At 50.4% G+C, this 57671-nt stretch carries 36 protein-coding genes (2 of these 36 cut by a window edge); 15 read left to right on the top strand and 21 right to left on the bottom strand.

What is annotated here, in order from left to right:
• The coding region annotated (locus NH568_RS20850) for a non-ribosomal peptide synthetase (protein ID WP_253050555.1) crosses the window boundary (this coding region is incomplete at its 5' end): on the top strand, positions 1 to 3360 show 3360 of its 5693 nt. Its footprint begins 2333 nt before the window's first position.
• A 460-nt stretch (positions 3361 to 3820) separates the two neighbouring features.
• Positions 3821 to 4492, top strand: coding sequence for a hypothetical protein (locus tag NH568_RS20845; protein WP_253050553.1), 672 nt, complete (start codon positions 3821 to 3823; stop codon positions 4490 to 4492).
• 60 nt (positions 4493 to 4552) lie between these two features.
• Here the strand turns inward: NH568_RS20845 and NH568_RS20840 are convergent, their stop codons facing one another.
• Positions 4553 to 5008, bottom strand: coding sequence for a DoxX family protein (locus NH568_RS20840; RefSeq protein ID WP_253050551.1), 456 nt, complete (start codon positions 5006 to 5008; stop codon positions 4553 to 4555).
• A gap of 149 nt (positions 5009 to 5157) precedes the next feature.
• A complete protein-coding gene (locus NH568_RS20835) occupies positions 5158 to 6057 on the bottom strand; it encodes a LysR family transcriptional regulator (protein ID WP_253050549.1) in 900 nt (299 codons plus the stop codon).
• Positions 6058 to 6156: 99 nt separating this feature from the next.
• Between NH568_RS20835 and NH568_RS20830 the strand changes: the two genes are divergently transcribed.
• Positions 6157 to 7011 (top strand): SDR family oxidoreductase, encoded by an 855-nt coding sequence (locus NH568_RS20830; RefSeq protein ID WP_253050547.1) that lies wholly within the window; start codon positions 6157 to 6159, stop codon positions 7009 to 7011.
• Positions 7012 to 7019: 8 nt separating this feature from the next.
• Here the strand turns inward: NH568_RS20830 and NH568_RS20825 are convergent, their stop codons facing one another.
• Complete coding sequence (locus tag NH568_RS20825; protein WP_253050545.1) at positions 7020 to 8213, bottom strand: GGDEF domain-containing protein; 1194 nt, start codon at positions 8211 to 8213, stop codon at positions 7020 to 7022.
• 342 nt (positions 8214 to 8555) lie between these two features.
• Between NH568_RS20825 and NH568_RS20820 the strand changes: the two genes are divergently transcribed.
• From NH568_RS20820 to NH568_RS20785, 8 genes are all read left to right on the top strand, one after another.
• Positions 8556 to 9287, top strand: a complete 732-nt coding sequence (locus NH568_RS20820; RefSeq protein ID WP_253050543.1) for a hypothetical protein — start codon at positions 8556 to 8558, stop codon at positions 9285 to 9287.
• 110 nt (positions 9288 to 9397) lie between these two features.
• Positions 9398 to 10390 carry a phosphatidylinositol transfer protein gene (locus NH568_RS20815; protein WP_253050541.1) on the top strand — a complete coding sequence of 331 codons (993 nt, stop codon included), beginning with the start codon at positions 9398 to 9400 and terminating at the stop codon, positions 10388 to 10390.
• A 197-nt stretch (positions 10391 to 10587) separates the two neighbouring features.
• Positions 10588 to 11256 (top strand): hypothetical protein, encoded by a 669-nt coding sequence (locus NH568_RS20810; RefSeq protein WP_253050539.1) that lies wholly within the window; start codon positions 10588 to 10590, stop codon positions 11254 to 11256.
• Positions 11257 to 11458: 202 nt separating this feature from the next.
• Positions 11459 to 12136 carry a hypothetical protein gene (locus tag NH568_RS20805; protein ID WP_253050537.1) on the top strand — a complete coding sequence of 226 codons (678 nt, stop codon included), beginning with the start codon at positions 11459 to 11461 and terminating at the stop codon, positions 12134 to 12136.
• 146 nt (positions 12137 to 12282) lie between these two features.
• Positions 12283 to 12537 (top strand): hypothetical protein, encoded by a 255-nt coding sequence (locus NH568_RS20800; protein WP_253050535.1) that lies wholly within the window; start codon positions 12283 to 12285, stop codon positions 12535 to 12537.
• A 9-nt stretch (positions 12538 to 12546) separates the two neighbouring features.
• Positions 12547 to 12981, top strand: coding sequence for a hypothetical protein (locus tag NH568_RS20795; RefSeq protein ID WP_253050533.1), 435 nt, complete (start codon positions 12547 to 12549; stop codon positions 12979 to 12981).
• Between the two features lie 688 nt (positions 12982 to 13669).
• On the top strand, positions 13670 to 15730 hold the full coding sequence (locus tag NH568_RS20790) for a M13 family metallopeptidase (RefSeq protein ID WP_253050531.1): 2061 nt from the start codon (positions 13670 to 13672) through the stop codon (positions 15728 to 15730).
• Between the two features lie 237 nt (positions 15731 to 15967).
• A complete protein-coding gene (locus NH568_RS20785) occupies positions 15968 to 17401 on the top strand; it encodes a hypothetical protein (RefSeq protein WP_253050529.1) in 1434 nt (477 codons plus the stop codon).
• A gap of 80 nt (positions 17402 to 17481) precedes the next feature.
• Here NH568_RS20785 and NH568_RS20780 read toward each other — a convergent pair whose 3' ends face one another.
• The 16 genes from NH568_RS20780 to NH568_RS20705 all read right to left on the bottom strand — a co-directional run bounded on the left by NH568_RS20780 (position 17482) and on the right by NH568_RS20705 (position 48780).
• The gene (locus NH568_RS20780; RefSeq protein ID WP_253050527.1) at positions 17482 to 32796 is read right to left on the bottom strand and encodes a non-ribosomal peptide synthetase; all 15315 of its coding nucleotides are present in this window, start codon (positions 32794 to 32796) and stop codon (positions 17482 to 17484) included.
• Positions 32797 to 32889: 93 nt separating this feature from the next.
• Positions 32890 to 33663, bottom strand: coding sequence for an SDR family oxidoreductase (locus tag NH568_RS20775; protein WP_253050525.1), 774 nt, complete (start codon positions 33661 to 33663; stop codon positions 32890 to 32892).
• Positions 33653 to 34420 (bottom strand): alpha/beta fold hydrolase, encoded by a 768-nt coding sequence (locus tag NH568_RS20770; RefSeq protein ID WP_253050523.1) that lies wholly within the window; start codon positions 34418 to 34420, stop codon positions 33653 to 33655. Before NH568_RS20770 ends, NH568_RS20775 begins: the two co-directional genes overlap by 11 nt.
• Positions 34417 to 35127, bottom strand: a complete 711-nt coding sequence (locus tag NH568_RS20765) for a hypothetical protein (RefSeq protein WP_253050521.1) — start codon at positions 35125 to 35127, stop codon at positions 34417 to 34419. The genes NH568_RS20770 and NH568_RS20765 overlap by 4 nt, the downstream gene beginning before the upstream one ends.
• Positions 35124 to 35852: an SDR family oxidoreductase gene (locus NH568_RS20760; RefSeq protein ID WP_253050519.1), complete on the bottom strand. Its 729-nt coding sequence runs from the start codon at positions 35850 to 35852 to the stop codon at positions 35124 to 35126. Before NH568_RS20760 ends, NH568_RS20765 begins: the two co-directional genes overlap by 4 nt.
• A gap of 1 nt (position 35853) precedes the next feature.
• Positions 35854 to 36300 (bottom strand): 3-hydroxyacyl-ACP dehydratase FabZ, encoded by a 447-nt coding sequence (gene fabZ / locus NH568_RS20755; protein ID WP_253050517.1) that lies wholly within the window; start codon positions 36298 to 36300, stop codon positions 35854 to 35856.
• On the bottom strand, positions 36297 to 37403 hold the full coding sequence (locus NH568_RS20750; protein WP_253050515.1) for an ABC transporter permease: 1107 nt from the start codon (positions 37401 to 37403) through the stop codon (positions 36297 to 36299). The genes fabZ and NH568_RS20750 overlap by 4 nt, the downstream gene beginning before the upstream one ends.
• Entirely contained in the window at positions 37400 to 38164 is a 765-nt protein-coding gene (locus tag NH568_RS20745; protein ID WP_054013675.1) for an ABC transporter ATP-binding protein, read from the bottom strand. Before NH568_RS20745 ends, NH568_RS20750 begins: the two co-directional genes overlap by 4 nt.
• Before the next feature lie 2 nt (positions 38165 to 38166).
• The gene (locus NH568_RS20740) at positions 38167 to 40392 is read right to left on the bottom strand and encodes a beta-ketoacyl-[acyl-carrier-protein] synthase family protein (protein ID WP_253050513.1); all 2226 of its coding nucleotides are present in this window, start codon (positions 40390 to 40392) and stop codon (positions 38167 to 38169) included.
• Positions 40379 to 41908, bottom strand: a complete 1530-nt coding sequence (locus tag NH568_RS20735; RefSeq protein ID WP_253050511.1) for a hypothetical protein — start codon at positions 41906 to 41908, stop codon at positions 40379 to 40381. Before NH568_RS20735 ends, NH568_RS20740 begins: the two co-directional genes overlap by 14 nt.
• Positions 41909 to 41910: 2 nt before the next feature.
• On the bottom strand, positions 41911 to 42453 hold the full coding sequence (locus tag NH568_RS20730; protein WP_253050509.1) for a MaoC family dehydratase: 543 nt from the start codon (positions 42451 to 42453) through the stop codon (positions 41911 to 41913).
• The gene (locus tag NH568_RS20725; protein ID WP_054013672.1) at positions 42413 to 42685 is read right to left on the bottom strand and encodes a phosphopantetheine-binding protein; all 273 of its coding nucleotides are present in this window, start codon (positions 42683 to 42685) and stop codon (positions 42413 to 42415) included. The genes NH568_RS20730 and NH568_RS20725 overlap by 41 nt, the downstream gene beginning before the upstream one ends.
• Before the next feature lie 19 nt (positions 42686 to 42704).
• Positions 42705 to 44339 (bottom strand): aromatic amino acid ammonia-lyase, encoded by a 1635-nt coding sequence (locus tag NH568_RS20720; protein ID WP_253050507.1) that lies wholly within the window; start codon positions 44337 to 44339, stop codon positions 42705 to 42707.
• Between the two features lie 231 nt (positions 44340 to 44570).
• Positions 44571 to 45230, bottom strand: coding sequence for a DUF2807 domain-containing protein (locus NH568_RS20715; protein ID WP_253050505.1), 660 nt, complete (start codon positions 45228 to 45230; stop codon positions 44571 to 44573).
• A gap of 1346 nt (positions 45231 to 46576) precedes the next feature.
• Complete coding sequence (locus NH568_RS20710; RefSeq protein ID WP_253050503.1) at positions 46577 to 47089, bottom strand: DUF2141 domain-containing protein; 513 nt, start codon at positions 47087 to 47089, stop codon at positions 46577 to 46579.
• Positions 47090 to 47316: 227 nt separating this feature from the next.
• Complete coding sequence (locus NH568_RS20705; protein WP_253050502.1) at positions 47317 to 48780, bottom strand: collagenase; 1464 nt, start codon at positions 48778 to 48780, stop codon at positions 47317 to 47319.
• Between the two features lie 414 nt (positions 48781 to 49194).
• On the opposite strand from NH568_RS20705, the gene NH568_RS20700 reads away from it, so the two are divergent.
• Positions 49195 to 49611, top strand: coding sequence for a VOC family protein (locus NH568_RS20700; protein WP_138544996.1), 417 nt, complete (start codon positions 49195 to 49197; stop codon positions 49609 to 49611).
• A gap of 81 nt (positions 49612 to 49692) precedes the next feature.
• Positions 49693 to 51066 (top strand): winged helix-turn-helix domain-containing protein, encoded by a 1374-nt coding sequence (locus tag NH568_RS20695; RefSeq protein WP_253050500.1) that lies wholly within the window; start codon positions 49693 to 49695, stop codon positions 51064 to 51066.
• Positions 51067 to 51112: 46 nt separating this feature from the next.
• Here NH568_RS20695 and NH568_RS20690 read toward each other — a convergent pair whose 3' ends face one another.
• Positions 51113 to 53911, bottom strand: a complete 2799-nt coding sequence (locus NH568_RS20690) for a hypothetical protein (protein ID WP_253050498.1) — start codon at positions 53909 to 53911, stop codon at positions 51113 to 51115.
• A gap of 232 nt (positions 53912 to 54143) precedes the next feature.
• On the opposite strand from NH568_RS20690, the gene NH568_RS20685 reads away from it, so the two are divergent.
• Positions 54144 to 55583, top strand: a complete 1440-nt coding sequence (locus tag NH568_RS20685; RefSeq protein WP_253050496.1) for a S41 family peptidase — start codon at positions 54144 to 54146, stop codon at positions 55581 to 55583.
• Positions 55584 to 55800: 217 nt separating this feature from the next.
• Positions 55801 to 57030 (top strand): MFS transporter, encoded by a 1230-nt coding sequence (locus NH568_RS20680; RefSeq protein WP_253050494.1) that lies wholly within the window; start codon positions 55801 to 55803, stop codon positions 57028 to 57030.
• Between the two features lie 138 nt (positions 57031 to 57168).
• Here NH568_RS20680 and NH568_RS20675 read toward each other — a convergent pair whose 3' ends face one another.
• On the bottom strand, positions 57169 to 57671 hold the final stretch of the coding sequence (locus NH568_RS20675; RefSeq protein ID WP_253050492.1) for an AMP-binding protein. The gene runs 3922 nt beyond the window's last position; only the last 503 of its 4425 coding nucleotides appear in the window; the start codon falls outside the window, past its right edge; the stop codon is at positions 57169 to 57171.

Below are 57671 nucleotides of genomic sequence, written 5' to 3'. Positions count from 1 at the left end.
AGCAGTCTGAGTGCGATGGCCGCGCATCTCGACGCACAGCCACAGGTTGAGTTTGAATTTAATGTGCCGCAAAACCGTATTCCAGCGCAGGCTGACGCCATCTCACCTGAGATGTTGCCCCTGATTGAGCTAACACAGAACAGTATTGATGCCATCATAACTCAGATACCCGGTGGTGCGGCGAATGTGCAGGATATGTACCCGCTGGCACCGTTGCAAGAAGGGGTGCTGTTTGTCCATACCATGAACCAGCAGCACGACCCGTATGTCAGTATTATGGCGTTTGAGCTGGATGGTCAACAACCGCTGGTTCAGCTCATCGATGAGCTGAACTTTGTGATTAAGCGTCATGATGTGCTGCGTACCGCCATTTTCTGGCGCGGCCGGGAACAGGCAGTACAAGTGGTGTTGCGTGAAGCTGAGCTGCCCGTGACTATGCTGTCACTTGAGCCGGGAAAGGTGAAAGCGCAGTTTGAAGAGTATGTGGCAAATGCGTCTCATGGCTTTGACCTTGAGTCTGCTCCACTGATCCAGTTAATGGTTTCACCGCAGGATCAACAGGGCAAAGTCTACGCACTGCTGAAGTTTCACCACCTGATCACTGACCATGTGTCACTGGAAATACTGCTGGCAGAACTCAGTGCCGAGAACAAGGCTGATTTGCCCGCTCCTTTGCCTTATCGTGAGTTTATAGCCCGCTCCATGGCACAAAGCGCTAAGCTGAATACCGCTGAGTTTTTCTCTGCTCAGCTTGGTGATATCGATACGCCAACTCTGCCATTTGGCCTGGCTCAGGTGACTGGCAAAGGAAATGCGGTGGCAGAGTGCGCAACTGAGCTAAGCCCGGCGTTGTCACAACAGATCCGCGCTTTGTCAAGACGTCTGCAATGCAGTCCGGCAGCGCTGTTCCATCTGGCCTGGGCACAGGTGTTGAGCGCCGGTACGGGCCGCGATGAGGTGGTATTTGGTACTGTGATGTCGGGACGGATGAACGCTATGCCAGGCATTGAGCGTATGATGGGTATGCTGATCAATACCTTACCGCTAAAAGTTAAGCTGGGTCAGCAATCGGCACAGACGGCGCTCCATGAAGTCAACGAGGCGCTCCAGTCGTTACTGCCTTATGAACAAGTCTCGCTGGCCGAAGCGCAAAGTCACAGCGCCATCAGTGGTAACACACCTTTATTCAGTGCCATTCTCAATTATCGCCACACTGAGCAGTCCCAGCCGTCCCCTGAGGCAAGCGCCACTCTGTTGAGTACCCGAGAGAGAACCAACTATCCGTTTGATTTGTCTGTCAATGATCTGGGTGAGCAGGCCAGTTTTACGCTGGATTTCCAGATTGACCAAAGTATTGAAGCAACCCGGATTGCAGCATCAATGGATACCGCACTGAGATCACTGGTCGAGGCATTAGAAAGCAACAGTACACAGCCTGTTGCCACACTGGCCGTGATACCGGCAACCGAGCAAGCGCAGCAAAGTGCATGGCAAAGTAGCGCGGCAAACTATCCGCGAACTGCGTGTATTCATACGTTATTTGAGCAACAAGCTGCGGCAAATCCACAGCAGATTGCCGTGCAGCTCAACGAACAGGTCCTCAGCTATGGTGAGCTAAACGCGCGAGCCAACCAGCTGGCCAGGTATCTGCGTGACGAATACCAGATAAGCGCAGGTTCCTTAGTTGGACTGTGTCTGGGTCGCTCTCTTGAATTAATGGTGGCAACCCTGGCTATTTTAAAAGCGGGTGGGGCGTACGTACCGCTGGACCCGAGTTATCCTGAATCTCGTCTGGCGTATATGCTTGAAGATACCCAGCTGTCAGTGGTGTTGACAGGCAAAGCAGAGCACGACGTGCTGGCGTTTAGCCCGGTTGCTAAGGTTACACTGGATGAGAATAACGCCCTCTGGGCTGATCTGAGTACCGAAAACCTGGATTATCCTGAAGGTTTAACGGCGCAGTCACTGGCCTATGTTATTTATACGTCGGGCTCTACTGGTACGCCTAAAGGGGTTATGACCCCGCACCGTGCAGTCAATCGCCTGGTGTGTGACCCTAACTTCATGACGCTCAATTCAGAGACGGTCTTTTTACAAAGTGCCAATATTGCTTTTGATGCGGCCACTCTGGAAATTTGGGGGCCATTGCTCAACGGTGGACGCTGTGTGCTCTATCCTGACGCCTACCTCTCACTGGCTGGGATCAACAAAGTGTTGGAAACTCGGGGCATTACCGCCATGTGGTTAACCTCCGGGTTGTTCACCGAATGGAGCAAGGCCTGTACTGATCTCAGTACCGGGCCACTGGCGCTACAGCATGTGCTGGCTGGCGGAGATGTGCTGAACCCGCAGGCGGTGATGGCTGTGCAGGCAGCACTACCGAATGTGACAGTGATCAATGGCTACGGCCCGACCGAAAACACCACCTTTACCTGCTGCTATCCGGTACCGGCAAAGCAAGATATCAGTACCGGTGTGCCCATCGGGCGAGGCGTGCAGGGCGATCAGATTTTGATCCTGAGTCCGCAGGGGCGCAAAGTGTCTAACACTGTGGTTGGTGAGTTATGTGTGGGCGGCGATGGCCTGGCGCTTGGCTACCTCAACCAGCCTGAGCTGAGTAAAGCACGGTTTATCGATAACCCGTATGCGGCCGAGCCGGACCAGCCTGCGCACCTGTATCTGACTGGCGATTTGGTGCGCTTCAACGCTGAAGGTCTGATTGAATATGTCGGGCGGGTTGATGATCAAATCAAGATCCGTGGCTTTCGGGTGGAACTGGGCGAGATCGAAAACGCCCTGAATGCAGATGAGCGGGTCGCGCAATCTCTGGTGACTGTCAATAAAGAAAAAGGCGTTATTGTGGCCTATGTTGAGCCCGTTTCTGAAGCGCATCAAGACACGTTGACCGCGCAATTAATGGCAAGTGTATCAGCAAGTCTGCCCCCATACATGGTGCCCTCAGCCTGGAAGCTGGTCGATACCTGGCCACTTACCGCGAACGGCAAAATTGACAGAAAGGCATTACCTGAAGTCGCGCTGACAGCTCTGGCTGATGAGTACATTGCACCGCAAAACGAACTGGAGCAACAGCTGGTCGGGATTGTGGCACGTCTATTGGGCGTGGATGCGGGTGATATCAGTATGTCGGCCAACTTCTTTGACCTTGGGGGACACTCCCTATTGATGATGCGACTGTTGAGTGAGGTGAACACACACTGGCAGGTTGAACTGAGCGTTGGGGATGTCTTTGAATGTCAATATCTTGCCCAGGTGGCAGAGCTTATTCATAGCGAAGTCGCCTTACTATCGGCCTTTGATGACAGTGACATTGATGAGGATGAAGAAGTCCTTGAAATCTGAGCCTATAAAAGCAACCCGACAGGACATTTTCCGGGTTGCTTTTATTTTTTACATTATTGTGAATTTTTTATGTTTTAAGCTGCGATTAACCTGCCAGCTCTATCCTGATACAGATTTTTATAGAGTACCTGTGTCACGCGTTTTTCATATTTCAAATTTATCTTTCTAATTAATCCTTAATTATTGATTGAAAAGGGTTTTTAGTGGCTTCTGTTAAGCTTTGTGAAGAGTGTGGTAGCGCTGTCATTTAGCTTACAAAATTAAACAATTGTGCACATTTACCACCCTTGGAGAAAGTAATTGATATGTTAATATTTGCGCGTGAGCAGCATAGAGAAACACAGATAAACAACAGTGTCGGCTACCGTAGTAAGTGAAGGCCAGATGACACTTATGATCTGTTTCAGGCCCAGTGGCGCCTGGCAGAGTGACTTTTTATTGTATATTTATGGAGATAATTATGAACAATGGTAACAAAGGATTAGGATTTGCGTTAGTGCTGGGTTTATCAGCGGCCCTGACAGGATGTGGCGAAGGTAGTGATGAGCTGGACGAGCAGCTTAGCCATGATGCGAAAATGTCTTTTGTTAACTCGCTGGACTATATGGCTGATTTTCATGCCAAAAAGAGATCTATCAGTTCAGGTTATAGCGGTTTATTTGACAGTGGCAGTGTGGTGTCGGCAGATGTCCCTGCAAAGGAAGTTGGCAAGACATACAGCTACAGCTACAAAGCCATCAACAACATGATCAATCTGGGTGTTAAGGACAGCAACAGCGGCGAGAAGCAAGAGCGCATGAACACCACACTAAAAGATGGTGCCAACTTGTGGGTGATTGCCTGGGAAGCAAACGGAGAAAGGGCTTTGTCTGTGATAGGTAAAAAGCCAGACAATAAAGCGGATGTCTTTAACGTACGTTTGTTTGCCAACGGTAGCTATGACGTCATGGCTGATGGCAGCAAAGTGACAACAACCGAGAAAGGCAAGGTAACTGATTACTACGCTGTCAGCAGCTGTGCAGATGGCCTGCAGGTTGCGGGTAATGCGATAGACCTGTGCAATGGCGACTTTGGTAAGTCTTATTTGCTGGTTGTGGATGCTAACGGTAAGCGGGTTATGGCTACAGAATAATACCGAAAACGCGCAGTGACCAAAGCCACTGCGCGTTTTTAATATTGGTAAATTGACGATTTAAGCCAGTTTACCTTTTACCAGCGGCTGAGACGCCAGTACTTTATGGTCGATACTGAATTTTCCCGCGCCGTATGCAGCCAGCGCCAGGAAGCCACCCGCCATCGCCACGTTTTTGAAGAACATAATAAACTGCATCTGATCCGCCAGGTCGAAGTGGAACAACAGCGCACTTACCAGGCTAAACCCTGCAAATGCAATGGCCGTCAGGCGAGTCAGCAGGCCACCGAGAATCATCAGGCCACCAATGAGTTCAAATGCGATGACCAGAGGGAGCAACTCACCCGGCAATCCACTTGATGCCATGTACTGGGCATTGCCTTCAAAGTACTGAATTTTGTTCATTGCAGCCAGAATAAAAATGGCTGACAGGCCAACACGGGCTAGCAACGCCGCGAGATGAGATAAAGATGTGTTTTGGTCAAATGGTTGAACGAGTTGAATTAGTTTAGTCATTACCGTTTCCTCAAGTTTGTAAAATCAAAGCCAGGGCTTGCGGGAAACGCCCTAAGTTGTTTTCCCCTCAGCCGATATGAAACAGTATAAATTCGTTTTTGGATTTTAAAATTTCTTAAAATCGCATTCTTCGTTCTATAAAAAAGAACTTAACTCCTAAACAAAGATTCCGAGAGTAAAAAGTCAATCACGGCGCGGGTGCGCTGAGGTACCTGTCTTCTTGAGGGATAAACCAAAGAGAAGACCAGCGGCTCACTTTGCAGTTGCTCAAAAATGTGTACCAGTTTGCCCTGCCCGACTTCCTGTTGCACGGTTGACGGCAGCAAAGTGGCCACGCCAAGCCCACTGGCGACCATTTGCTGCAACAAATAGGGAGAGTTACAGCTGTGATACCGCTGCGGGTGGATAATCACAGGTTCATCATTGCGATACAGTATTTGCGCGCCTTGCTCTGCCGTTTGCTTTAGTTCCAGCCAGGGCATGGCCTCCAATTCGTTCACAGTGGTGGGCATGCCGTGCTGCGTTATAAGTGCTGGACTGGCGAATAAAGCAAATCGCTCCTGATGCAGAAGACGGGCAACCAGAGATTCATCCCGAACAAAGCCAATTCGAATGGCCAGGTCAATTTGCTGTTCAATTAAATCGAGCGGATCGTCATCGACAATGAGATCCAGGCTTATTTGTGGGTAGCGCTGTGCCAGTTTATCAAGCTTGGGCAAAATGAATTTATGGGCAATGTCATGATTCATGGTAAGCCTAACCCGCCCACTGGGCTCTGGATCTGTTAGCTGGGCCTCAATATGTTGCAAAATGCCAGTGAGCTGTCGGGCATGTTGCAGCACTTTTTCTCCTTCCTGCGTCAGCTTTAACTGGCGGGTACTGCGTTGCAGCAGGCGCACATTTAATTGCGACTCTAACTGAGAAACCTGCTCACTGATGCGTGAGCGACTGGAGTGCAGACGCCTCGCGGCCGCCGCAAAACTACCACTGTCTATTACTGTGGCGAAGATCGCCAGCAACTTTAGGGAGTTATGATTTATTGTAATCATTTATAGAACGCTCCATTTTGAAATGACCGACTTATGGTAACAATGATTATGCCAGACAATAAACCCATCGACAGTAATCACACTAAGTGGAGATAAAATATGATTGCAGTAACAGGAGCAAATGGGCAGCTGGGTCGTCTGGTAATCGATGCATTATTAAAGCGCGTAGCGGCTTCGCAGATTGTGGCCTTAGTACGCACACCAGAGCAGGCAGACGAACTGGTCCAGCTGGGGGTTGAACTCAGATATGCTGACTATGACAAGCCTGAAACCCTAAATAGTGCGCTTGAAGGGGTAAGTAAGCTATTACTTATATCGGGTAATATGATTGGCGAGCGGGTCAGACAGCACACAGCCGTTATCACCGCTGCGCAACGCGCGGGAGTCACCTTGCTGGCTTATACCAGTATTTTACATGCCGATACGTCGCCTTTGTTGCTCAGTGAAGAGCATCAAGTCACCGAGCAGCTAATCATACAGTCGGGCTTGCCCTATGTGCTGCTGCGTAACGGTTGGTACAACGAAAACTACAGCGGTGGGATTGCTGGTAGCCTTGCCGTCGGAGCCATCACTGGTGCCATGCACGAGGGGCGTATTGCCAGTGCTGCCCGCGCAGATTACGCAGAAGCGGCAGCTGTGGTACTTACTGATCCGGGTCATGTGGGTAAAACCTATGAATTGGCGGGCGATGAGAGCTTCTCTTTGCAGACGTTGGCTGAACAGGCAGCAGAACTCAGTGGCAAAACCCTGCTAACCAATTATGTCTCTGAACAGCAGTATGCAGAGTTTCTGGCGCAGGTAGGTGTGCCGGCCAGGTTTGCTGCGCTGCTGGCTGATGCGGAAATCCAGGCCAATTCGGGCTGGCTGAATGACCAAAGTGGTACATTAAGCACCTTAATTGGCCGACCAACTACGCCAATGCGTGACAGCCTGACACAACACCTCACTGCCTGATGAGCCTGTTACGGGTTTTCTTCTAATAAACTGAGTGACATGCTGGCGACTTTTACACAGTTTCGCCCAGCATGTTTGGCATCGTATAGTGCACCATCGGCCAGGTGTTGGGTGGATTCGAAGCCTTGTTGGCTGATCTCCCGGCTACAGGCAATGCCTACACTGATGGTCAATGGCGTGTCGCCCAGCCTAAGCGTCAGGCTTTGTTGCGCAAAGGCGTTTTGCAGCTTGTTTGCACAGACGACCGCCATGTCGGGTTGCATGTCAAACAGCACCAGACAAAACTCTTCACCACCCCAGCGTGCTAACAGATCGGCACTGCGAAACTGCTTTTTAAGTACCTCTGCAATGCAGCTAATGGCGCGGTCGCCACTTTGATGACCATACCTGTCATTGACACGTTTAAAGTGATCCAGGTCTATCATCATGATGGTGAGGGAGTCGCATTTTCTTTTACTTAGCGGCAATAGTTCATTTAATTGCTTTGCAAGTCCCCGGCGATTGAGCAGTCCGGTCAACAGGTCGTGATTGGCTGCAAATTCCAGCTGCTTAACAAAGCGCCCGGCGCTGAGTAACAGCAAAACAGGCGCACCTGCCAGGATCCCCAACAGTGCTGCAACCCAAGTGTATCCGGCTACCCAGTTGAAGGCCTCACCGATCTGCGGCAGATTACCCAGTGCACCTTGTAATGTATAGAGCACAGAAAATGACACTTCCAGCAATACTACGCCTGCGGTTATTTGTGCAGCCAGAAACTCGTTCTTGTCTTGTCGCGCGTGCTTGTAAAGCACCCAGGCGTAGTGACACCTTACGGCTATCAGCCAGATACCAATGATTGTAATGCGTAGCTCTCGCTCAGGGTATACTGTGGCGGTCAGCCAGGAAGCGAGCAAAACCGGTAAGATAAGCGCGACAATCTTTTGTGTTGACGGGGTACGCTGAACAAATTGCCAGGTGCCTATCAGCCATGCGGAGTGACCTAAAATGAGGAAGCTATTGAAAGTTAAAACCCGCCATTGTACGTCGAGGTTTTGCATGCTCAGCTGCGATAAATAGGCGCATGAAAGTAGCAGCATGGCCATTGACCAGAGCCGGGTGCCGGAAATGGTCTGAGTCATTTTAGAAATCACAAATAGCACTGTTGCACCAGCAAGCGATGCAATCCATAGCGACAACATCAGTGTAAGATCATGAACCTGCATTAACCCGACCTATTGTTCTTCTACATTATTGCCCGTGATTGCCCGCGCTTTGTGGTTGGTTTTAAGCCGCGAGCTAGGGATCTTTAAGTTTCAAGCATAGCATTGTCATACTCAGATGAGCAGACATTGTTCGTATTTCAGCCTTTTACCAGCGTATTGAGGCTATCTCCGTTTTGAGTAATGTAAACAAAGGTAAATAGTGTTTCTCTTTTAACATATTGATATTAGATTATTTATACCTGAGATGCGTATGGACGAGAAGTATCGCAATTAATCTCACTTGATAAAAACCGGCGGAGCAATTAATGTTCCCATAAGTACTTCATTTGTTAATTTATTGATATGTTGAAAGTGTTCACTTACATATTGATGGGCGTCTTTACGTGGTCGTCACTCGCTTTATTGCTGTTTTATGGCAATGTAAGTGCATACTTTGATGCGCAAGGATCGTCGGGCGAGCAGGTGAGTGCGACTTTTAATGTATCTGAGCTGCAGCAGGCGATGACGCATGAACCTGAGTTGGTGACTTCGGGCCCGCAAAACAGCCCTGTCAGATTGCCACAGCATGAATTACAGAGCACTTATTACACCATCAATAAGGAGTCTCAAAACGCCAGAGCCTTCTTTAAATCTGGTACTACGGTACCTTTTGAGCTGCACAATGAAGCTTACCTTGAATTAGACGTCAAAAGTATTCGCCAGTTAGGTATGGGCGATAGCTTTGAGTTTTTGATCCCGCAGACACAGGAAAAAGTGTGCGCAGAAATCGTCGAGATAACACTAACCGAACGAGAAAAACGCTTGATCGGACAGATTAGTAAGCAGCCAGGCGACCACTATCAGGTGCATCTTACCCTGACCGATGAGGTGATCTATGGCCAGATCCAGCTGCCCAGTGGCAACTATGTTTTTGAATCGTACGAGAAGTATGCCTGGGTGGCTGCAAAGCGAAATATCCACTCGACTCCGGCTCGGGTAAAAGAGCAGGCAGCTCGAAGTCACACATCCGGAGTCAGCGTTGCAGATAATGTTGCGAAGCCATCAAACCCTAAAATCGCTCCACCTGGTTTATGATCCTGATCACACCTTGTTGTTAAAATGTTTGCTAATGTGAAAAGTTTGCGTTAATAAAAATGTAATCTAGAGTATATATTCTTGCCTCGAATTTAACGATGGGAGTATATATGAAGTTATCAAGGTTGACTCATATCACAGCTAAAACGGTTGCTGCGGCAGCCATTGTATGGTCTGTTGGTGCACAGGCGCTGCCGCAATGCCCAGAGCCAAGCTGGATTGAGCAAAATTACGCTAAACCTGAGGTACCCAGTGCCGGGTATCGCAATGGGCTAAATCGGTTCATTACCTGGTTGCCGAGCTTTCATATGGTCCACGACGAAGTTGTGGCAGAAGGCAATAGTGTAAAAGTGACAGCAAAGTTTGATTACGGTGCAATTGCACACAAAGACCTGGAATTTGAAACTGTTCGCTTTTATCTGCGCGGGCAGCAAGACAGTAGCTGGCATTATCTGGGTGACGCCGTGACCAATAGTGATGGCAAGGCCAGTGTCACCCTACCAGCAATGAATGCGGGTCAGTACCGTATCTATGCGGCAGTGCCTGCGGATGGAACCGGAGCTGAAGGGTTTGTGACTGTGGTTCAGCCGGATACACCCGCCGTACTTTTCGATATCGATGGTACCTTGACTGAATCAGACGCTGAGCAAATTGGCGACTACACAGGTATTGACCGAGCCGACCAAAAAGAGGGGGCTTACAGTCTGGTACGTCGCTACCTGGATCTGGGATATCAGCCCGTTTACCTGACCGCTCGTGTTTACTGGTACGCCAAAGGGACACGCGATTGGTTAAACTGGATGGGCTTGCCGCGGGGCTTCTTGCGCACTTCTCTTAGCAATGAAACCAGTTTGTTCAGAACGGCTGAGTACAAGATAGAGCAGATCCAACAGCTGCAATCACAGGGCCTGAACATAGTGCGTGCGTACGGAAACGCAAAAACCGATGCTGAAGCCTTTATCCGTGCCGGACTGGGTGCCCAAAATAGCTTCACAATAGGCCCGGATGCCGGACATTACGGTACCACGGCTATCAGTAACAATAACTATTACTCACATATAACCAATGAGGTAGATACCTACCCGGCAGCACAATGTGAGTAAGATAAGTTGGGGCTTACGCGAGAGTAAGCCCTGAATCCTTCTAAATTGGGTTATATAATTCCCAACCTGCCCATTTTGAATCGATATATTGCAGTTACTCTGTACATTTTAAATCAAATATTTATAATTCGCACCCAAGTTCGGGTCAAGACAGACTCGGAAGTCAGTATTTTTGAGATAGAATAATAAGGAAAACTATGAAGCAGTTATCTCTTGTGGCTGGATTAGTCACACTTCTGGCAGGTGCACCTGCAGCGGCACATACTATCAACTTTGATAAAGTTGAAGTGGGTTACAAGCGCATTAGTATTGATACTAATTTTCTCGATACGCATACCGGTGTAAACCTGGCGGCAAGCAAGCGCTTTGATAACTACTATGTTGAGGGACGTTATTACAGTGTAAGTGATTCAGAGAGTACCAGTGAGCAATATGGTGAAGAGCACTTTATTAAAGCTAACTATGAGCTAGATATTAGCCAGTTTACGCTTGGTGCGGGTTATATTCACGAATTGGACGAGGTCTCACTGTTTGATGTGAGTTTTCATATTGGCCGCATGGATCTGAAAAATAAGTTGGACGCCACGGAAACGTACAGAACACTGGCATTCCAGTCTAACCGCTCTAATTCTGACGATTTCACCTTGTATCGCTTGCGTGCTCAATATCAGACACGCGTGCTGGAAGATATTGAATTAAGAGCAGGGCTTGGTTATGAAAAAGCCGACGAAGGAGGCAGCGATGGTGACCCGTTGTTCTTTGTTGGTGCAGGCTATCACTTTAACGATATGTTCTCGGTAAATGCAGAATATCGTGATGTTGATGATTACAACACGCTGGACATCAACTTTAGATACAGCTTCTAATCGCGTATTGAGTATAAGCGAAGGCCAGTTATTTGACTGGCCTCACAGTAACCCATTCCGGCTGCCCCCAACAATTTCCCCAATCTGTATACATTGCCAGAGTACACGTCTATAATCCCGCGCGATTTTGCGCGCTAACAGGTAACGATGATCATCTGATGGCGCAGTCAATTTCTAAGGTACATATTAAAAAAGTAAAAATATGAAGCAGTTACCTATTGTGACAGGTATGATCTTTGCGCTTGCAGGCGCACCAGCCATGGCACACAGCATCAATTTTGATAAAGTTGAAGTGGGCTTTAAACGCTTAAGTCACGATGATAGCGGTATTGAGTCTTTCGATACGTATACTGGTGTCAATCTGGTAGTAAGTAAGCGCGTTGATAACCACTACTTTGAGGGGCGTTATTACAGTGTAGGTGGTTCAGGTGGTTCTGGTCATCGGTATGAGAGCGGGCACTCGTATCATTCTCGCTATGAACTGGACATTGACCAGTTTTCACTTGGAGCGGGTTACGTTCACGAATTGGATGAGATCTCTTTGTTTGATGTGAGTTTTCATATTGGCCGGGTGGATCTGAGAAGTGAGTTTGAGGTCACTGAAACATACCTGGCAAGCGTATACCAGTATAATCTCACTGACTCTGGCGATGAAAATATCTACCGTTTGCGTGCTCAGTATCAGACACGCGTGCTGGAAGATATTGAATTAAAAGCTGGGCTTGGTTACGAAAAAATCGACGGAGAAGGCAGCGATGGCAACCCGCTTTTCTTTGTCGGTGCAGGCTACCACTTTAACGATATATTCTCGGTAAATGCAGAATATCGCAATGTTGATGACTACGACACGCTGGACATCAACTTTAGATACAGTTTCTAATCGCGTATTAAAGTACAAGCAAAAGGCCAGACATTTAACTGGCCTTTTTTGATCTCAATAATGAAACGCGTCAGCCTTGTTTTAATTGCACCCGCATACTTATTCCACTAATATTGGAAGAAATCCGGAAACTTTTTGGAGTAATTATGGCAGACAGCAAAAAAACCGAAGTACGCTTTTCCGTTGACGCAGACTATCTGGCACAGCTACAGCAGCGTTTAGGGTTAAAAAAATCCAGCGATCTGACCAAAGTGGCACTGACTTTACTAGACTGGGCCTCAGATGAGGTAGTTCATGACAGAGCGATTTTATCTGCAGATAAGCAAGGAAAGGATGTACACAGATTAGTGATGCCTGAACTCAATAACATCAGCAAATCAAAGCCGAGTGCACACCATTAGGTAAACAGGATGACGGATAACGCACAGGACAGCGACCAAAACCACACACAAACACCATGGCAAAACCTGGACTTAAGCACAGCCCGGGACTCATCGCCTATGGAAGCGCCGGTGTCCGACCCTGAACCACTCACTGGCAAAGAAAAAGCCGGTGTAAACCTCACCTGGGGGATCATCGCGGTCTTAATTGGCTTTCTGCTCATTATTCTCAGCATTTTTGTCTGGGGCGAAATTCGCTTTTTTAACGCCATCACCGCCAATCCAAACAACACTTTAACCGCCGAACAAATGCAGGCCAAACTTGAGCTGCTCACCAACCAGCGCGCCACCTTCCGCGCCTTCTGGTTCGACACCCTCCAGCTGATCATTCTCAACGTACTCTTCCCAACCCTCACCGCACTACTGGGATATGTATTCGGCACCAGCAGGAATAATGGGGGGTAAAGAACGCCCTGGTGCATTGGTTAATATGTTTACTAATGCCTATATTTAATTGCTAAAAAACCTGAAAAAGCGAAAGGGAGCGCTAACCCTTAGTTCTCATGAAAACCCTGGGAGGTTAGCGCTTTTATATGTTCTTTTAAAATAAGGATATTTTTACAGCTGCTTAGTTTGGTGGTGGTTTGGTATGCCATTTTCACAGAGGTTAGCGCAAATCTCCTCAATTTGTTAAGCTGGCTGCGCCTTAGCGATAAGGCAGTCGCGTCCTTCACGGGCGCGTGGATTGAAACTGTTTATTGTTTCAATCTACTTTCCAAACTGAGTGTCTCCCTAGTAGTTATGACCTGTACAGTTATCTCCATGCATTTATGTCTTTCATTTTCATATTCTTAATCGGCCTTGGCCTGAGAAACCGATTCAGAATTTAACTTATATTCTGGAACTAGACATTCTGAAACTAAACAAACCTCGCGACAGCGGGGTTTTTTATGTTTAAGCAAAGGAGGCCAGATCGCTTTCACTTTCTTTTTTGTAACATTTTTTCTGTCTGTTGTTTTCAAGTTGTTGATATTAAATAAAAAATATATTGGGGAGTATGCGTGCGTACATGCCGAAACATCTTTGGCTTGTGTATTTTGCGCTGCTGGGTGATATTTTTGCCCGCTAACACACAATAAAAAGAGGGAAACGCATGAAAAAAACAGCATTAGTGATTGCTATGACAGCTGCATTGGCAGCGCTGGGTGGGTGTTCATCACAAGGTGAACGTGGTACTCAGGTAGCAGCATCGCAGAAGGTGCAGGCGCTTAAATCGGGTATTGAGCAAAGCCATTTTGATACGAGTGTCAGGCCACAGGATGACTTTTTCCAGTATGTAAATGGCAGCTGGCTTGCGAATACAGATATTCCGGCGGATAAGGCATCCTGGGGGAGTTTCGACCGTTTGCGGTTTGAGTCGGATGAGGCGGTAAAAACGCTGATTCACGAAGCGCAGCAACAGTCGGGTAAAGCAGGCAGTAGCGAGCAGAAAATCGGTGATTTGTACGCCAGCTTTATGAATGAACAGGCGCTTGAACAGCTTGGGTACAAACCGTTGCAACCGCTGCTGGCAGACATTGCTGCGATTGATACGTACGATCAGCTCAGTACGCTGATGGGTAAACTGCAAAGGCATCAGATTACAACGCCTTTGGGCGTATTTGTGATACCAGATGGCAAAGATGCACGTTTCAATGCTTTGTATGCGGCGCAAGATGGCATAGGTATGCCAGACAAAGACTATTACAGTAAAGATGATGATAAATCGGTGCAGCTAAGGGCCGACTATCAGAACATGGTGGTGACCATGTTGCGTTTGATTGGTGAGCCAAACCCCGAAGCGCAGGCCAGGGCTGTGCTTGCGGTTGAAACTAAGCTGGCTGATATCATGTGGAGCCGCACCAAAAGCCGCGAAATCAGCCTGATCTACAACCCCCATGACACTGCTGAGTTTGATGCAAAACTGGGTAAACTTAACTGGGATAACGTATCTGCCGGGCTGGGCCTGCCGGCGCAAGATAAAATCATTGTTATGCAGCCAAGCTACTTCGAAGAATTGGGCACATTATTCGACCAAATCTCCCTGGCGGATTGGCAAACCTATCTGAAGTTTCACACAGTCAACAGTTTTGCAGAGTTGCTGAGTGCGCCCTTTGCCGATGCCCGGTTTGCTTTTTACAGCGAGGCATTGCGAGGCGTGACTGAGCAGCAGCCAAGGTGGCAACGTGGTGTGGTTATGACCAATGCAATGTTGGGCGAAGAAGTCGGCAAGCTGTATGTGGCCAGGCACTTTTCGCCTGCGGCAAAGGCCCGCATGGAGACTCTGGTACAGAATCTCATTGCAGCGTACCGAATGAGTATCGATAACCTGGACTGGATGACTGACGAAACCAAAGCTGCGGCGCAGGATAAGCTCACCAAAGTCAGTTATAAAATTGGTTATCCCGATCACTGGCGTTCCTACGATTTTGAGATCAAAGCCGACGATCTGGTTGGTAATGTGATCCGCGCCAGACAACATGAGACAGACTTCCATCTGAGTCAGGTTGGCCAGCCTGTTGATCAGACTAAGTGGGAAATGACACCACAAACAGTGAATGCCTACTATCACCCGCTGAAGAATGAAATTGTATTTCCTGCCGCGATATTGCAGCCGCCGTTTTTTGATATGAGCGTGGATGATGCTGTGAATTACGGTGCCATAGGTGCAGTGATAGGGCATGAACTGGGACACGGGTTTGATGATCAGGGCGCGCAGTTTGATGGTGATGGTAATATACGTAACTGGTGGCAGGACGCCGACCTGGACCAGTTTAAGCAGCGCACCGACGCACTGGTTGCACAGTACGATAGCTATAAACCGTTTGCAGATGCCGCAGTAAATGGTCGCATGACACTGGGCGAGAACATTGGTGATTTAGGTGGCCTGACTGTAGCGTACAAAGCTTACTTACTGTCTCTATCGGGCAAGGACAAAGAAATCATTGACGGTTATACGCCAGAGCAACGCTTTTTTATTGGCTTTGCGCAAAGCTGGAGAACCAAAAAGCGTGAAGCGGCGGCGCGTCAGCGTTTGATCACGGATGTACACTCTCCGGCGCAGTATCGAGCCAATGGTCCTTTATCTAACTTTACGCCTTTCTACGAGGCGTTTGCTGTGAAAGAAGGCGATAAGCTTTTCCGACCACAAAGCGAACGCGTTAAGATCTGGTAGTCTCTAGTCTGGTTTAGACTATTTCCTCAGGCGGCACAGTCGTGTTCGCCTGAGTGATACCGTTTTCCTCACATTTGTGCAAAATCTTCACTGCCCGGGTCGGGCTTCTTTGATTGCAAAACACGACGAGCAACCCGGAATAATACAACCAGCAAAATAAGTTATTTAATTGAAAGCTTTTTGTTACTGTGTTTTTATGCTCATTGAGGGTAAAACATCAATCAGGGTAGGGAAATAATGCATAATAAAAAAAGGTTTTTAGTTTTGGCTGTCGCCGCCGGTGTGCTGAGCGCTTGCTCTATTAATCAAAACCCCGAAGGGTCTTATTCAGGGGATGATCGGGTTAATTTAGGGGGCGCTTCCCAACTGTTGCCAGCCGGCGGTTTCGTTGCGGTTGATTTACCTGCATTAATTGCAGACAAAACACGTAGCGAGTTAACCGCAGAGCTGTATAAGAAGTTAGAAACAAACACAATAACCAAAGGTGGTAAAAAAAAGAAGCTAAACTCCGAGATGCTCGGTTATCTCGAAGCCAATGATTACTGTAGTGCAGACACAGATGCAGATGAAGACGCCTGTATTGCTGAACGCGAAATGCTCAGCTTTGCTGTGCAGCAATATGCCTCTTATGGAGCGGATAAACAGCTGGCGATCAGAAACCGGGTACAGGATAGAATTTTGTCTGCCTCTACTCAGCGTTGTAACTTATACAAGGTCTATCTGAAGCGTATTGAATCCCGAAACAACTTTTGGCTGGGAACGGTGACCACGGTGTTTGGTGGTGCGGGGGCTGTGTTTACCAGTGAAAGCGCTTCCAGGATCCTGGCCGGACTGGCGGGTGTAACGAGCGGGGTGAGGGCTGAATTCAATCAAGCCTACCTGGCCAATCAGGCGACGGAACTGATTGCCAAAGGGATCGACCTGAAAAGGCGTGGCATTAAGGCCGAAATTACACTCAGGCAACAAGAGTCAGATGTCCAGAAATACTCTTTATTTGGCGCGCTCAGCGATGCACTTGAATACCATGGCGCGTGTAATATTCTGACCGGGCTTGAAGTTGCCGGCAAAGCCGTTGATAACCTGGAAGACCCTGATTTCAGTGTGCTCACCAAAAACCTCTATCGTAGTAAACATCTTGAAGAAGTGATGGATGGCACATTACCGGCAAACTTCAGATATGCTGAGCTGGCGAATGAAACACTGGCGGCAGTGCCAGAGAAAACCCCCAGTGATGAATTCAGACGGTTATTCCACTCGGTGCTGATACCAGACACAGACACGCCTATAACCATACAAGTAAACGGCGTGCTTGGTAAGTTAGTCACAGATACCAAGATAAATTCGGCACGGCAGGCAAGTATCATGGCATTAACAGACGCCGGTGGCCAGCCCTGGCTGCCTCAGCTGGATACGCGCTTAACCAAGTACCGGGCTGCTCAATTAGACCGCTTTATGGCGCTGGAACGCAGCTTACTCTTACCCGATGATGGCAAGCTGCACAGTGCTCAGATGCTGAATAAAGAAATTAAGCAAATGGTGCAGGAAGTGCAGCTGGTGAATGAAAAGCTGCAGGCAGGCTTAACACTGCTGGGAGATGCACAATTTGATATTAACGACAATAACAAGATTGCTGAGGTTTATCAGTGGATAAACGACGCTATCCCTGACTAATCGTTTAAGCAGCATGAACAAAAACAGGGCGCTACTTCACGGGCGCCCTGTTTTTATCTCGCGTATTGCTGATGCAGGGTTTATGTCAGTTCAGCTTCTGCCAACTGACATAGCTCATGCAGTACTTTGACATAAGCGTGTGCCAGCCCTTCAATGGTCTCCCGACGATGAATGGCATGACTGAAAGACCAGTGGAAGCTGATCTGTCCCTGGTTCACAAAACAGTCGATCCCCAGCAAGGCAGAGCGGTGGGCTTTCGGGCTGTGTAACGGCCCGATGGCGTCATCGCTTATCACCATCTTGGGCGATGCATTGCCCTGACTGACAAACTGACCAAGATAGTTAAACTCTATCTGCGGCTTAGGCAAGTGTTGCAGCTGCTCAGCCTGATCACTGGCGTATTTCAGTACCCCGTAGCCCATCCCTTTGTTTGGCACTGCGTCCAGCTGCGACTGAATGCTTTGCAGGCTGCTCACCAGATCCGCATGCTGGTCAAGCTGCAATACCACTGGGTAGATTTTAGTAAACCAACCCAGAGTGCGGCTGATGTCGACACTGTCCACGCCGGGCAGTTCATCCCGTCCGTGACCTTCAAGGCTCACGGCAAGGTGGTCGGCGCCATGCCACTGGGCCATTACCCGATGCAAAGCAGTCAGTAACAGTGCATTGATCTGGGTTGAAAACGCCTGTGGAATGGTCCGCAATAATGTATCGGTGCGGGTTTCATCCAGTGCAACTGAAACCACTTCGGCACACGCTTCGGTGTTGTCCTGCACAGCAAAGTCCTGAGGCAGGGCCGGCACTTTGTCGAAAGGCAGGCTGCGCCAGTAATTCAGCTCATCTCGGTACACACCGGCATGTTCTGCCAGGTGATGGCCCCATTCAATGTACGACAAGGTCGTGGGCAGCAATGTCTCGGCTTGCGGCTCGGCACTTTCAATCAGCTGATACAGGTCCTCAAAAATGGCGCGCCAGCCCATCATATCGATCGCCAGGTGGTGCATAATAAACACCAGCTTTTGAGGTCGGTGCTGGCCACAATCGAATAATAAGACCTTGCTGATCGGCCCCAGTTGCAGATCCAGGCTGGCCTGAGCATCTCCGGCAATGAGCTGGAGATGCTCTGCCATCAGGTTGTCGTTATGCTGGCTTAAATCATGATACTCAAGCACCAGACCTGTGCTTGTCTGGTCTATCCTCTGTTGCCATTGTCCTTCCTGACGGTCAAAGCGTAAACGGAAGATCTCATGGTGCTTGTCCAGCTGGGTAACTACCTCAGCAATAAAATCTGGCGACTGAGGCTGCAGTAAAGTGAAGGCAAAAGCCTGATTCCAGTGGTGTTGCTCGGCAAATTCTTGCTCGAAGAAACGTGCCTGAATAGGCACCAGCGGGCCAGACAGGCGGGCTTCAACCGGCGCCTGTTCACAGCCGGTGAGCGCCGTACAGCAGGCCGCCACCTGGCTCAGGGTTTGCTGCGCCAGCAGATCCTTCACCTGCAGGCGCCAGCCGTCGCGTTTCAGACGGGCACCGAGCTGAATGGCAATCAGTGAATCGCCACCCAAAGAGAAGTAGTTATCGGTAAGCGAAATTTGCGTTGTTTCCAGGCTCAGTAACTCGGCCAATGCCACTACCAGTGCGTGTTCTGCCTCACTTTGCGGTGCGACGCGCTGTGCTTGACCTGTTTTTATCAGGTTGAGCTCGGGCAGCTTCTTACGGTCTACCTTAAGACTTGGCAGGCGCGGCAGCGCTGTGAGCTGCTGATATACGCCAGGTCTGTGGGTTTGCGGTAAAAGGGCCTCTGCATGGGCTCTGAGTGCGCTTTGCAGATCATCATCTGTGTCTTTGCGCGCCACCCAGTAGGCGACCAGCACGGGCTTGTTGTTTTGTGTGGCCAGTGGTTTGACTGCCACACACAGCTCTTTTACGCCAGCCAGAGTTGCCAGCTGGTTTTCAATCTCTTCAGGCTCCAGACGCACCCCGTTCAGCTTCACCTGATGGTCGCGGCGTCCTGCATACAGGTATTCGCCCTGTTGCTCCCGCCAGACCAAATCACCACTGCGATAGTAGCGCTGGCCGTTCAGGGTAACAAAGGCGCGGCGGGTTAACTCGCTGTCGTTGCAGTAGCCCTGTGCCAGCTTGAGCCCGCTGAGCAGCAGCTCGCCAGTCACGCCATCGGGAACCGGGTTGAGGTTGTGATCGACCACCACGGCGGCGATTGGACCGGCCGGGTTGCCTATTTTGACTGCCTGTTCAGGGCCAAAGGTTCGCGGCGCGCGCCAGAACAGACTGTCGACACAACATTCGGTCGGGCCATACAGGTTAATTAACTCGCTGCCGGGCAGGGCCTGATAAAATGCTGTGACGGTTGACGCTTTCAGAGCCTCACCGCCTGCTTTGACATACCTCAGGCTATCCAGGGTGGCAAACTCGGGCTGTTGCAACAAAATGTCCAGCATACTGGGGACCAGGTGCAACTGACTGATATGGTTATCTCTGAGCAGGGCTATGAGTCGGTCCGGTTCATTGTGCACGTCGGCCGGGGCCAGATACAAACTGCTGCCACAGGCCATAAAGGGCAACAGGGCATTGATTGAGGCGTCGAACACCACAGGTGTGATCAACAAACAGCTATCCTGAGGCTGCAAGTCAAATTCACTGACATGCCAGCGAATATGCTCAGCCAGCGCCTGGTGGCTGATCTCAACCCCTTTAGGCTGACCCGTTGACCCCGAAGTAAAGAGCACATAGGCCAGCGCACTGGGCCCGGGTAACTCGCACGCCGGGTGAATTGTGCTGGCAAGGGCCTGAGGCGTGTCGATGCAGCACTGTGGCACGGTGAGTGCCTGGCAGCTGTCCAGTAAGGATTCCTCACAGATCAGGATTTTAGCCTTGACCTTATTGGCAATGTACTCGATACGCTCTGCCGGGAAGCCCGGGTCTACAGGCACATAGACACCACCGGCATACCAGATGGCCAGCAGTGCGCGTATTAAGTCCACCGAACGTGGCAGCGCCAGAACTACGGCATCGCCCGGGCAGCAACCCTGTGCAATCAGGCCGTGTGCCAGCGCTTTTGCATTGGCTTCCAGCTCAGCAAAGCTAACGTCCTGTGTGCCATCGGTCAGGGCCGTTGCCTGCGCTCTGAGCGAAACCTGCTGGCTGAACTCATCCAGTAGGGTGGTGTTTTGTGCAGCGTGCATGGGGGCAGTACAGACTAATGCCGTTTCAGACAGTTGCAGCGGCTGGTGTACGTCTTCAGTCAGTCGGTTCAGGTTGGCACACAGGCTGTCGAGCAATGTCTGGATCCCTGCACGGTTGTACCTGGCGGTTTTATAACCCAGGTTCAGGCTGAGCGTATCGCCCGGGCAAACGCTCAGGGTCAGGCCAAAGGCGGTATTTTCTCTCGCGTGTAAATCACAGATAGCCAAACCATCACCGCGCATCATGTCTTCGTCAACCGGGTAGTTTTCAAACACCAGTATGCTCTCGTACAAGTCGTCTTCGGCGTCAATCTGTGCCCATTTTTTGATCTCCTGAGCAGAGCTGAATTGCCAGCTCATCAGGGCGCTTTGGCAGTCGCTGATCTGCTGAACCAGTTCGCTACCCGTTTGTCGAGGCTGACAGTCCACTATCATAGGCAGGGTATTGATAAACAGGCCTGTCATATCCAATATGCCGGTCATGTCGGTGGGACGGCCAGAAACCGTTATCCCAAAGACCACCTGATTGCTATGACATACTGCGCTGAGAGTCAGTGCCCAGGCAGCCTGTACCAGGTTGTTTAATGTGGTGCCTTGTTGCTCTGCATGCTCACGCAACCTGGTAAACTGCTCATCGCTCAGCGTCTCGCTCAGCATATCGAAACTTTGCGTTTCATCTGGTGTAGGTGGCGCCAGCAATAATTTACGCTGCTCAGGCAAGGCTGCTAAATAGGTTTGCCAGAACTGCTGCTGAGCCTGTTGATCTCGTCCGGCAACCAAATCAACATACTCGCGATAAGGCGTCAGGGAGCGCATTTGGGTGCCCGGCTTTAATGCCGCAGACAGCTGTTGCAACAGATTGGCCTGAGACCAGCCATCGAGGATGATATGGTGATAGGTCCAGCAAAACAGGGTACGTTGCTCGCTGAGGCGGATCAGTTGCAGGCGAAATTGCCCTGGCTGTGCCAGGTTGAATTCCTGGTAGCGGCTGTTCGTGAGTGCCAGATCTATTTGTTCAGCCTGTTGCACTGAGCCGGTGAGATCGAGGTGCTCTAGCGGTGGGGCCATTTGTGTATGGACCACCTGAGCGTGCTCGCCTGAGGATAAAAAGTGGAAGCTGGTACGCAAAATCGGGTTGTGGTCTATCAGAGTTTGCCACGCACCAACAAAGGCTTCCTCATCCAGCGTCTCGGTAAAGGTCCAGTAAAGCTGGCAAATGTACACGCCCTTGCCCGGATCAGCCAGAGTATCAAACGCAATACCTTGCTGCACTGGCGTCAGCGGATAAACATCGTCGACGTTATTCAGTGTCAGTTGCTGCTCGGTCAGGGCCTGTGTCAGTTCACCCATGGCTTCCTGGTTGAGTCGGTTGGCAGAGAAGTCGCTCGGCCACAGGTGCGTGTCATCGCTGCTTTGCAGTGTTTCTAATGTCTGCCACAGAGTATTTGCCAGTGAATTCAAAGGACCCGCCAGCAAATCCGGGTTTACGATTAAGCGGCTGTGTAGCTGTCCCTGATCAAGCCAGAAAATCACTTCCAGTAAATAAGGACGGTTATTTTCCGGTGCCGCGTTGTCACCCAGCGGCAGGTGGTGTAACGGTGCACTCAGCAGCGCGTCTGGCGTATCCTCGGCGCTAAAATCACCGAGGAAATTAAAGCTTAGCCAGGCTTTTGGCAGCGCACTTAATTGCTCGCGCAGGGCCGAATCAAAACTTAAGTAGCGCGCCAGATTGTAGCTTAACCCCTGCTCAGGCACGGCGCGTAGCTGCTCTTTGATACAGCCGACCAGATCCGTTTGCTGCGCTTTACCCTGAAGCAGAACCGGATAAATGCTGGTAAACCAACCAGCTGTGGCCGAAACATCCAGCTGATCGTCATAACTGTGGCGGCCATGGCTTTCTAAGTCCAGAACCAACGCGTCTGTGTCCAACAGTCCGGTCAGTGACTGATACAGCCGGGCAATCAGGTATTCCTCCAGTGTACACCGCATGCGCTGACATGCTTTATACAGTGCCTGAGTTGCTGCGCTGCTCAGGGTGTGTTTCACGGTGGTGGCATCACCATACAGGTTCTCTTCATAGTCGCTTTGCAAGGCCTCATCGACCCCGCTGAGTTGCCATTTGGGTGACAACCAGTAGGTGTTGATCTCACTGACGACTTCCGGCTTTTGAGCCTGCTCGACCAGGTGCTCCGCCCATTGCCGGTAACCGGATTGTGGAGCGGTTAGTTTGGTGTCTGGGTTTGCCAGTGCATCTGCCAGATCTTTCATCAGCAGACGCCATGAAACACCGTCAATTAATAAGTGGTGACACGCCACCAGCAGGTATTGTTGCGGTTGTTCATTGTGCGTTGCACAGATGCGGGCAAAGACCAGGTTACAACCTTGCCAGGGGTCGACCATTTGGTGCACCTGATTAGCAAATTCATGCAATACCTGAGTCCGGGTTTCTTCATCCTGCCAGTGTAGCTCAGCATCAATTACCTGATAGAGCGGCGCGTGGTTTTGCTGCTTGTCATACAGCCACTGCATTTGCTGACCCTGTTGCTCACTAAAGCGGGTATGGAACAGGTCGTAAACCTCAGCCAGTCTGGCCACCGCGGCATTCAACTCGCTTTGCCCGATACTCAAATCCAGCGCAAAGATGGCACTTTGGTCCCAGCCAGCGGGGGTGGTAAATTGCTGGGCAAAAAACCACTGCTGGATTGGTGTCAGCGGCACCTGCCCATAATTTTGTACCACTGAGTTGTGAGCTGTGGCCAGCTGATCGCTTAAAGGCGCCAGAGCCGCCAGTGTTGGGTTGCTCATAAATTGTTTGGCAGTGAGTTTAATGCCCTGTTTGGCAGCTGCGGCAACCACTTCCAGCGCCGAGATTGAATCACCACCGAGTGTGAAAAAGTTGTCTGTGTCACTGAAGTCGTTGCGCTTTAGCACTCTGGCCCAGATAGTTCTCAGCGGACTGAGGGCATCAGGTACTGCTTTGCTATGGTGAACCGCCATGGTATTCGGTGCCGGACGCGCCAGTTTGTCCTGCAACTGTTGTAGCAGGGCTTTTTTGTCGGCTTTGCCGTTACTGGTGAGCGGGAAGTCATTCACCGCATGCAAATACGCTGGGATCATATAAGCAGGTAAGCGGCCCTGTACCTTAGCCTTAAAAGCCGCTTCGTCGATATTGGCATCGACGGTAGCTGCCATTTTCAGGCAGGCAACAATGCAGGGGTCGCCTTCATCTCGTTGCCATACCATAGCTTCACAGGCTTCGACCTGTGGCAAAGCGGAAAACGCCGCCTCAATCTCACCCAGCTCGATTCGAAAACCCCGGATCTTCACCTGATTGTCTTTACGTCCGCGATAGACCAGCTCGCCACTGGGGTGCCATTTGGCAACGTCGCCACTACGGTAAAGGCGTTGTTCGCGACCATCCAGCTGTTTCGTCACAAAACGCTCTGCGTTAAGCTCTGGCCGGTGTAGATAGCCCAGCGTAACGCCGTCACCACCAACAAACATTTCACCATATACGCCAAGCGGTTGCGGTTCACCTTGTTCGTTCAGTACCCAGATAGACAGGTCATCGAATTGACGACCGATCACATTGCCCACGCCTGAGGTTAAGTCTGCGGCTGTGATCTCCCGGTAAGTGTTATGCACCGTGGTTTCTGTGATGCCATACATATTGATCAGGCGGTGCTGTCGCTCGGGGTAACGCTCAAACCACGGTTGTAGCTGCATGATATCCAGCTTTTCACCGGCAAAAATCACATAGCGAAGTGCGTCATACCGGAACTGATTATGACTCAGGTGCGCGCGCATCAGCGCCAGGAACGCCGTGGGTGTCTGGCTTAATATAGTGACCTGCTGATCGTGAATAAAGCGGTCAAACTGCTCTGGTGCACGACATACCCATTGTGGCACCAGGGCAATGCGGCCACCATATAACAGCGCTCCCCACATTTCCCAGACCGATACATCAAATCCGTAGGAGTGGAACAGGCTGAACACATCCTGCTCGCTGAAGTGATAATTTTGTTCATTGGACTTGAGCAGGCGTACCACGTTCCTATGGTTGACCACCACGCCTTTGGGGCGTCCGGTTGAGCCAGAAGTAAAGATCACATAACAGGGTAGTTCGGAGTCACGCCGCGCCAGTATCTCTGCCCGATCATAGTCAGCGGCTTCACCTTTTTGCAGCTCATTCAGTGCCAGCCAGGGCGCACCACTGGCGGCGACTATCTCGCTGGGTGTCTGATCAACAATAAAGGCGGCGACACTGACGTCCTCCAGTATGGTGGCGATCCTGTCTTGCGGTACATGGGTATCGAGCGGGATATAGGCCGCACCTAATTTAAGCACCGCGATGATGGAGGCGATTAAATCCAGTGAGCGCTCAACATTAATGGCAACAAAGTCCCCGGCAGAAATATTCAATGCCAGTAAAGACGCAGACACTTGCTCAGCACGCAGGTTGAGTTCGCGATAGCTCAATGCTTCGCCCTCATAATTGACGGCAATGCGGTCACCAAAACGCGCCGCTGTCTGTTCAAAAGCAGTCGCCAAGTCGGTCACCGGGTAACGGGTTTGCGCCGCGCTGAACCGGGCAATCTGCGCCTGCTCCTGAGGCGCCACCACAGATACCTCGGCCAGTGCGCTATGCTCCAGCAGCTGAGTCATGACGCCCTGCAGATTGGCGCCAAAGCGTGCTATGGTGTCGCGCTCAAAGCGTTGTGTGTTGTATTCAATGGCCAGCCCCAGTCCCTGTTCATCTTCAACCAGGGTAAAGGTGGCGTCAAATTTAGCGCTATGCATGTCCAGCGGTAATGCTCTGAACACGCTGCCCTGTTGCTCGGTATTGGCTTCAATGCCGTGCATCTGGCTGTCGAATACCACTCGCACTAAGGGGGTTTCACCCTCGACACGTTCAACGCCCAGCGCATCGACAATACGGTCAAAGGGGGCGTGCTGGTATTGTATGGCAGATGTAAATCGCTGACTGATCTGTGCCAGCAGTTGCGCGGTATTGTCTGCCTCATCCAGGTCGACTACGAAGGGCAACATGTTGACAAAAAAACCTATCTGCGACTGGCTTTGTGGTACCTGACGGTTTGCGAACGGTGTGCCAATAATGACTTTGTCACTGTTGTTGTAGCGCCTCAGTAACAAGGCCATGGCAGCCAGGCCGAACTGGTAAGGCGTGGTGCTGTATTGCTTACAGCAGGTGTGGATTGCCTCACTGAGCTTGCTATCTAAGCTCAGTCGGAAGATTTCTCCCTGATGACGATTCTCGCCGCTCTCTTCATAGTCGTAGGGCAATACAGAATGCTTTGGCTCGCTGCCGATTAAAGTTTGCCAATATGAAACGGCGTCGTTCACCGCGCTTTGGTTGCTGTCATGGCGCTCCCAGTAGGCAAGATCTTTCACCTGCAGAGGTAAAGTGGCTAACGTCGTCTGGGTCGCCTCGCAATGGCTTTCATATAGCTCAGCCAGTTCCTGTTGTAATATCCGTACTGACCAGCCGTCGGCAATAATATGGTGAAAGTTAAACAACAGTATCTGACGTTCTTCGGCGCAATTTAGCAGGGTGATCCGAAACAGCGGAAGCTGGCTCAGATCAAACGGTGTCCGTGCCAGGTGACGCAGTGTCAGGGTGAGCTCATCGTCACTGTGTGTGCGGCAATCCTGCTCTTCAATGGCGACTGTAAAGGGGCTTAACACCTGCTGCACCGGGCGACCTGCCAGGCGTTTAAACACAGTACGCAGGCTACAGTGACGCACGACCAAGTCGCTCAATGCGGCGCTGAAGGCGGTTTTATCGAAGCTGCCGTGGATTTCTAAAGCAAAGGGGATGTTATAGCCCGGATCCTGGCTTTGCAGTTGGTTTATAACCCATAATCTTTCCTGCGCATAACTGAGAGGATAGCAGTCTTGGCTATCAAAATGGACTGACAGCGCCTGGTTGCTTTGCTGAGTGGCCTCTGAGGCAATGGCGGTTAAAAAGTCACCCAGTTTAGGGTTGGCAAACAAGGTTGCAACCGGGACCGAAAGTTCGAGCGCCTGATTAATTTGATGTAGTAACCGCATAGCCAGGATGGACTGACCGCCGAGTGCAAAGAAGTCGCTATTGCGGTCGGCCTGTGGCACGCCCAGTAGCTGCTGCCAGTGAGAGACTACGATGTTTTCCCAGTCATCAAACGGACGTTCGTCAAGCAGAACAGAATCGTCGCTTGCCTTTACTTGCGGTTCTGTCAGCGCCCGATAGTCGAGCTTACCATTGGCGGTCAGCGGCAGCTCTGAAAGGCATTCATAGACCCCTGGCTGCGCATAGGCCGGGAGTTCACCTGCCAGCTCTGCGGTGACCTGTGACAGGTTGATGTCAGTGTCGGGTTCGGCGACCAGATAAGCCGCCAGATACAATTCGCCCTGACGGTCATTAAACGCGCGTACCGCAGCATTGGCTACGTTCGGGCAATTACGCAAACAGGCCTCAACTTCTGCCGGTTCGACCCGGAATCCACGGATCTTGAGCTGATTGTCCAGCCTGCCGCCAAATTCCAGATTACCGTCTGGCAGATAACGCACCCGGTCGCCACTGGCGTACAGACGTTCAGTGCCGACCACTGGCAGCGTCAGTGCAGTAAACTTCTCGGCATTGAGTTGCGCACTGTCTAGATACCCTGAGGTTAGTCCCATACCGGCAATATACAGCTGGCCCCAGCTGCCGTCAGCCACGACCTGTAATTGCTCATCCAGTACGTACAAACGCGTATTATTCAGTGCCTTACCCAGGGGGGCATGGGCGGTGTGATAACGGGTTGCCGTAAAGTCGCCATGATTGGCCGGACAATAGCTGCTGACATAGAAGGTTGATTCCGTTGGTCCGTAGCCATTCACTATCTGTAGTGGTTGATGACAGGCATCCAGCACCGCGTGCATCAGTTTGAGGTCACCAGCCTGGCCTCCGGTTAACAGGGTTTGCAGACCCTCAAATACCTCTGGGCATTGACGTGCCAATTCATGGAATAAAGCCGTCGTCAGGAACATATGGCTGATCCCGCGTGCACTGATGTACTGGCGCAGCGTATCCGGGGCGAGTGCCGCTTCGCGTGGCACCACGGTCAGTTCACCACCGTGTAGCCAGGCACCCCAGAGTTCAAACAGGGCGGCATCAAAGGAGATATTTGCTATTTGCGAGATCACCGACTGACAGCTCAGGTCGGTGTAGTTGTTGTTACAAACCGTACGCAGTATGGCACCATGAGAGACAGGCACTGCTTTTGGCAAACCGGTTGACCCTGAGGTAAATAATATACACAGCGGATCCGCTAAGGTGCGCTCACACTCTGGCAAAGTAACGTCTTCAGGTGTTGGGGTCTCATTCAAATTCAGACACGGACAGGCAAGTTCAGCGTCCAGCACTTCATTCACATCACTCAGTAACACTTTTGCGTCACTGGCTTTTAGCAGGTGTTTGATACGTGACAGAGGATAATCCACAGAAACGGGTACATACACCGCACCCAGGCGTACCGTGGCCAAAATAGCGATAAGTCCCTCGCTGCCCTGCTGATAACACAGCGCGACTTTATCGCCTGCGACTATGCCTTGCTGGTGCAGCTGATGTGCTACCTGCTCTGCTTGCTGCTGTAGTGAGTCATAATTCAGGCTTTGCTTGTCGCAGCTTAATGCGGTGTGCTCACCGTGAAGCTGCACCTGTTCACGGAAGTAAGTATAAATATTCTTGGTCTTTGGCAGCGCAACCTCTGTGTTATTGCGCTCGTACAGGATCTCGGTGCGCTTTTGTTCAGATAAGCAGTTCAGTTTGTCTACGCGCTTGCTGCTGTCCTTCACCAGATCTTCGCACAGAGTGAGCCAGTTATCGATAAAGTCGTCGGCATAGACTGAATCCATCGCTTTAAGTGCGTACTCAAAGCACAGCTCAACCCGGTCATTGCCGGCCAGTACATTCATAGTCAGAGGGAATTTCGCTTGCTGAGCATCCACAGCAAACGGTGCCATATCGAGTCCGGGCAGCTGAATGTCAGGCTGAGCCTGCACCCAGGAAAACAATACCTGCACCAGGTCGCGTTTAGCGCCGGTCGCTGCGCCTTCGCTGCTTTGCAGGATATGATGATAGGGCAGATCGGCGTGCTCCAGTACACTCAGACAGTGCTCTTTTACCTGCCCGGCCAGCGCAGTGAAGCTTTGCTGCGGGTCAACTTCGGCCAGCAACGGCAAGGTATTAATGAAAAAACCAAGCGTATATTGTTGTGCTTCTTTGCGCTCCGACGCAGGCAGGCCAATGACAAACCGTGACTGGCGGCTGTAATGCCATAAAAGCACCTGAAAACTGGCCAGATACAGCATGTTTTCAGACACTTGTAAGCGCACTGCCAGTTGTTTCATGGCTGTGCTCAGCGAGGTCGGGATTTCGCGGCGTACTGTGCCAGCCCTATCACCTGCATCCACCACCCCAGCGACAGGGAATGCCAGTGCTTGTGCTTCATTTAAGTAGTCGTGCCAGAAGGTTTGCTGTCTTGCACAGGCCGGACTTTGCAGCCATGCGTGCTGCATTCTGGCATAGTCGCTGTAACGACCTGCCTGCGGCCAGTGTGTTGTTTGCAGATCGGGTTGCTGCCACAGCTCGGTGAGTTCGCGCAAAAATAAGGCGCCAGAGCTGGCATCTGCAACGATATGGTGAAACACCAGCGCCAGCACGTGGTCCTCGTTGCCCAACTCAATAAGCGCACAGCGTAATAGTGGTGGCTGAGACAGATCGAAGCAGGTCGTCAGTAATTGCGACTGATACACATCAGCGGCAGCTTTCAGACGTTGGGCCTCATCATCGAACTCAGTTACGCACAAATGCTCGACTTGCAGTTTTGGTGGGGTAACCAGATGGGTGGTTAACTCACCCTCTTCTATGCGAAAAGCGGTACGCAAGATCTCATGACGAGCCGCAACCTGGTTCAGACAGGCGGTGAGTTTGTCGCTGTCCAATGCGCCCTGAATGCGCAATGCAATGGGAATATTATAGCGGGCTTGTGCGCCCTCGTGTTGCTCGACAAACCATAAGCGCTCGGCACTGAGTGACGGCCGGGCAAAGCGCTGGGTGTCAGTGGTGGGCGCGGACCAGCTGCTGGTTTGGGGCTGGCCGGGTTGTGCCAGGAGCAGCGAGGTTTGCTGAGCTATACTGGTGGCCTGATAAAAATCCTTAATGCCGGCTACACTATTGAGTGCCTGACAAGCCTGACGATGCGCCTGGCTTAGTTGCAGCGAGTCAACTCCGAGCTCAAACAAATTGGTATCAAGTGCGACGGGGTGACCCAGCAGTGCCTGCCAGATTGCCTGTATGGTTTGCTCTTGCTCGCTTCCTGCTCTGTCGGCAATCTGTGGCTGAGACACCTCAGCCTGTACGGATTCGCTCAGGCGTTGCTTATCAATTTTACCGCTGACATTGAGTGGCAATACCTCTCGCTCGCTCCAACGGGTCGGCACCATGTAATAGGGTAGTCGCTCAGCCAGATAAGATTGCAGTGTTTGTGCGCTTATTTCGCAATCGGGCTCGGCCACATAACAGGCATGCAGGTAAGTTTTCCCGGACTGTTGCAGCGCCAGAATACACGACTGCCTGACCTGAGGGTGGAGCGTGAGATGCTGGGCGATTTCCTCGGGCTCAATGCGAAAACCACGTACTTTAACCTGCTGATCAATACGACCGGCAATTTCCAGCTCACCGTTGTGCAGCAAGCGAGCTTTGTCACCCGTTCTGTAGTAGCGCAGGGTGGGCTCATCCGGCTGTTCAATAAAGACGTTGGCTGTGGCTTCGGGCTGGCCAATATACCCCAGTGCCAGACCCACTGCGCTGACACACAGCTCGCCCCAGCACATATCGGGTACTTGTCTGCCCTGGGGTGTGAGGATCTGTACCTGCATCCCCGCGATGGGCCGGCCAATGTTATTGCTGTGTAACACTTCGGGCTTTGCCAGCTGCTCAGAGGTGATGACTTTGGCCGACACGCATACGGTACATTCGGTCGGGCCGTAGGCATTAACAAACCTCAGATGCTGAGGCCACAGTTGGATCAGTTTTTTCGGACAGGCTTCACCTGCGCTGATCAAGGTTTTCAGTTGCGGAACCTGGTCGGGCTGTAGTAGCTGGATCAGGCTCGGCGGCAAAGTCACTGAAGTGATAGCCAGATCGTTGAGCAGTGCAAGCAGCGTCTGATGAGAGAAGGTGTCGGCTTGTTTGGCCATGACCAGGGTTGCACCGGCAGCCAGCGTTACCACGATTTCCGAAATAGCGGCATCAAAGGACAAAGAAGCAAACTGTAACACCCTGTCGTCAGGGGAGACATTGAATAACGTTTGCTGGGCGCGGGCCAGCGGCATCAGTCCTGCATGGCTGACCAGTACGCCTTTGGGTTTACCTGAGGTGCCCGAAGTGAAGATCACATAGGCAGCAGCTGTGGCATCCAGTTCCTCTATTGATGTGGTTAGCGCCTGTTGCGGTGGGCTCAGTTGTGCGGGCACCAAAGTGCGACAAGGCATATCCATATTGGTTTCCTGGCTGAGTAGCAGCAAGCTCAATCCTGGCTGATCCAGGCATGCCAGCAGTCGTTCTTTCGGCCAGGCAATGTCGCAATGTAAGGACACTGCCTCCAGGCGCCACAGGGCTAAAATCGTGACCAGACTGTCGAGAGATTTGTCGAGACAGACGGCAACCTGCATGCCCTTGCAGACACCTTGTTCGCTGAGCTGGGCGGCGCGCCGTTCCAGTGCCTGCATCAATTCAGCGTAGCTCAGTGCAGTGTGCTCATCTTCAGCTGCGCACAACGTCCCTTGCTGCTGTGTCAGCTGGTGGAGGTGTTGCAAAATATGCGTGTGTGGCTGTTCGGGTAAAGAGACAAACCCCCTGTCAGATGTTAAATGGTTCACAATGGCTTGTGGCTGGGTTGGGGTCAGTGTTGTCAGGGCGCAACTAAACAATTCGGCCAGATGGGCCAGCTCCTGCTGATCGAAATAATTCGCCCGGCCAATCAGCTTAGTGTGCAGTGCATCATTCACTTCAAATAAAGTCAGCTCCAGATCAACCTGAGCAATGGCACTGTCTTGCGCGTCACTCAAGCACAGCCCGTGACACTGCGCCTGGCCGTTTGCGAGGCTTAACGGGGTGGATTGTACGCCCGATAGCAATCCCATGAGACCCGGGCGGAAGCCACGGATCTTGAGCTGTGGCAGGTAGTTACAGATCACATTGTGTTTGTGCCCTTGCGGATCGGCCGCCGGTGAGCGTAATGCGGTCATGGTCTGTTGCTCAAGCTTTCTCAGCAGCTCCTGAATACTGAGGCTGTCGATGGCGGTGATACTGACAGGTTGCAGGTCGACAAAATGGCCCAGATGATAGCGGTTTTTACGGCTGCGCCTAGCTACCGGAATACTGATAGTCAGATCTGTCTGACCGCTGTGGCGATATAAGGCCAGGAACCAGCATGCCAGTAGCACGGAGAAGCGGCTTACCCCATATTCGCCGGCCAACTCAGCCAGTCGTGTGTACTCATCGTTGAGGGTGTCGAACTCACCTAATCCGCTGAACTTATTTTGTGTCTGTTGTAGTCCGGTATCGTTAAAGTCCAGGGCGTGATCAGGCTGGTACAGGGGCTCATCATCGGTGCTTTGTTCACTGACCGAGGTATAATCAAGCGGCTCTAAAGTCGCATCTTTATGCTCCAGCAAGGATTCTAAAGACGCAAGGAAGTCATTTACCAAGACCTGCAAGGACCATTGATCACAGATCACATGATGAAGCTTAAACAGCACCAGATATCCCGCTTCACAGGCTTTGATCCGGCAGTCGTACAGTTTGCCCTTCAGGCTGATGGCGCTAGTTACTTGCGCCCGGCACCAGCCGCGCAGGTCTTCACTCAACTCGGGATCGTAGGTGAATAGTTCACCAGGCTCATGAGCGTCTGTGCAGGTCACCAGGTTGTCGCTGCCTGCCTGCCAGCGACAATTGAGGAGCGGGTGGCGCAATAGCAGCTGGCGTCCGGCCTCTTGCAATTGCTGGCTTGTCAGGCCCTTAACCAAAAAGCCCGTGTACACGTTATACACTGGGCTTAGCGGATGCAGCTGTTGATCTTGGAGTAAATGAACTTGTCTAGGTGAGAGCTCGATAACCAGGTTGGTTTGTTGATTACGCGTATTCACTGGGACTTCCTGTTATTTTATTCGTTATTTTAAACACTGCAAAGGCACGCCCGGGACAATCCCGGGGGCCGGATAAAGCTTGGATAATGCCGCTCAGGCACGGCAGCTGAAACCGCCGTCTACATACAAGGTACTGCCTGTGCTCCAGCGGTTTTGCTGTAATAAGTACAACACTGCATCGCTGATATCCCCGGGTTGGCCAAAGCCGAGCGGGTGTTTGTTCTCGATTGCACTGATGGCCTCTGCGGCAACTTCGGCATAACCGTTATTGAGCGGGGTTTTGATCATCCCGGCGGCGATACAATTGACCAGCACTTGATCTTTTGCCAGTTCCAGTGCGGCACTACGACATAGCGCAGCCATCGCAGCTTTACTTGCGGCATAGCCAGACACGGCTGGCTCTGCCTGAGACTGGCTCACAGAAGACAGCAACACCACAGAGGTCGGGGCACCGGCTGCGCGTACTTTTTTACGGGTAAAAGCCCGTAATAATGCCAGGGCACCGCCGGTATTGATGCGAAACATGCGCTCAAAGTCGGCGTAACAGGTGGAACGCAACGGCGTCATCTGATGCACGCCGGCGCATTGCACCGCGCCCTGAAAAGGGCCATGGGCTGTGGCGTTGGCAATGATGTGCTCGGTCAGGCTATCTGGTTCGTTAAGATCGACCTGCGCAACCTGGTGTTCGCCGGGTAAGGTGCCGCGGATCTGTTCCAGTAGTGCCAGATTGCGCCCCAATAACAGCAGGCTGTAGCCGTTGTTGCTCAGCCGCTGACAAATATCCTGGCCCAGCTCTGAGCTGGCACCACAGACAACAACCCGGGCAGAGTTGACTGCCTGATTGTCGTTACCTTGCTTAAACTCCATGATTAACTCCTTGCAAAGTGTCTTGATTAAGGCGCTGGCCCGTTTGTGCAATGACCGCGGAAACATCGTGGTCGATTTGCGCACATACCTCGGCGCTGTGCTCTTCAAGGTAAAAGTGCCGCCCCGCATATTGGTGGCTGCACAGGGAAAAGTGAGAAAAGTCCTGCCAGGGGGGCAGCTCTGTCGTGTTCACGATTTCATCATCAGTGGCGCTGAAGACACTCAGGGCACAAGCGAGCGGACTGGGCTTGCGCAGTGGTGCACATTCGGCGAGATAAAAGTCGTCGCGTACCTGCGCCAGCAGACGTTGCCGGACTTCAGGGTGGGTGAGTCTCTGGGCTGGGAACTGTTGCAAACGCTGCAACTGCTCGGCCAGCGGCTCATCCGCCAGTGTGTGTACCTGGGTTCGGCTGGGCAGTGAAGGTGCCCGGCAGGCGGACACGCCCAGCCACAGTGGCAAAGGTTGGCCCGACTTTTGAAGTGCCAGAGCCAGCTCAAAAGCGACTCTGGCTCCCAGGCTGTGTCCGAAAAAAGCAAACGGAGTCTGGCATTGGCCTAGTTCTCTCAGTAGCTGCGCTGTCAGTTCTGACCAGTCACGACAGCCTGCCATCGCCAGTTTGTCGCCACGACCGGGCAAGTCGGGACAAACCACGCGCCAGTGAGCGGGCAGTAACTGCGACCAGGCACGAAAATAGCGTCCCGACCCGCCGGCATGGTGAAAGCAAAACAAGGTGAACGGTTTTACAGCATGGGTCATAGCTTAATATCCATCGCCGGACGCAACGCCAGGGTCTGGCCGTTTTGCCAGCCCGGATCACTGGCCTGGCGCCAGATCTCGGCCAGCACTTGCTCGCGCAGCATGACCGCAGGCTTGGCACCGTATACCGAATTGCGCATGGCTCGCTTTAGTGCCTTGCGCTCGGTATCATCACTGGCGCACAGCGGCAATGCCAGGCTATTTACCCGTATCGGATAGCCACACCACTCTTTGGCCAGGCTTTTTTGTAATGCATCTATGCCATAGCAGGTGATGCTGTCGTGGCCGTGCTGGCAACCTTGCTCCTGAACATAAGCATAAGCATCCGACAGTAACGGATAACACAGACTGCCTTCAAATTCGCGCAACACACCACAGCAATATTTGGCGGTCAGAAACGCCGCTTCGATGTGCGCCTGGCTGACCGTTGGATCGACTGTTGCGGCGCTATCCGCAATGCCGCCGATGGCATGCAGTACAACCAGGCCGGTGTCTTTGCTTTGCGCGCTGAGCTGTTGAAACAGCACCGCGTCTGGTTCATCGGCTTGTGCCAGCGCTTCTATTGTCAGCGTTGCTAAAGCCGGAAAGCGCGCGACTATCTCTGCTGTCGGCGCGAGCAATAGTGGTGACTTGCCCTGAGCTTGCAAATAGTCGATCAGTGCACGGTCCCAGTCGCTGTGGGCAAACGCGTAGATGACTCTGCTCATAGTAAAAACCCTCCGTCCAGTTTGATCACCTGGCCGTTGCAATATCCAGCTCGCGGTGTGGCAAGAAACAACACCCAATCGGCCACTTCAGATACTTGTCCGACCCGCCCGAGCGAGGTATGTGCAAGTACAGGCCTGGCTTTGTTTTGTGGCATGACATCGGCCATTTCAGTGGCTATCAATGCAGGCGCCAGCGCATTGCAATAAATGCCCGATTCTCCATAACGTCGCGCCAACATGCGGGTCATGCCAATCACGGCCCCCTTGGAGGCCGCGTAGTTTGCCTGGCCTTCACGTCCTGACACGCCGCTGAGCGATACCAGATTAACGATCCGTCCCTGACCTGCGCGCTGCATATGAGGCAATACGGCCTGGCACAGAGAAAATGCGCCGACAAAATTCACCTGCATTACGGCATTAAAGTCGTCCCGGCTCATGGTCTGTAACAAGTTATCCCGGGTGATACCGGCATTATTGACCAGTACATCAATACGCTGATGCCGGGCAATAATCCTGGCAACCGTTGCTTCGACGAATTCAGGGTCGTCCACTGAACCGCTGAATTGGACATAGTTTGGCTGCGTCAATTCTTCAGCCACATCCTTACTGCGGCACAGCCCGAAGACCCTGGCACCCTGCGCCAGAAAAGCCTGCGCCAGTGCCAGCCCGATCCCGCGGGACGTGCCTGTGATCAAGACCACCTTATCTTGCAATTGCAGGTCCATATCAGGCCTCCGACGACACAGGCTGACTGAAATGGATAGATACCTTGGCCCGGGCGACTTCCTCGTCGCCGACATAAGCGATGGCCTGAAAGAGCGCCATGTCCTCCAGGCGAGTCAATAATTGCGACTTAATCACCAGAATATCGCCAGGCACGACGGGACGCAGAAACTTGGCTTTGTCGATGCTCGACAACATGCCCGCGCTGTACTCGCTAACACACAGGCCACTGATCTGTGCCATTGTCTCGATGATCAGCACCCCGGGAAAGATGGGCTGGTCGGGAAAGTGGCCCTGCAAGCTTGGTTCATTGTGGCTAATAAACTTGTGCCCTTCGATATATTCGCCCGCCTCAAGACGCACAATGCGGTCGGCAAATTTAAATGGCGCCCTGTGTGGCAAGCGTTCACTCAAAGTGCTTAGGTGGTCTGTAAGCTCAGTGTTGCTCATCCGTTGTCTCCCCAGTCAAAGCTCAGATAAATAGCGATAAACAACACCACTGAGGTGCCTGCCAGGATCGTAAGTTGTGGTGCAACCTGCTGTAATCCAGCGGCTTCGTTGGCCACCAGGCGGAAGGCATCCAGAAAAGCGGTGGACGGTAGCCACTGCACGAAGGCTTCAAAAACGTCCGGGAAATAACTGGTTTGGAAATAAATGCCGGACAAGAACATCAGTGGGAAATACAGCATATTGGCGATGCCGGTAGAGACTTCGACCCGGGTGCTGCGGGCGCCGATCAAGACACCGAGCAGGCACAGACAGGCAGATCCACAAAACAGCACGACGGCGATATTGGCCCAGTTGCCGGGAGGTTTAAAGTCGAACATAAAGTAGAAAATGGCCAGCAATAATAATAGCTGGAAGCTCAGTAAAAACAGTCGAGCCAGCACCACGCCCATAATGTAATCCGATTTCTTAAAAGGTGATAACTTGAGGCGTTTAAAAAAGCCCTGCTGGCGATCTGAGACCAGGCCATTGGAGATGGAGAACAGCGCCAGACCAAGGATCTGTAGCACGATTATCCCGGGGATCAACCAGTCGACATAGCGATAGCCGACGATGCTGAGCTGCTGGCTACTCAGGGGGTTGCCCGATAAGCCGCTTTTCAGCTGCATCAGGTAGTTGATTGCCTTATCGTTAAATTGATCTGAGTCCCCTGTGGTATAGATTTGTCCCTGATTTAAAATCAACAGGGAGTCATACTGGGCCAGCAGGTTTTGCAATGGGCCTGAAGGTTGGATCTCCTGTTGCGCATCGGCCAAAGAGGCCAGAAGCTGTTCGGTTTGCTCCTGACTAAGCGTGATCAGGTTGACCTGCAGGTCGTCTCGCATCAACTCGCGCCAGCGCTTGTCTGGTGCCTCATTGTAGGTCACTGCAACATTGATTTCCTGCAACTGGGCGCTGCCGGAAAAGGCTTTGACCATTAACAGTGCAATCAACACCGGCAATGCAAAAGTCCATAGCATGGCCGCCGGCTCGCGAAAAAAGGGTCTGACATTGAGGAGCATTAATTGCCAGAATGGGTAAAGCTTAGGGCTGATTGTGTGGCTCATGCCATGCCTCCCGAAAGGTCAAATCCGGTTAATTTTAAAAACACGTCGTTCAGGGTCGCCTTGCGTGGCTCTTTGATGACCGGCTCGGCAAAAGTGCGATGGATAATGTCCTGAGGTGAACCCGACTCGATAATGGTGCCCTTGTCGATGATCGCCAGGGTATCGCACAAAAACTCCACTTCATCCATATAATGAGAAGTCAGTATCAGGGTGACACCATCGGCTTTGAGTTTGTTGAGGATCTCCCAGAATTCCTGGCGGCTGGTCGGATCCAGTCCGGTGGTGGGCTCATCGAGAAAGATGATCTCAGGTTTGCCGACCACAGCCATCGCCAAAAAGACCCGCTGACGTTGTCCGCCACTGAGCTCGCACAACCAGTTGTTGCGCTGTGGTGTAAGGTTAAACTGCTCCAGCACCTCGTCGATGGCCTGATAGTCCGGGTAAAAGCTGGCGAACAATCTAACCGCTTCCACTACCTTCAGGCGCGCATACATCTCATTTTCCTGCAGCACACCGGCTATGCGACGGCGGAGTTTTTTCTCGTTGCCCTGCCATGGCATGCCAAATAATTCTATGCTACCGGCGGAGGGCTTTTTCAGGCCCTGTAACATTTCCAGTGTGGTGGATTTGCCTGCCCCGTTAGGCCCGATAAAACCAAAACACTGGCCGCGTTCAACCTCAAAGGACACGCCCGCAACAGCCGTTTTTTGTGTTCTGTCATAGACCTTTTTCAGATCTTTGACCGCAATAACCTGTTCCATCCTTAACTCCTTGGTGCCGATGCGACACTATGTAACACACAGCCATGCATTATCTGCTCGGCATTAACAGACACCACCAGCACACGGCACAATGGTGCTTCGCTTGTCTGACTGGACATCTCATCAAGCCCCTGGATCAGGGCCTTTAAACCTTGACTTGCAATGCACAAATGGTTGTCGACCAACGGAGTGATGCTTTGTGCTTGCGGGCATAATTCGCTGAGCAGGTGCTGAGCATGCTGTAGCTCATGTTGGCGAGTTGCCGCAACGACCACATGGTCCACTTCCTCTAAGCAGACCATTTCGGGCAGTTGACTCCCTTGTGCTGTGGATACGGTAAAACACGCCACCACTTCGGCCAGCGGTTGGGTGTTTGTTGCGAGCCCGGATTCATTGACCATGACCAGTGCCGCGGCATTCGCTTGTTGGGTGTCTGCTGCATCCACCGCCTGGGCTTGCCAGATCTGTTTGCTGCTGTTGCTGCTGTCTTCGCCAGCCACCACCAGTGCCCGCTCAACCCGGTCGGCGCGCAGGTCGTAAAAGGCCTGCCACAAGGCTTGTAAACCCTCGTTACCACAGTCGCTGAAGTTTGCCGCTGTACCCCGGATCGTGTGGGCAATCGCCAGACTCCCCAAAGAGGCATTCAGCACGGTATCGGTAAACAGAGTACTCTTGATGTTGTTGGCGCCCAGCTTTGCCAGATCATCGTAGTTGCGCTCTTGTACTTCACTGCAACCCAGTGCCGTGGCGAAATAGCCGCCGCAGCGAGTCGGGTCGTTTGTTTCACGCTCTAATCCACTGGCCGCCAGTGCAAACTCGGCAGCGCCAATGGCATACTGGGACAAGCAGCTCATCCGGCGTCGGTACAGTGCCGGGAAATGCGCCTTGAGGCTAAAGCCGGCCTCGTCAAGCTCGGAGCTTGTGGCTGTTTTATCAGCAGCTGTGCGGATCTGACTATCGATTCGGGTATGCGCCGCGATAAAAACGCGCTGGTGTGATGCGGGTGCCTTTGGTACATGTGCAACGCCTCCACTGGCCAGCACTAAACTGGTGTTATGACCGCCAAATGCCGAATTGGTACTGGCAAACCAGTCAACTTGTTGTTCTGCCAGGCGCTCTCGGATCAGAGCATATCCCTGACAATCTTTACGCACGTCGTTGACACCCAGAGTCGCTGGCAGACAACCATGACGTTGTGCGGCCAGTACAGAGATAAGCTCCAGTGCACCAGCAGCGCCCAGAGCGTGGCCGAAATAGGATTTGGAACTCGACACCTGGGCTGTCATTGGTTGTTCACCACTGAGGGCTCTGTGGATCCCCTGTAGCTCGGCACCGTCATTAGCCGGTGTCCCGGTACCGTGGCTATTCACATAGTCAATTTGCGCGCCCGATACGTCCGCATCCGCCAGCGCCATACTGAGTGACCGAGATACGCCCCGACCTTCTGGTTCTGGTGCCGTGGCATGATAGGCATCCAGGCTGGAACCACTGCCACGTAGCTGAGCAAGTATGTTTGCTGCGCGCTGTTGTGCAGCTTCTGCCGTTTCCAGCACCACAAAACCCGCGCCTTCTCCCAGGCTCAGTCCGGTATCCACGCCATAGGGCGAACAGACGCCGGCAGAGACTGAGCGCAGCGAGTGAAAACCGGCATATACCAGTCTGGCCAGCGAGTCGCTGCCTCCGGCGATCACTATGTCGGCCTTGTTATCGCGTAGTAACTCGCGACCAAAGCTGATGGCGCTGCTGCTGGCGGTACACGCTGAGGTAAAACAAAACAGTGGGCCGTTCAGATTGAAATGGCGGTGCACATTGGCGGCCTGCCGATAAGCCGGATATTGTTTGATTTTTTCGTTGTCATGCTGCGCCATTCCTTCAAGCAAAATGTCGGTACCGGAATTGGCATTACCAAAACACAGCGCAACGCGCTTATCGGCCAGTTGTTCGAGGCTTAAACCGGCATCCGCCAACGCTTGTTCTACCGCCGAAATGGCAAACAGGGTAGCAAAGTCGAACTGGTCTGAGCTTGCTTTATGGCTGGTCCTAAACTCGTTGAGCAGGGCGGCATGATGGCTTTCCAGCTGCAACTGAGCAAAATCAGCCTGGGCTCTGACGCCTGAATGTCCGGCAGCCATGCTGGCAAACAAGGTTTGGTTGTTGCCGATGGCTGATTCCAGGCCATAGCCGGTGATCACCGCCATGGCGTTGTCATTATGGTTATTGCTTTGCATGAGTTACTTCCAATAGTGAGCTAAGGGTCGTTTTTCCCATTTGATTGAGCGGAAAAGACGGTAGCAGGGCGATATTAGGCACAGGGTAATCGCGAAAGGCGTCCCTGAGTGCCTGCTCGCACGGATGCTGCTGGCTTTGGGTTTCGACAAAAGCCAGCAGCTGTCCGCCGCGTTTGTCATTGTCGTCTTCGACAAAAAACAGTTTTAATGGCGCCGTACCAAAAAACACCTGTAAGCGTTGTTTTGCCTCTTCCAGTGACAAACGTTTTCCTTTGTATTTAAAGACTTTGTCTTTGCGTCCGAGGTGACGTATGCGACCATCGCTGAGTAAGGCAATTTTATCCATCATGACGAACTCTGGGTGGTCGCTCAGCAGATAGGGTGAGCGCAATATGGCCGTACCCTCGTCATCCAGCCGCAGCCGGACTTCGGAAAATAAAGTGAAGGTAGCGATACTATCCTGGGCGATAGCCCGAAAACCGATCCCACCAGTTTCGGTACTGCCAAGGACTTCAATCCCACTTAATTGGGGGACTGTTTTCTGTAGCGTGGCAAATTCAGCTTCGCGCCGTGCGCCGAAAGGTGCGCCCGAGCTGATCACCGCGCTGCCCGGAATCAGGTTTTCATGGGCCAGTAAATCCCAGACACTGGGGACCAGGATATTCAACATGCTGATCTCGCCACAGGGCGTGGCATCGATATATTGGGCGTCCTGATAGAAAACAGGCTTGTTTAATCGTATCGGTATCAACCAGGTCCAGATAAACCCATACATATGTTGCGGACTGATCAGCGCATTGATAAGCGCATAGCCTGAGAAATCCAGGCTCTGACAAATCCCTTCAGCTTCGGACCACATACTATGCAGTGATTTAAAAAACAAATTTGGCTTTCCGGTACTGCCTGAGGTGAGAAAGCCCACCCTGGCGTTACCTAGCCGGTGCATCAGACTGGCATCTAACCCTGTGCAATGTGGGGTAGCCGGCTCACCGTTATCGGTCCCGGCACACAATTGCTGCCAGCTCAGTCCGTCATTTCCGCCAAGCACGGGTGTGCGGCCACTTAACAGCAAACTGAAGACCGTTAGCATCAGCGCAATGGCATTTTGCTGTGCAACCTGCACTTCCTCTGTTTTACTCTGACGAGCCAACTCAGGACTGAAACTGAGCACCCGATTGAGCAGCTCAACCAGCTCGGCTTTGTCATAATGGCTGCCATCGCTTGCCATAAAACGGTGCAAGTGCTGCTGCGCTACCTGTGTCTGTCCCAGTTGTGAGATGATCAGGGTGGCCAGATCGGCAACGCAATTACGTAATGTATGGCGCTGCGGATAAAGCTTGATGCAGTAGTGGCGCTCGCAATCCGCGATAAGCTGCAACATATCAATAGAGTCTAGAAACAAAGGGGCACCAAGCAGATCGGCCTGATTATCCAGCTCTGCCAGTTCGCTTACTTCTATTTCCAATGAGTGCTGCATCAGCACGCGGATCTGCGCGACAACTTGCTGATGTCTCATACCTAGGGCTCCTGTGCAGTTTCCGTGTTATCTAAGCAGCGTAAACGCTCGGCAAGCCGCTTTTTACTCGCCGCTTTGGGCGGTAAAACCACAGCCTTACCATCGCTGACCAATTCACCTCGCTGGTTGTGCCAGCTGAGTGTTAGTTCAACCTGGCGAGTGTCTGCGAATTTGGCACTGACTTCGGCTTTGGCAAAAATGGTGTCGCCGATATAAATGGGCGCGTGAAACCCTATCTCCATCGACAGCACCATAGAGCCAACTCCGGGCAGCTTCATGCCAATAACCGGTGCTATCATGGCGGGCGCTATGCCGGCATGAGCTATGCGTCCCTGTAAGCCGAAAGAGTGTGCAAACACCTCATCAACATGCACCGGATTGAAGTCTCCTGTGATGCCAGCGAAGTTATACACATCCGTTTCGGCAATGGTCTTGCTGTGCCCTGCCTGCTCACCTATGGTCAGCTCTCTGAAGGTTTTACCTAGCGTGTACACAATGGCGACCTCAGGCTCTGGCTTCTTCGCTGACAAATTGTGCCAGGGCATTGATTGATGCCATTTTTTCCTTGATCACTTCATTGCCGTAGTTACTAAACTTCATGCCATACTTTTTCTCGATTGAGACCACGAGCTCAAGCACTTCAATACTGTCCAGTTCCAGGCCATCGCTTACCAGTCCCTGTTCGTCGTCCAGTTCGTCGATGGAATCCACCACCTCCAGGTTATCTACGATGATGTCCTGTTTGATAAAAGTTCTGATCTGGTCGAAATCAGCCATGTGAAAACTCCTTATTTTATTAGTTATGTAATTGATATTCCGGGAACAGCTTCTTAACCATAGTGTCAATGTCACGGTCCATCGGGCGGTCCTGGATCACTGGGGTGAAGTAGTCGCGTAGTTGCTCAAAGAAACGCATGGATTCGGTATTGAGCTTGTCTGCACTACCATCTTTATCGAGTACGTAAAAGGCCTGGCGGATTGCCATAGCGTGGATGGCTATCACAGGTTTCACCAAAGAAAGAATGTGTTTTAAGTCGCGGGCTGCAATGGTGCCCATGCTGACGATATCCTGGTTAAGTGCCTCGGTGGTACGGGAGAATACGCTCATCGGTGACGCATTCTTCAGGGCTTCAGCGGTCAGTGCCGAGGCGGTGATTTGTACAGCCTTGAAGCCATGGTTGATCCAGGACTCATCACCTAAGTCGTCAATGGCGACCAGGTTGTTTGGGATCCCGCCGTTCAACCTGTCATCAACTAAAATGCCCAGCTCGCGCTCCAAAAGGGCAGCGAGGTTGGCCAGTTGTGGTTTTAGTGCGTCGCAGACAGCTGCAACATGTCCACCATAAAAGTGTCCGGCGTTGAGGATCAGATCTTTTTGGTTGTCGAACAACGGATTGTCATTTACAGAGTTAATCTCCGTGGTGATCACCCGTTTGGCCCAGTCAAGCGTATCCAGCAGTGGCCCTATGACCTGAGGCGAACAACGAATGGAGTAGCTGTCCTGTAATCTGAATTGCTCTTTTTTTCCTGCCCCAAATTCATCGTCACTGCGCAGGCGGCGCCCCAGACGCTGCTCCGGGTTTGATAAGCGTTCGTAGATCATCGCAGCGCATTTGATCTGGCCCGGATGTGGCTTGAGGTTGTGTACCTGAGGGTGAAAAGGCGAAGCACGACCGTCAATCAGCTCAACAAATAGCGCCACTTGTTTGCAGCTTAGTTCGATAGCACGTTCAATTTCCAAAAATGACATAACGGCAATACCACACATTACCGATGTCCCATTCATGATGGCCAGCCCTTCTTTGGGCTTAAGGCGGTAAGGGGTGATGTCTAATTCAGCAAATACCTCACTGGTAGGGCGGATCTCTCCACGATAATAGACGTGACGCTTACCGGCCAGTGCCGCACCTATGTATGACAAAGGCGTTAAATCGCCACTTGCACCAACCGACCCCATAGCCGGGATAGCTGGGAAAATTCGGTGATTTAACAAGCATTCCATTTGTTTCAGCAGCTCCCAACTTACGCCAGAAAAGCCTTTGGCATTACAGTTGAGGCGGATCAGTAAGGTCGCTGCACAGATTTGTTCAGGCAGGTAATCCCCGACACCACATCCATGGTAGGCGATTAAGTTTTCTTGTAGACTGGCGGCAAGTTCGGGCGATATACGGTTGCTGGCAGAGTTGCCAAATCCAGTAGTAACACCATATATATCTTCACGATTCTCTATTTTATCATCAAGATATTCGCGATTTTCTCTGATGACTTTCTCCAACGCAGAATTCAGAGATATATCCACATTAGGGTTAGTTACAAACGAACCTACATCATCGATAAGTAATTCATAGTCCCCCCCGATTTCAAGAGTTAGGTGGTCTGAATTTCTGCTCGTTGATTTTGATACCAAGTCTTTGTCAAATATGTTTTCCATAGTTTATACGCCAATATAATTATTAAGATTACCCATGTAGCCTGCCTTGTCTGATAAATCCATTTTCAGTTTTTATGCACGCCGAAATAAGCTCGCTTTTCGAAAAAAGTGAGTTTTTTAATTAAAGGGGTGTTTTAAGACGCTTCCTTTTCTTTTACCAATTACTAAAAATACGATAATTAAAAGTTTTTATTAAAAGCGCCCACTCAAGTGGACGCTAATAAAAGCGACTTATTGACAAAGGTCAGTGCGGATTGAGCTTGCAAAGCTCTGACTGACATTGTACTGAGTCGTTGCGCCAAGGTGCAGGCTAGTGCCGAAAGACATGTAACCAGAAACCAAAGTGGCATGACACAGTTCGGCATGGCTGCCGAATTCCAGGCTAAGGTCAACGCTGTCAATGACAAAGTTACCGTCTCTGGCTGTGAAGTTACCGCCCTGAAGCAAGGCCAGATTCAAATGTTCGGTTTGACCTGCAAGGCTAATGTCGGTGCCAACCGTACCTGTCACTGAAACTTGAGACGTGTTCACTGCGCAAGATGCAACATCCAGCTTAACGCCAACATAGTTTTCGAAGTTTGAGATAGGTTGATTGGTGTAGATGGCAAGTGCTAAGCGGTTGTCTTTGTTCCACCACTCGCGCTCGCTGTAAGCCTCATTGCTGACACTGAGTTCACCGTTTTGAGATGTCAGTTCAAGTACATCAAGAACATGGCTTTGTGCCGTCGCTACTACTTTTGGCTCGTTGCCACAGTAAACGGTTGCTTCGATACCTTTTTTCAAGTTGAGTTGATCGAACGCCGCTACATTGAATGACTCTTCAGCAGAATGTGCTAAAGAAGCACCCAGTACGCCTGTCGCTAAAACCAGGCCATTTATTGCCGTTTTCATTTAAAACTCCATCTATGAGTAATAAAAAATTAAATCCGTTTATTTGACTTAAACAATAAATTATTACTATCTGAACAACAGATACAGCGTAATATACAACATACAGTAAAACCAAATAAATATATAAATATCCAATTTATTGCATGCAAAAAACAACACAACATTCCAAGGAATTAAATAACGCGTTGTGTCGGCAAATATATTAACCATAAAAAATACAGGGTCAAGCCGTTGCTTAACAAAGCTTTAACTAAGTGGAAGCAAAGAATTATCGAATGATAACGATAAAAAATTAAAAAACAATTACAAAAAACGGTATTTTGATTAGCCCGCAACATTAATCAAAAAACTAATATTGGATAAACAACAACAATGCTATTTAAAGTAGAGTAAATGCTTTATTTTTTATGCAGAGGGTATAAAGAGGTGAACTTGTGTGCAATTTTGCGACAAATGTCGGGGAATTGTGCAAAAAACGTCCCTAAAATGGATTGTTCCAAATTGGGCAATTCCTTGGCACACAGGTGTTGGAATTTTCCGGCGGTTGCCAGAGTCATTTCTATCGCTGCACTATACACAATAAAAAAATGGGCCGAAAAAAGAGAAAAAAATTTCGCAGGTCTATGAATGAAGTTATTCAGTCAGCATAAAAAAGCCGTGATGGAGAGAACCCCCTCCCCGGTTGGGGGGGATCGTAAGCGGAATGGTCAGGACCTGACAGATAGTTCAGATTCAAAATATCTCTAAATGTAATCCATTGTTTACTAAAAATGGCAATGTATCGATACTGAAATTGCCGGCAAAAGTCCAAGGAGTGCAAACATAGCAGGTAGCACAGCTGTTTTTTGTAATGTGTGTTCATTGTGAGGTGGTTGGTAAATGGGTAATTAATTATTTTGGGGAAATCAAATTAGCTAAGTTGACTTTTATATTCATCAGAGCCTCGTTTCTTACCAATATAGGCACTGATGAGTTCCGGAAAACCCCGCTTAAGTCGCATTAATTTCCACTCAGTGCTTGCTACAACACACAAAAACTCAGGATTCATTTTGGAAAAGTTGAATATATATCAACGACAGTCTGTTGGGGGTTAGATTGTCAGCCGTGAGCGGATATCGATAAACGTGTTTTGCTGTTTGCTTGGGAATTGGAGGGTTTTTGGTTACATTGTACTTTCCAACAAGGTGATTGAAGCACGTCACTATTGAGCGTACTTAAACCTTGTTTTGCCGTGCCAGGAGGTCAGATAAGCCCAGACTGGCGTGCTTAGCTGGGCGGGACTGTAGGTCACCACTCTGTACCAGTAAAACCAACTGGCCGCGGCAGAGCAAGTTATAAAAACAGTATTACAGCCCGCTTATCTTATTTAGATGAGTTGCCAGTGTCAGATGCACCTCACTGCCAGGTGTTTGAACGGTGATCAAGGCGTCTTCAAAATCGCCTTTACTGAAGGTGTCATAAATATTATTCGACAGAGCGTAGGGCTCACTGGGCATACCCAAAAAAGGAAAAACCATGCGATCCAGTCCACCATCTTTATCTTCGTCGTGGACTACATTGATAGCGTAACGGCCCGAGGGGATCCCTTCAAAGGTGACGGTTGTTACTGGCATACTGGGTGTAATCACCTGACTGCGGAAGTATCTGCTGTCTTTGTCGTTGATGTTATCGTCGGAATGAAAGCTCTCACTGTTATCGTGTAAGGTCACGATCAGCTGTCCTTGTTCGCTGGTGACATTGTCTATCACAACGGTCAGGCTGGCGGGCGTGGCATCGGCTGAATTAATACTCTGCGAGCTGGTCGACTGGCATCCGGACAACACCAAAGTGAGTGCTGCGACTAAATAAAGTGGTTTCATAGCAAATCCTGGCTGTAGTTTTTTCACGAATACTACCTTAATGTGTTTTCAAAAATATTAACACTGGTTAACACTGATTGCAGTTGTTATTTTTTTAGGAACAACGGGTGTTTTGCTGAAGTCCATGTTTGTACTCATTGTTTGGACCTGATGGCGTTTCTTATATATGTCGCGAAGTCGGCATGATACAACAGCAGGCGTAAACCCTGCTGTTGTGTGCGTCAGAGTTACTTGAGGTCTACCTGAACTTCTATCCAGGCATCGGGTGTTCCGGGCTTACCGCCTTTTTGAGTAGGTGTAATGGTAAATCCGCCCCAATGATCGGTATAGCTTTTGCCGATGACCAGCTCTGAGTCCGTTTGGTCATCGCCCCACCAGCCAGGTGTTTTCGAACCTGGTGTCATGTCCAGCAAATAAGAGGTGGTTTTCCAAAAACGCTCGTCGCTTTCATTTTCAAAATAGCCTTGCAGGTTGATAAGTACACCGTTTTGCGCATTGGTGTAGCGATCGTGAGAGGTACGATATTCCAGCCAGTATGTGTATTTGCCGTCACCAGACTTTAGTCTGAGACCAATGTAGCCGCGGTTATTCGCACCCTGATCAAAGGCGTAAATACGATAGGTACCCGAGGCGTTGATGACGGGTACTTCACTGTCATTCAGCCAGCCAAAATAGTGTTTATACAAGAGGTTGTAGGCCTGTAAAGAGTGTGCGCCCATGCCCATCATGCTGTACACATTGCCATAATTCAGGCTTTCTGTGTCGTAATCACCGACACCAATCACTTTGCCCGGACCTGCTTCAATGGCTTTTGCGTGACGCAGCCCCAATGCGTGTCCCAACTCATGAGCAACTACCCCAGTTGTGTGGTGGTACAGAGAAATGCTCGGGGGCGCGGCGCTGGAGTTAAAGTTGCCGACCTGAGGGGCAACCATCATTACAACTTGTGCGTTGCCGGGTGCATCCGGATCGATACCCTGGGCCCGGATCTTACTTTTCCACATGGCAGTCCAGCCATGAAAGTCGTTATCGTACGTGCTCTTTGGTTGGTTAATATTTATGACAGGTGTGCTGGTGTCATAGGTGACATTGAAACGCCCATAGGACTGCTGGTCGTAGTAAGTGGTCACCCCCTGCATATCGCTTTCCATAGTCGGCCAATCTAATGGTGTGTCGCTAAACTGAAAGCGATACACCTGAATATTGACGTGATCATACGGATACCCGTCGTTGCCGCCGGGTGGCTCCGTTGGAGGCTCTGTGGTATCGGCAGTGCGGCAGGACGTGGCACCTAAGTCGACCACAATAGAGCTGCCGCTGTGATTGCCATCCAGTGTAATGTAGCCCCAATAAGATGCAGGGCGACTTAATACGATACACTGAGCATTACCGGGGGCTGTGGAGCTGGGGTCGCTGCCATCCAGTCTTGGCCAGCCGCCACTTCTGGCGTACAAGTTCAAATCACCAGTGCCATAACCCGTGCTGATGGCAACGCTATCATAATGATTGACATTTGCTACGCTCAGGTAACTGCGTGAGCCTGCTGGCACACAGACTGTCTCTCCATTTTGCAAGGTTCTGCCTGTAAAAGGGGCCGATGAGGCACATTTGTCTTCAAGCTGAGCCGCGAGGGCCGGGCCAGTAAGTAAGGCAAGCAGTGGTATGCACCAACGGTGCTTAATCAGATTCATAGTTGTTTCCTTTACATGTGTTGTATTAGCGCTCATGTGAGCGGTGGTGTCTTTGTCCGTCGACGGTGGGATGTAATGCACATTTATCTCTATAAAACAGAAGGATAAATACTCTGTATACTGCATCCTGTGTATCGATCAGAGCACCCCTGTATGAAAAACAATCAGAGGCAACCTTAATTTAATATATTTTATACAATATTCAAGTTGGGGTGGTGAATTATCCCCGAAGTAGTCTGTAAGAAAGAAATTCAAAAAGTGCTTTACCACAACTTAACTTGAGGTTTTATCTTGGCTGCACATCATAAGAAGGAGCCAGGTTATGCCAGTATCCATATTCACCCCCACGCCATTTACGGCGAAGTTATTACGTATTTTCAATGCCACCATGAGTGTTAAATAAGGAGACGTTTTATGTATCTTGAACATGTAAATTTAGTTGTCGATGACATCGAACAAGCCCTGCACTTTTATCAGGCGGCTTTTCCCCATTGGCGCGTGCGCAGTGAAGGGCAGGGAAGCTGGCATGGTAAACCCAGAAACTGGCTGCATTTTGGCGACGATTACCATTACATTGCTTTTAGCGACCACGGTGAGGGGGTCAACCGGGAACTAACGGGTCATTCAGTGGGGCTGGCGCATTTTGCTTATGTGGTACAATCCATTGACGCGGTTATTACTCGATTGAATCAGGCCGGGTACCCCGTTGATAAAGACGGTGCGCAACACCCCCATCGTAAGAATGTTTATTTTATTGACCCTGCCGGGTTTGAGGTGGAATTTGTTGAATATCTGAGTGATTTGCCCGCCGAACGAAATAGCGATGCATAGAAGAGGCAATCGGTACGAGACTTCACAAAAAGTTTACTTTATTATCTGTTTCCAGAGAGGGTTCTATCAGAGGCTGCCGGGATGGCGACAGTCAACATTATTGCTAAACCAGATTGGGTTCTAAATCATCAGCATCAGCAGTTGTACAGTGGTCAGCGGGTCGTCTCTCTGGACGATAAACAGTATGCACTGCTGATGTTACTGATGGACAATGCCAACATGGATGTGACTAAAGAACAGATCTTTACTACTTTATGGCCGGGCAGAGTGGTCAGTGAAGATGCCATCTATGTCACCGTCACTGGCCTGCGTAAACTATTGGGCGATAATGTTAAACAGCCCAGCTATATTAAAACCATTACAGGTGTTGGCTATCGCTGGGTTGGTCCGCAAATAGGCGCAGATAAGTCCGTTTTTTCAAGTTCTCTGATGCTGTGTAGCGCAATATTATTACTGGGGGCCGCTTTGCTTGGCAGTCAGTTTAACGTGCTCTCTGATCCCATCCCTATGTCACCTGAGCAATCTGAAAACTTTCAAAAGGCCCGCTACTTACTGAGTCATCAGCCCGATTCGATTGGGCAGAGTATTGCTTTATTGCAGCAATTAACGCTTGCCCGCTCAGATTTGATTGAACCTCAGGTTTGGCTGGCTGATGCGTATTTACGTCAGTTGCTGGAAGATCCGAGCAGCAATGCACATCATCGCAACCGGGCCCACGCACTGTTACAGTCCGTTTTGACCAAAACACCAGAGCACTTAAAAGCCAATCTGTTAATGGCGCAACTAACCCTGTTGATAGACTTTGAGCCACAGGCCGCCCGGCGCTATTTCAAAGCAGCCCTGGGGCATGCTGAGGGACATCACTGGTTTGGTCAGTTTTTACTGGCGACGGGGGATTTTCAGGGCGCGCTTGAACATATCGAACAATACAGATTATTGGATCCGAATGGTTATTCCAGTGAGAGTGTCGCCTGGGTCTATACCATGAGTCAGCGCTATGAAGCTGCGCTTGATACGTTGCTTAAATTACAGCCGTACAGCGACACCAGCCGTTTTTATCACACCTGTTTACGCACAGTTTATGAGCAGTTGGGCGAATACGATAAGGCATTTGCTAAGATGCAGTGGGTGATGCAGGATGCAGGTTACAGCTCGCCTCTGATGGCGCAGGTTGAGTCGGCTTTTGCCCGCGATGGCTTATCCGGTGTTTATCGCTGGTTGTTACATGAAGATCCATTGCGCGCAGATATTGGCCATTATACACCGCCTATGTCGCTGGCGCGCTATGCGGTTATGGCGGGCGAGCCCCAGGTGGCTGTTGCTTATCTGAACCAGGCGTTTGAAACACGCCAGCAGGCTGTATTGTGGGCAGCGGTAGATCCGGTTTTTACCCCTTTACATGAATACCCGCCTTATCAGCAATTCGTACAACGGTTAAATATTATTGCCCGGTAAAAATAAAAAGGCGCCTTTTTGCGCCTTTTTACATAGCCAGAACAAGCTAACGTACTTGTCTGAAACGACTGCGCGTAGGCAACAGCAACGCCATTGCCATCAGCAGCCAGGCCATGCTGCCGCCTGACCCTCCGTCGTTTTTGGCGGTGTTACTGGTGCTGGTTGTGCTCTTTATGTTGCCTGTGTTTGAACTTGTATTGCCACTGGTTGTTGTCTCTGTATCTCCACCGTTACTATTATCCTGTGCGCCAACGTCAGGTTCTTTTTTAGAGTCAGAGTTAGAGTTATCTGTTTGTTTTGAAACATCAAATTTCAGCATGTGGGTGGCTATGGCGCCATACACGTTGACTGCGCTGAAAGGAAGTTGATATATGCCGGGCTCATAAAAAGTTATTGTGATTGTTGAGCCTGACAAGGTCATGTCTCCTTCAGCGTGATTGACCGTCACAGCCAATGCATCTGCAACCAGGGTTTTCAGGTCTACCGTGTAAGATTCATTCTGAGTCATCTCAATTACCAGGCTGCCTTTGGGTTCGGGACCTGGCATATAGGTATTGTGCACTGAAAAGGTTGCAGTTCGCTGATGACCATCGAGCACATTAACCGTGATATTGGTGTCGTATGTTACTGTGCCGTCAAAGCGCATCAGGCCTTGTGCCGACAGGGTGAGACCGGCTGGTAAATTTTCTGCTGAAAACGTTAGCTTGCCATGTAAAGAGGCGTTAAACAGCTCGTTGAGGTCAAACTCCGCTTTAACCCCTTGCAAGGTGGTGATGTTCAACGTGTCGGTAATGGGCTGCAGGATTTTACTGACAAAGACACTGCCCTGACCATAAAAATGTAGTAGTTGACCCTTTGGTGTATAACTGCCCTTGTAGCCGTTGTAGTCACCCAATTCAATCAGGGAGTCATCAACCGATGAGTCAAACACAAAGATCTTGTCGTCACCCTGATCGGTTAAAAGCACCATCTGCTGTGCACTGACTGCATGCGGCGACGCAAGCAATGTACCTGGCAGGCTGGCTTCTTCAATGAGGCTGTTGTTTTCGATTCTGAATATTTTGATCGCCCGGATATACTGGTAACCGCGCTGAGTTTCAACAATCAGGCGATCATTGAGCATATAAGTCGCTAAGTTTCTGTCGAAAATATCACCGGAGTCGAGTGGACCAAAAGGAATCGCCGTGTCGTATGCGAGCTCATCGCCTGTGTAGTTATAGCGCACCAGTTGCTTGTTGTCTCTGTCGAACAAATGTAACTGGTTATTTTGGTATAAAAAGTCGGCGTCGGTATAGCCATAATAACTGAATTCAATATCGATGTTTTGAGTGAATTTGTGGGCAAACCCTGTCTGGGTTTTCGTAAAGACTGACAGGGAATTGCCGTCAGTCAGCATGAATTCTGTCTCATTTAATGCGATGGCTTTGAACCAAATACCCAAAGACCCACTGTTGCTCAAAGTGAGCGTACCACTGAGTGTGCTTAGTGTTTGCTCTTCACCGCTCACACTGTAACGGGTAAATTGGTCGTTATGCAATGCCACCACTTCTTTACCCAGGTTCAGCCATGCCTTGCATTGGTATCTGCATTCGGGGGTGAGTGGACTCTCAAGCGGGCTGTCAGATACAAAGGTCTGGCCATGCTCAGGCGTTAAATGGCTGTGGGTGAGTAAAGCACCATTGTAGTTCAGGCTGCTATGTTCCCCAAGAGGAAGGTTCACGTGGCTGTTACTAGGAGCCTTAATGCGCCCTTGCTCCCGAGGTCGGGTTAGTTGCTTAATGTCATTAATATTCGAGATATCAACGACATTAATATCCCTGCTGGGCATAAGTAACTTGCTACCGTCCGCACTGATATCACTGATATCGCGGACCACTGGATTGCAAACCAATTCTGTTGCTGTATAGGTATTAGCATCGTTTAAGTTTAGCGTGTATAGGCAGCTCATATCCTGCGCGATTAAACGTTCCGCCGTCGGATGCAAATCATCTACTCCGATGTTAAGTCCAAACAAAGACTCGTGGGGGGACGATGTGGCAGCTGTCACGCTGTTGTTTTCGTTCAGCTCTAACATTATGGTTTCTGACCAGTAATGTACCAATAAGCGGTTATTGATGGTGTCCAGTTGGGTCGCAATACGGTCATGACTTACAAATTCAAACGCCAGTTCCTGCTTCAGTTCAAACTCTTGTGCACCTTCCTGATAGAGGTAAAGTGATTTTGGTGATATCGCGACCATCAGCCCTTGCTCTGGATAGTTATGAAACGCAAGCTCATGAGATGGGTTTGCGTTATTGAACGTTAAACGGCTGTGTTGTGAAAAGCGATTGTTAGCTTGATCCCAGGCAAATACGGTGCGAACAAAGGTGCCATCATCTCTCTGGCCGTACAAAATATAATGACCATCCTGAAAGGCTTCGTCGACAAATCTCATTTCCTCAGGCGGCTTGTTAAAGCCAATCTCAGATAATAACTCTAACGAAAAGTCGGTATTGATCTGCCAGATTTTTGCAATTTCATTGGCTTTGTCAATCGAGAGCAGCTTTTTACCATCGTCAGATAGCTCGTACTCCACAATAATGTTTGTCGGTTCAACAAAATACGACTTGGGATACTGGCGTTTAAAAGTGATGCCATGGTTATCAACATGGTAGAGGGTGTTGCCTTCTCTGCCTTCCCTAAATAGGGTGTTCCCTGCAATTTTTGATACCCCGCCCGCGGCCTCATAATTTATATATTCATGCTCAGCAACTTTATAGACGCTGAGCTGGCCGACATCTACCTGTGCTTGGGCCTGCTTTATTACACCCATTATAAAAAGCATGCCAATAATCAGATACTGCATTCAAATTCTCCATGAAAAATCCGACGACATTCTACAGGATGACGAAAAAGCACTCAACAAAATAGGTACAGAGTGCACTGTCCGCGGACTGTCCGTTGTCCGACCGCTTGAACGCGGTATTTTTCTATGATGTTGATTTTTATTTGTTTATTTTTGGCATGTAAACTGCTCTGTATATGGAAGTGAATATGAGTGACCGCAAAACAAAAACCATAGCGCAAAGGATACAGACATGAACTTTAATACTTCTTACTTCTCGACTCAGGTAGTTAAACCTAAGAGCGAAACATTGAGCGGCTCGCTGAAACGCTTGCTTGGAACGTCACTGGCCGGTGCCCTCATGGTGCTTTGTGGAACACAGGCTGCAAAGGCTGATGAAACACTCGGTCATTTCTCTGCTGTGTACAGTGCAGAGGCAATTCAGGCCGACATCAATCAGTGGGTTCACTGGGTACATACCACGCACCCGGATCTGACACACAGTATCAAAGATATTGACGAATTTTATGAGCGAATCGATACATTGCGTTACAGGTTGGATAAATCTATGACTGGTGAGCAGGTATGGCGTGAGTTTGCCAGCCTCAACAGCATTATGGCGGACGGGCACCTGAGCATTGGTGACGGTACCAATACGCAGTGGCGACAATGGGTAGCACAGGGCGCTAAATTGTTTCCTTTTGAAGTTGCCCTGAGTGTTCAGGGACTCAAAGTGGTGAGTGAATTGGGTGGGGCGCCGTCTGCTCATGATGGCAAATACATTAAAGAGATCAATGGTGTACCTGTAACTGAGGTGGTTGCGACTTTGCTGCAGCGCATTGAGGGCGACAATGTTGCTTTTCGCAGCGCATTACTGGCTCGTCGCTTTGCCATGACATATCGCTTAATGTACGGCGCAAAAAGCACATTTACGCTAAAGTTTCACTCGGGTGAACCTGCTGAATCTGTGCATGTTGCAGCGCTAAACAAGGCACCAGTAAGCATTAAACAACGCACCTTTGACGATAATTTTAACCTCAAACTACTCGACAATCAGCAGGCTCTGTTGACCATTAAGCAGTTTGGCTGGAATGAACCAGATGCATATTTTCAGTTTATGGCAGAAACATTCGAACGACTGAACAAAGCGCAGACTAAGCACCTGATGATTGATATTTCTGACAATACTGGCGGAGATGATGTTTACTGGAAACAGGGGATTCTGAAGTATATTGCCACGACACCTTATCGCCATGGCTCGACTTACCAGGTTCGGATATTGGAAAAATACCGCGACCCGGGCGAGGTAATTGGCTCAGTGTTATCGGGAGAGTTGACAAAAATGACTGAGCCCGACACAGATCCCGGTTTGCTGTTTAAAGGTAAAGTCAGTGTGCTGACTGGTCCCCTGACTTACTCATCTTCAGTGTTGTTTGCCAACACCATTCAGGACTATGGGTTTGCAACACTGGTGGGCACCCCGACTGGCGGTCGCAGCTCGCAAAGTGGGGGGATCCAATTTCTGACGCTCAAACACACAGGTATCCGCGCCGTTACACCTCGCTTTATTCTGGACCGTCCGTCTGGCAAGCAACAAATGACGCCGGTACAGCCAGACATTGTCATCAGCCGGGAAGGTGTGGGCAAAGCAGAGTTTATTGCCAAAGCACTGAGTGCAGCTTACTCCCTGTAAAGCGAATGCTTATACAGGACGACTCCCAACTAGTGCGGCTTTGATGGCCGCATTTTTTGTGTATGGCTGTGTTGCTGTGTAAATTTATTATTATTTGCACAATGTTGCGCGATGATATGATGAAGTCAGGTGTAAAAAAGACAAGGTTAAGCTTGACCTGAACTTAACTTGAGGAATTAGTCTGGCCACCACAAAAAGAACGATAATAGGGAAAAGTATGGATATAAGTAGTTTACCAACTCAGCTATCACGATTCACGCCACTGGTCTGGGTGATGCTGATCGGCAATTTCTTTGTGCGGGCCAGTTATTATATGGTGTGGCCGTTTCTGGCAGTGATGTTGTACGAAAGCTATGGATTGAGTGCCACTGAAGTTGGGTTGTTGCTGACTGGCTCAGCGACTTTGGCGGTCTTCTTAGGGTTTTACACGGGCAATCTGGCTGATCGCTTTGGCCGTACCAAGATGCTTTATATTGCTGTGGTTGTTGGGGTGATTTCCTTTGCAATGCTGGCGCTGGCCAATTCATTGTGGTTATTCTCTGTGGCGGTGTTTCTGGCTTGTCTGCCTCGCACCTTGTGGGAAGCACCCAGCAAAGCTTTGTTAACCGAAGAGCTGGCAAATCCTAAAGATCGGGAGCTGGCGCTACATTTACTGTATTTTCTGGTTAATGTAGGCGCGGCGTTGGGACCGCTTTATGGCTTATGGGCAGGCCTCAATGGAGAGCAGTTTAGCTTTATTTATACCGCGATATCATATCTGGGCTTGTTGGTGGCACTGCTGTATTTCAGGCCCTCAAAGCCAGTCTCTTCGGTGACACCCCAATCAGTACCTAACTTTTCAAACTGGCTGAAAATACTCAATAAAGATCGGGCTTTTCTGGTGGTGCTGGTGGCTACAACCTTAGTGTACTTTGTGTATGCGCAATGTGATACCAGCCTGGTGCAGTATCTTACCCGAGCAGCAGTCCCTGAACTTGCCTGGTTGATCTCTGCTGTGATCATTACCAATTCGTGCGTCATTATTGTTTGCCAGTTTCCGCTGCTGCATATCATGAGAAACTGGCGTCTGGAGCATCGCCTATATCTGGGGGGCGCCATATTGGTGGTGTCACAAGTTATGATGGCCTTTAATGATGTCCACAATACCTGGGGGTGGATAGCTGCAATGATAGTGCTTAGCCTGAGTGAAGCGATTATGTTCAGCAATATCAATGTGTATATAGACAGATTGGCACCCGATAACCTAAAAGCCAGCTATTTTGGTGCGGCAGGCCTGTGTTCTCTGGGCTATGCATTTGCGCCCATTTTAGGTGGATTGGTGCTGGATTTGTCGAGCGGCGTGATGCTGTTTGTGCTGACCACACTGACGTCGTTTGCGGCTCTGGCCTTTTATAAGATTGCCGAGGTTCAGTTGAAAGAAACAACCAGAGTGGTACATGAGGTTTAAGTTGCAGGCGTGGTCAGCTTGAATGACCACGCCTGCAACAGTTCAATTTTGATGAGCAGTGCGCCCGGCGTGAAAGCCGGGCTGATTAATGATGGGAGTTATAGAGGCTAGGTTGCGGAGTGGGTCAGGCTATCTTGGCTATTCCCCATAGCATTTCAGTGGCGCCTTCTGCTCAGTGATAATTAGTAACTCTGAAAAGCCGGTTATCATGCTTGATATCATAGTGTCGGACAAAGCACCTTCCACGTAGTGCCAGTTCATAACAAGATCATCACCTGACTGCACCGCGACAATATTAAGCGGCACCCGCCGTGAAACGCCCATGTTTTTGATCACATCTTCCTGATCGCCATGATCTTCGGGTTGTAGTGTAAAGCCATCAAAGTCGAGCGCCAGGAGCTGATTACTGTTGGTAATGTAATTGAGCTTAAAGTAGGGCAAATATTCGCGCAGCGACGGCTGTGCAATAACCTGAGTGAACTCAGGCACACATTCATTATAGATTTTGGCCACCCCCGAGGCGACGGACGCTTTAAAGTCGTGTGTCTCATCGGGTTTGACCAACAACGGGGCCACTTTGTAAAGCGGGCCTATCATATCGCGTGTTTCTCTTGAAGTCCGTCCGGTAAAGGTGACCGCCA

Source organism: Pseudoalteromonas sp. XMcav2-N (genome assembly GCF_024124545.1).
Classification (GTDB): domain Bacteria; phylum Pseudomonadota; class Gammaproteobacteria; order Enterobacterales; family Alteromonadaceae; genus Pseudoalteromonas.
This window is presented reverse-complemented; position numbering and strand designations above follow the sequence as displayed.

Excerpts from the sequence above, each read along its gene's own strand:
- NH568_RS20845 (WP_253050553.1), top strand. The coding sequence starts at position 3,821 with ATGAACAATGGTAACAAAGGATTAGGATTTGCGTTAGTGCTGGGTTTA.
- NH568_RS20840 (WP_253050551.1), bottom strand. The coding sequence starts at position 5,008 with ATGACTAAACTAATTCAACTCGTTCAACCATTTGACCAAAACACATCT.
- NH568_RS20835 (WP_253050549.1), bottom strand. The coding sequence starts at position 6,057 with ATGATTACAATAAATCATAACTCCCTAAAGTTGCTGGCGATCTTCGCC.
- NH568_RS20830 (WP_253050547.1), top strand. The coding sequence starts at position 6,157 with ATGATTGCAGTAACAGGAGCAAATGGGCAGCTGGGTCGTCTGGTAATC.
- NH568_RS20825 (WP_253050545.1), bottom strand. The coding sequence starts at position 8,213 with ATGCAGGTTCATGATCTTACACTGATGTTGTCGCTATGGATTGCATCG.
- NH568_RS20820 (WP_253050543.1), top strand. The coding sequence starts at position 8,556 with ATGTTGAAAGTGTTCACTTACATATTGATGGGCGTCTTTACGTGGTCG.
- NH568_RS20815 (WP_253050541.1), top strand. The coding sequence starts at position 9,398 with ATGAAGTTATCAAGGTTGACTCATATCACAGCTAAAACGGTTGCTGCG.
- NH568_RS20810 (WP_253050539.1), top strand. The coding sequence starts at position 10,588 with ATGAAGCAGTTATCTCTTGTGGCTGGATTAGTCACACTTCTGGCAGGT.
- NH568_RS20805 (WP_253050537.1), top strand. The coding sequence starts at position 11,459 with ATGAAGCAGTTACCTATTGTGACAGGTATGATCTTTGCGCTTGCAGGC.
- NH568_RS20800 (WP_253050535.1), top strand. The coding sequence starts at position 12,283 with ATGGCAGACAGCAAAAAAACCGAAGTACGCTTTTCCGTTGACGCAGAC.
- NH568_RS20795 (WP_253050533.1), top strand. The coding sequence starts at position 12,547 with ATGACGGATAACGCACAGGACAGCGACCAAAACCACACACAAACACCA.
- NH568_RS20790 (WP_253050531.1), top strand. The coding sequence starts at position 13,670 with ATGAAAAAAACAGCATTAGTGATTGCTATGACAGCTGCATTGGCAGCG.
- NH568_RS20785 (WP_253050529.1), top strand. The coding sequence starts at position 15,968 with ATGCATAATAAAAAAAGGTTTTTAGTTTTGGCTGTCGCCGCCGGTGTG.
- NH568_RS20775 (WP_253050525.1), bottom strand. The coding sequence starts at position 33,663 with ATGGAGTTTAAGCAAGGTAACGACAATCAGGCAGTCAACTCTGCCCGG.
- NH568_RS20770 (WP_253050523.1), bottom strand. The coding sequence starts at position 34,420 with ATGACCCATGCTGTAAAACCGTTCACCTTGTTTTGCTTTCACCATGCC.
- NH568_RS20765 (WP_253050521.1), bottom strand. The coding sequence starts at position 35,127 with ATGAGCAGAGTCATCTACGCGTTTGCCCACAGCGACTGGGACCGTGCA.
- NH568_RS20760 (WP_253050519.1), bottom strand. The coding sequence starts at position 35,852 with ATGGACCTGCAATTGCAAGATAAGGTGGTCTTGATCACAGGCACGTCC.
- fabZ (WP_253050517.1), bottom strand. The coding sequence starts at position 36,300 with ATGAGCAACACTGAGCTTACAGACCACCTAAGCACTTTGAGTGAACGC.
- NH568_RS20750 (WP_253050515.1), bottom strand. The coding sequence starts at position 37,403 with ATGAGCCACACAATCAGCCCTAAGCTTTACCCATTCTGGCAATTAATG.
- NH568_RS20745 (WP_054013675.1), bottom strand. The coding sequence starts at position 38,164 with ATGGAACAGGTTATTGCGGTCAAAGATCTGAAAAAGGTCTATGACAGA.
- NH568_RS20740 (WP_253050513.1), bottom strand. The coding sequence starts at position 40,392 with ATGCAAAGCAATAACCATAATGACAACGCCATGGCGGTGATCACCGGC.
- NH568_RS20735 (WP_253050511.1), bottom strand. The coding sequence starts at position 41,908 with ATGAGACATCAGCAAGTTGTCGCGCAGATCCGCGTGCTGATGCAGCAC.
- NH568_RS20730 (WP_253050509.1), bottom strand. The coding sequence starts at position 42,453 with ATGCCCTGGCACAATTTGTCAGCGAAGAAGCCAGAGCCTGAGGTCGCC.
- NH568_RS20725 (WP_054013672.1), bottom strand. The coding sequence starts at position 42,685 with ATGGCTGATTTCGACCAGATCAGAACTTTTATCAAACAGGACATCATC.
- NH568_RS20720 (WP_253050507.1), bottom strand. The coding sequence starts at position 44,339 with ATGGAAAACATATTTGACAAAGACTTGGTATCAAAATCAACGAGCAGA.
- NH568_RS20715 (WP_253050505.1), bottom strand. The coding sequence starts at position 45,230 with ATGAAAACGGCAATAAATGGCCTGGTTTTAGCGACAGGCGTACTGGGT.
- NH568_RS20710 (WP_253050503.1), bottom strand. The coding sequence starts at position 47,089 with ATGAAACCACTTTATTTAGTCGCAGCACTCACTTTGGTGTTGTCCGGA.
- NH568_RS20705 (WP_253050502.1), bottom strand. The coding sequence starts at position 48,780 with ATGAATCTGATTAAGCACCGTTGGTGCATACCACTGCTTGCCTTACTT.
- NH568_RS20700 (WP_138544996.1), top strand. The coding sequence starts at position 49,195 with ATGTATCTTGAACATGTAAATTTAGTTGTCGATGACATCGAACAAGCC.
- NH568_RS20695 (WP_253050500.1), top strand. The coding sequence starts at position 49,693 with ATGGCGACAGTCAACATTATTGCTAAACCAGATTGGGTTCTAAATCAT.
- NH568_RS20690 (WP_253050498.1), bottom strand. The coding sequence starts at position 53,911 with ATGCAGTATCTGATTATTGGCATGCTTTTTATAATGGGTGTAATAAAG.
- NH568_RS20685 (WP_253050496.1), top strand. The coding sequence starts at position 54,144 with ATGAACTTTAATACTTCTTACTTCTCGACTCAGGTAGTTAAACCTAAG.
- NH568_RS20680 (WP_253050494.1), top strand. The coding sequence starts at position 55,801 with ATGGATATAAGTAGTTTACCAACTCAGCTATCACGATTCACGCCACTG.